The following is a 57671-nucleotide window of genomic DNA, read 5'->3' as shown; positions in this document are numbered from 1 at the left end:
CATAACGCCATACTGCTTGATTGATAGGAGTATAATCGTTATAATTTTGCGGCTTTATAAATTGTTTTAAATGACTCGGGAGTCTATCAATTAAAGGATTGCTTTCTATTGCGGTATTCATATTGATTTCGGTGTTGCTTATTGGTGTAAAATTACAAAATGTTTATTCAGTATACAATTTGAATTTTAGTGTTGTATTCTATAGTTTGTTATATTTATTTTATTGTGTTTTATTTTGTAAATAATAAGTTTTAAATCAGTGTGGGTTGTGTTATTTTTTTGATTTTGATTGGTTTTTTGTTTGAAATATTAAAGCTTGTTACTTAGTTTTAGTTAATTGGTTTGTTTTTTTTTATTTTTTTAACATTAAAATTTATTTATTATTAATTTATATAGAATATATATAAATAATATTGCTGTAATTAACATATAAAATGTTTTTTAAATAAAAATAGTTAAAATTGTAGATCTAATTCAAGAGGACTATATATTTGTAATATTAAATCAAAATTAAATTAATATTATGAAAAAAATCTTTTTATTTCTTGCTGTTGCTGGAAGTGCGTTTATGACTTCATGTAGTGATGATGATTCTTCATCTACTCCAACTCCAGATCCTGTTGCGACAGCGATTACTTTATCGGCAAATGCTACTACTTTAGAATTAGGTGCTGGTTCTTTTACACTTTCTGTTGCTAATGATTTAGGTGCAAATGTTACTGCAACTTCTACTTATTATGTGAATGATGCTGCTATTGCTAGTAATGTGTTTACTCCTTCAGCTGAAGGGACATATGTTATACATGCAACTAATGGAACTTTAGTAAGTAATGATGTTACAGTTACAGTTACGGCTGCTACTGCAGCACTTAACAATATCATTTACAATGGTTCTGAGTATGCTGTTAATAATACAGCTGTTGTTTTTTGGGGAGGTTACAATGCAGATCCTAATGCAACTACTGCAACACATGCTTTGTGGTCAAATATTGCATTTGTTGGAACTCAAGCATCAGATTTAGGTACTACTGCTCATTATTTAGATATTGAGTTTCTTACTCCATTAAATTCTGATGGTACAGTTGCTTTACCAACTACATCTAATGTAATTTATTTAGATATTTATGAAATGAAATTAAACGGAGCTGACGTTGATGTGACTGCGCAAACTGCTGCTGGTAACTTAGTTTTAGCTGCAAATCTTGATCCAGCTAACGATACTACAATTGCTTACACTTTAACAGGTGTGATGATTGGTTCAAATGCTTTATCTTTAGATTTTGACGGAACTTTATTAGGAGTTTTTGATGAGTCTAATAAATCTGCTGATGCAGCTGCTGTTTTTGCTGCGCATAATAAAGTGTCTAGAGCTGAAGTTACTCAAAAGGTTAAATCTTTTATTGCTTCAAGAAGATAATTTTACACAATACTATTTTGATAAAAGCCACCTTTTAGGTGGCTTTTTTATTGGACTAGTTATAATATTAAATAAATTTATTTTATAGTTTTTCCGCTTCAATCTGTTGGTTTTTTTGTATTCTATATTTTAATATTTTGCTGTATTGTAACGCTTCTTTAATACCGTAGTCTGCATAGGATTTTGACGCCCAATCTAATGCTTTATTTAAATCACCGTTTATTTCACTTATGATAGCCATATTGTAATACGCTCTGCCTTTTAGTTTGTCATCTGAGTTGTTGGTTTCTATTTGCCATAGTTCTCCAGCGCCATCCCAATTTCCTGTTTGGGCTCTTCTTTGTGCTTTTTCAAAATTAGAATTTCCTTTTACAAAATACAGTCGACTTTCTCTAGTAGTATATGGAATGATTTCAAGTGCATAATTTTGACCAATTTCTTTACTCATACGAAACACTTCATCCTTCCTGTTTTTAATGGTTTCAAAGGCTTTGACAGGGTTGATTCCGCTTCCTGATACTACGAACTTTTTATTGGTGTTGTATTGGTCGGAAAGCTGCTTGGAAACATTGTCATAAATTCTCCATCCTGATTTAATTAGTGTGTTGATACTGATATTATGTACTAATGTTGGTACTTTTACCCCGAAGCTATTGGGTAGTGTACCATTTGTTGTTTTGTACGATACGGTTGCATCAGTATCGTAGAAGGATAGTTCGTAAATAGCGTCTAAATTATTTTTAGTGCATATTTTTTCAATGTCGTTTTGGCTTAATTCTGGCGAGAAAATATCAATGCCGCTATCTTTAAAAATAAGTGTGTCTAGTATAACCACATTTGAAAAGCGTTCGTTTTTTGCTAAGGTTTCTCGTAGTCCTATAAGTGTTTCGATGGCGCCATTTTTATCTAAATTTTTTTCTTCAGCGGTTAAAATTTTATCAATGACATCTAGCGAGTTGTATTTGATACTTGGAACACTTCGGTTAACAATTCCAATGTTCTTAACTTCTTTGGAAAGGTATACATTTGAAGGTTGTGGAACACTTAAAGTTAAAGTACTAGTAGCACTACAAGAGCCTAGGAGTAAAGTTAGGATAGATAATGATAGATAAGGGATTCGTTTCATGTGTATGTATTATAAAAAAAAACCGTAGCAAATAGTTACTACGGTTTAAATGTATAAAAAAATAATTTACTTTAATGTAGGAGGATATTGCTCAAGTATTTTGGAAACAAACTCCATTATTCGTTGATCTTTTTTGGAAACATCTGTGGTTAGGTAGCCGCTACCTTGCCCTTGCCAAACTAGTTCTTTTGTCTTTGCATCGATAATGTCTATGAATAATACGCCTTCTGGGGTAGTGTAAACACTATTGTAATTGTATCCGAATCCCCAATATGGGTTTCCCCATCCCATTCCCCAACCAAAATTGGCGTTATTGTAAACATCTACACGTTCCGATTCTTGTGTAAAAAAACTAATCAGAACATCAGGAGTATCTGATTTTGAAAATCCTTTTGTTTGCATTACTTCATCTATAGCATAAAGAATTCTCTTTTTGTCTAAATCTGAAATTTCAACTTTATCAATACTGCCTTTTAAATAGGCAAAGGTATGATAGGTATCAAAGTTTGCTTTTTTATCATAATCTGCATTAACGCGAACGGAGCTACATGAAGCTAACACAAAAAGTAGTAAAATGGGTATGAGCTTTATAGATTTCATAGTATACATTTTTAATTATCAGCAATTCAACCATTAAATTAGTAAAAAAATATGGAGTAAAAGAATTGCTGATAATTAAAAAAATGTTAATCTAACAGACTATCTTCTACTATATTAGGGATGGTGACTTTCAATAAAGGTTGCGTTTCCATTGCTCTCTTTATGGCAAAAATTGCACCTTCATTACGTGCCCAGCTTCTTCTAGAAATTCCGTTGTTTACATCCCAGAATAACATCATTTCCAATCGTTTAGAAGCTTCTTTAGATCCATCAAGAACCATACCAAATCCACCGTTGATAACTTCTCCCCATCCAACGCCGCCGCCGTTGTGAATAGAGACCCAAGTGGCACCTCGGAAACTGTCACCAATTACATTATGAATTGCCATATCAGCTGTAAAGCGAGAACCGTCGTAGATGTTTGAAGTCTCTCTGTAAGGTGAGTCTGTACCTGAGACATCATGATGGTCACGACCTAAAACAACTGGTCCAATTTCTCCTTTTGCAATAGCTTGATTAAAAGCTTCTGCAATTTTAATACGACCTTCTGCATCTGCATATAGTATACGGGCTTGAGAACCTACAACAAGTTTGTTCTCTTGTGCACCTTTTATCCATTGAATGTTATCCGCCATTTGTTGTTGGATTTCTTCTGGAGAATTTTTCATCATTTCTTCCAATACCGCACAAGCAATATCATCTGTTTTTTGTAAATCTTCTGGGCTGTTTGACGCACAAACCCAACGGAATGGTCCGAATCCGTAATCAAAACACATCGGTCCCATAATATCTTGTACGTAACTTGGATATTTGAATTCTCTGCCTAATGTTGGGTTTTCTGCCATTACATCTGCGCCTGCACGAGAAGCTTCTAATAAGAAAGCATTTCCGTAATCAAAGAAATAAGTACCTTTTGCAGTGTGCTTGTTGATTGCTGCAGCATGACGGCGTAATGTTTTTTGTACTTCAATTTTGAATTGCTCTGGATTGTTTGCCATCATTTCATTGGATTCCTCGAAGCTAAAATCGGTAGGGTAGTAGCCACCAGCCCAAGGGTTGTGTAATGAAGTTTGATCTGATCCTAAATCGATATGCAAACCTTCTTTGTCAAATTGTTCCCATACATCTACTACATTTCCTAAATAAGCAATTGAAACTACTTCTTTGTTCTCTAGTGCTTTGCGAACACGAGATACTAGTAAATTAATATCTTCTACAACTTCATGAATCCAACCTTGTTCGTGGCGAATCTTTGTGATTTTTGGGTTGACTTCTGCACAAACGGTAACACAACCAGCAATAGTTCCTGCTTTTGGCTGAGCACCACTCATACCACCTAGACCAGAAGTTACAAATAAACCTCCGCAAGGGTTTTTCTTGATTTTTCTAAATCCGTTTAAAACGGTAATGGTTGTCCCGTGAACAATTCCTTGTGGACCAATGTACATATAACTACCAGCTGTCATTTGTCCGTATTGGGTTACGCCTAAAGCATTGAATTTTTCCCAATCGTCAGGTTTTGAGTAATTAGGAATCATCATTCCATTTGTAACAACTACTCTAGGAGCATTTTCATGAGAAGGATATAACCCCATTGGATGGCCAGAATACATAACTAATGTTTGTTCGTTAGTCATTTCAGCCAAATATTTCATGGTTAAACGGTATTGCGCCCAGTTTTGGAAAACAGCTCCATTACCACCATAAGTAATTAATTCATGCGGGTGTTGTGCTACGGCATAATCCAAATTGTTTTGAATCATGAGCATAATTGCTTTTGCTTGCTCACTTTTTCCAGGATACTCAGAAATAGCACGTGCTTTCATTTCATAATCTGGACGAAAACGGTACATGTAAATACGGCCGTATTTTTCTAATTCTTCTTTAAATTCTGGAAGAAGTGTTGCATGATGTTTTGCTTCAAAATAGCGCAACGCATTTTTAAGTGCTAACTTTTTTTCTTCGTCCGTTAAAATCTCTTTTCTTTTTGGTGCGTGATTGATATGGGTTTCATAAGGTTTTACAGCTGGTAAATGAGCTGGGATTCCTTCTAATATTTGTTCTTGAAATGTCATTTTCTTGTTTTTTGTTATTCAATTTTTGTTTTTTGTGAGGGATGGGAGCGAGCTACTATGTAGCGCGTACAGCCCAACCGTAATGAAATGAAGGGCACACCCTAAACAAAAAAAACTAGGGATAACGAATATCAGACCTGTGGTAGGACTTGTATATTTTAATACGATATTGAAATAATAGTATGTCCATTTATTTTTTTATTGTTCCTGTTTTTTTATCAAATCCATAAGGACAGTGTCGGCATCCACTCTTACAGCAATAGCCTCTTTTTAAATGATATGCGGCTGTGAAACACTTGTATCCTTCTGGAGTATAATAGAAATCTTCTCCTTCTTTTAAATTATTTGGATCTAACTGTTTATTCATAGCCACAAATTTAGCAACTTTGTAGATAATGATAGTATTAGTTTTAAAATATTTCGTTCCAAAAGGTTTTAAAGGAATCACCTTGTTTCCATTTGTAATTTTATTTCAAAATAAGGATCGTTTCAATGAAGTTTTGCTCAATCATGAAAAGATTCATATTCGTCAGCAATTGGAAATGTTGATTCTGCCTTTTTTTATTTGGTATGGTATTGAGTTTTTAATTCGATTATTACAGTTTAACGATAGAAATGTAGCCTATCGTAATATTTCGTTTGAAAAAGAAGCGTATGTCAATGAAAAAGACCTCGGCTACTTAAAGCAGAGGCCTTTATGGAGTTTTTCAAAATACATTTGAAAGCTCCTTCAACCAAATTTAACAAAACTAACTTAACATAAACTTTTACTTTGTCTCCATTGATTGCTTTTTTAATAAATTTATTCTTGATTTTAGATGATTTATTTTTTCTTTTAAGGTATTTATTTGATTGTTTTGTTCTTGAATTGCTTTAACTAAAACAGGGATCATTTCATTATAATTTACCCCTATTACAGGCATTTCTTCTTGTACTAATGCACCTGGCGTTTCTTCATACTCTTTCCATTCTCTAGTTTTGACGATTTCTGGAAGTACAGTTTGGATTTCTTGTGCTATAAAACCTAATTTTAATTCTTTTTGATTTTGTGGGACTTCATGATTCCTAAATTTTTCATTTTTCCAATGAAAACTAACAGGATTTAAATGTAAAATTTCTTTAAGTCCAATATTCAATGTTGTGATATTCGTTTTAAGTCGGGCATCAGATGTGCTTATGAAACCACCACTTCCGACATATGTAGTATTCCATCTATTTGTTGATGACCCTAAGTTAGGTGTCGAACCCGATATAGGTATTATTCTGTGGCTGAATTCGAAGTCGTTAGTCGCATCTAGTATATATTCACTATCACCTAAATATACTTTAGTACCACTTGTAGCGCCGTTTGTAACGTGTAAATTGTAAGTAGAAGGGCTAGTAGAGCCAATTTTTACATTACCAATATGATATATTGGATGTAAATTATTAAAGCCATTGTCAAAAAACCAATCATTGTCTTCTGTCTTGGCAAGTGTTTTGGATTTCCAAACACCGATACCGTTTTCATCCGATACCAATACTTTGTCATTACCTTGAAGTCCATCTAAAATAGTGAGAGTTTGATTGGTATTGGTGTTTAAGTGGAGTTTAGCTGTAGGACTTGATGTACCCATACCAACATATCCTGTTGAAGAAATTCGAATGGCTTCGGTATTGTTAGTCACTATACTTAATCCTTGGTTATCTGAAGTTCCAATTGCATTTATTGAAGGGTTTGTTCCACTGTTTCCCGTTAACTCCCATCCGTTACCACTTCCCGCAAAAGGAATCCATGTGTTACCATTATAATAATAAAAGCCAGCACTAGCATCATTTTGGTAAATTAGAAGACCTGCTGCAGGTGTATTTATAGCATCGCGTTGCACTTGAGTCATTCTTGGAATTAAAACGCCTTGAGTGTTACTTTTTATTTCTAGGGCAGCACTGTTGTCTGGATTAGTTGTATTGATACCAACTTGAGCAATAGAGACCAATGTATGTGCCAAAAAAAATATTATGTATAATGATTTTATAGGTTTCATTTTTTTGAAATTGTAAGCAATATTTTAATAAGATTAAACTTTGGTTAAGGCACTAATGTATTAGTTGTTTGTAGCAGTTGGTCAATTTCTTTTTCCAAAGTAGTTAGTGTTACTTGATGCTCTTGAATGGATTTTACTGTAATGGGTAAAAGTTCACTATAACAAACAGATAAATTGTGCACTTTAGATCTTTTTATTTTATCCTTTTTAACTATCCAAGCTTTATTTTGAACAACTTCTGGAATTGTTTTTAAAAGATCTTGTGCTAAGAATCCTAGTTGACGTTTTGGAAAATCAGTATATTCTTTTTTCCAATAATAGGTTACAGGTTTTAGTTTTCTTAAATCTTCCAATCCATATTTTATTGATTTGATGTTTGTTTTTTCAGATCGATCAGAGGTAGTTATAACTCCATTTATTGTGGTTATTTGTCTCCATCTTTTTAAAATTGTTCCGAGCGTTAGTGCATTATCGATGCTTGGAACTAATGAATTCGACACCATAAATTCACTGTTTCCATCTACAAAAAATTCTTTTGAGCCTATTCCTACTTTTGTTCCTGTTGAATACGAATAATTTAATACATCAAGTAGTGCGCGTGGAGTGCCAAAGCTTCCAATTCGGACACTACCTGTTCTATAAATAGGATCGGTATTTTGATTTCCAGAATTAAATTGCCAATCATCGTCTGTGGTTGAAGCGGATGCATCTGTCCATGTACCATTTCCATTCGCATCACTCATGAGGACCTTTCCGTTTGCTTGATTGCCGTCTTCTAAACGAAAAGCTGGGGTAAATGGTGTAACAATAATGTTGTCTACAATTGCACCATCACTTGTTTGGTTAGAATAACCTTTACCTATGTAACGAAAACGTAAACTATATTGGTGGCCAGGAGTAATGTTTATTTCCTTATAAAAATTGCTAAAAGTTTGAGGAATTGAAGTTGAATATACTTCTCCAAATTCTTTTACCAAAGTTTCTACTAAATTGTTAGTGGTTTCGTTATATAGTGTTACTGTGAAACTATCGGGTCTTTCTAAATAACTGTATCCATATGTAAAAGAAATTAGAACTTGATTTTCTACAAATGTTCCAAGTTTAACGACAAGTGTAGCGTCTTGTTGCAGACAGCTTACAGTAGAGTTAATAAAAGCTCTATTGCTAGTACAGTTAGCGCATGAAACTCCAAGGGGGTTTGAGGTACTAATTCTCCATCCCTGTGAATTTGTACAAGTAGCATCATTATTATCTATCCAATAAACAGTCTGAGTGGAACTTGTAGAGAAATTATAGGAAGAATTATAACTTTCAAAATCTTGAATGTATGCAGGTGTAAAACTACTTTTGACAGTTAATTTAGTGTTTAACGGTGATGTGAGATTAATTCCTGTATTCCCTGAAGAGCTTATACGACCTGCTTCACTATCGTTGGTTTTGAAAATGATAGGATTGTTGTCTAATGTGCCGAGTTTGTTTGTGTAAGGATTTGTGTTGCTATTGGTTGTAATTGACCAATTGTTACCATTACCTCCTAGCGGTTGCCAAAAAGTACCGTTAAAGTACCAAACTCCTTTAATGCCATCAGTTTGATAGATTAATAAACCATTAGCAGGAGTGTTTATGTTGTTTTTTTGAACTTCTGTAAGTCTAGGGATTAGTAAACCTTGTGTTGTGCTTGAAACATCTAAAGATGCGCTTGTGTCTGGAGTATTAGTTCCAATACCAACTTGAGCGAAAACGCTAGAGAAGAAAAGTAAATGAATGATTAAGGTTGTGATCTTTTTCATGAAATTTTTACGTTTACAAGAATGAGGATTATTGTTTTAGTGATTGTAATTGAAATTTTAGACCGGCAACTTCATTAATTAATTCATTTATTGTAATATCTTGTTCTTGTTTGGCTTTTATTAGAACGGGGATTAATTCTTCATATTTAATACCTAAAGGTCTGTTTTCTTTTAAAGTAAATGAAGCGTTTTCCGTTTCGTTGAAATAATCATTTGAGTTATTGAAGACTATTTCTGGGATTATATGAAGTACTTCTTGTGCTATAAATCCTATTTTTAGTTCTTTTTGGTTGTCAGGGATAATGATACTGTTTAATTTTTCTTCTTTCCAGTAGTAACTTACAGGGTTTAATAGAAGTACTTCTTTGAGACCATAATTTAATGGTGTTATATCTTTTTTCAATCGTTTATCAGATGTGGTATTGATACCATTTGCAGAATAAAGTGTATCCCAAAAATTAGAAATTCCAGTTGTAGTTGTTTGACCAAGTACTGCATTGGCAGCTTCATTTATGGTTGGTACAACATTTTGATTTATAATTATCTCATTGTTGCCATCAGATATAAGTCCATCTTCTCCAATGCCAAAAGTTGAACCTGAAATAGAGCCGTTATCAATTGCTAAATGACAAAAACTTCTACCTTTTCTACCTATTAATACATTGCCCCAATGTGAAATTGGATTACCTAAAGATGCGCCCGAAGGGTTCCAATCATAACTTGTTCCAGTAAAATATACACCTGTAGGGTCATTCCAATTCGCAACTCCATTTGCATCACTTGTCAATATGTAGCCATTGTTTTGTGTACCATTTGTCATTTTAAATGCAGGATTGTTTCCAGTGATATGAAGTTTGTGAGAAGGATTATTTGTTCCTATACCGAAATTGCCTGAGGTATTTTGAATGCGCATAACTTCGATATTGTTTGTTTTAAAAGTAAAATCTTGAGCATCTGATGTTCCTAAATAATCGGTTATGGTATTTCCTGAGTTTCCTAATATACTCCAACCGATTGTTGCTCCATTAAAGTTTGACCATATAGTTCCGTTGAAATACCAAAATCCAGCTGTTCCATCAGTTTGATAAATTAATAAGCCATTTGCGGGAGTCATTATTGAATTTTTTTCTATCTCAGTTAATCTTGGAATAAGTATACCCTTGGTGGTTGATTCGATGTCTAAAATAGAAGAAGGATTAGGAGTGGTAGTACCAATACCAATTTGACAAAAGCAAATATTGAAAAATAAAATAAAAATGCAACTGATTATAATTTTGTCTTTCATATATAATAATTGTTTGTTTGTAATTAAAATCCTAATGATATATTTGGAATTTATTATTTAGTTTTGAGCCGGTAAAAGCAATATTTGAATTGAGGAGATAAATGTATTTTTTTATTTAATTAACAATCAAAAAGTTACTACTACAAAACAACAATAGGACTACAACAAATCTACTACAGCTATGTTTTTAAGTCATTTAATATTCATTCTGAGTGCTATAGGATTTATTCTTTTTGCAATTAGAAGTAATCGTCAAGAGTCATTTGAAAAATATTTGACTTTTTTTTCCTTTCTGTATTTTACAGCAACTGGAACTTTTTTGTATTTGAGTTATTATTCTGGAACTACCTCTAAATTTTTAGATTTATACGGAGTTTTAAATGAAAGCATAACATTGCTAGTGCCCGTTGTTATAGTTGGTTTATTTGGAAAGAAATTAAGTTTTAGTAAAACAATTCTTGTTTTTTTAGGGGTAATATTAACTGGAATACTTTTTACAGTGACACATTTTTTGATTGCTAACTTAGATGGGAATGATTTGATTTTTTATCCAAGCAATACTCGATTGTATTATAATGTTTTTTTACAATTGGGGTATAATGTTGTCTTATTTGTTTTGTTTTTGTCTTTATTAAAAAGAATCAATTTTAATGAGACATCGGAACTTTTTGATGGTGTTTATAAAAGAGTTTTTTCGGTTTTATTTATAGTTTATTATATACAAGATTCGTTGTTTTTTGTTGGTATGTTGTTTTCTGCTAAAGGTGAAACATTATCAAAAGGATTGTATTATTTTATGCTAATTTCTAATTTGCTAATGGCTATTTTGTTGATTGCACTTGCAGTTTACACAAATTGGTTGTTTGTGTTAAATAAGATAAAAATGAGTTGGCAAAAGATTAGTGAAGAAGAAAGAAATATTGAACCTAAAGTTTTTTCATTTGATATTAAAAATGGTCTTAAAGACGTGAAAAGTTGGAACGACTTTAAACAGGTTTACGCTGATGAATTCAAAGAAATTATTGTAGAAGTAGAGAAGTTAGACTTTTTAAGTAAAACGGAAAAGTTATACGCTGCTTTACAGCCTTTTGATTTATCACACAAAGATATTGCAACATTGTTAAGTGTTTCCCTTCGTACTGTGGGGACAAATTTTTACAGATTACGATTAAAACTCAAAGACAATAATTTTTCTAGTGATTTCCCATATAATTTATCGTAAACGCAGACATGGTTATGTTGTTTTTTTAGTAAAAAAAGACTTATTAATTGCAGCGTAACAAAATCTATTTTAATTGTTAAAAAAAGATTTTATTTGCTTGTGTATCAAAAAATAAACGTATACTTTTGTTTGAAAATTAATAATATTTAACGTATGAAGAGAATATTACTTTCATTATGTTTAGGTGTTTGTTTAAACGTTACTGTTAAAGCTCAAATGTATGTGAGTCCTAATAGCTATGTTTTTGTAAACGATGAGTATGTTTATGTAAAACAAGATGTTAATTTGGCTGCTTCGGGTAATTTTTATTTGAGAAACGGTTCTCAATTATTACAAGGAAGAACAACTGCTGGAGCAAACACAGGCTTGGGTAATTTGTCGGTTTTTCAAGAGGGAACTGTTAACAATTATCAATACAACTATTGGTGTTCACCTGTAGGTGTTCCAGGCTCAACTATTGGGAATCAAAATTTTGGGGTTACACGTCTTTATAGGCCTTCAGTTAATGATAAAATTAGTAGTGAGGCTGCTGTAATTAATACTGCTAATGGTTTTTATGATGGAGTTGCACTAAATGGAAGTAATAAGCTTGTTATTGCTTCAAGATGGGTGCATACCTTTGTAGCTTCAAGTACTTATTCTCAATGGATCCAGAATAATGGTAATTCTAATATAGCACCAGGACTTGGTTTTTCTATGAAAGGTACTTCTGGAACTGATGCTTTGGTAACAGATGCAACTGAAGGAGTACAAAATAATGCTGGAAGTAAGCAGCGTTATGATTTTAGAGGAAAGCCAAATGATGGTTTGATTGTAAATAACGTTGTAGCTGACAATCAGACATTGGTAGGGAATCCTTACCCAAGTGCAATAAATTTAAATCGTTTTTTACTCGAAAATAGCGGTCATATTATAAATGCGGATGGTACTTATACAACAGGAGGGACGAATAATGTGATTGATGGAGAAGCTCAGTTTTGGGAACATGATAAAAATAATAATACTCATTATGTTTCAGGGTATGTTGGTGGTTATGGAGTGTATGTAGCAAATAATGCAAATGCAAATTCACCAGGTACTTACACACCTGCAACCTATAATACTTATACTGGAAGTGGTGCTTTAAACACAGCAGGTGTTGGTACAGGTAATTCTTATCTTAGAATGTTCTCGCCGGTGGGTCAAGGATTCATGGTGACGGGTATCACTACGGGTCAAGTGCAGATGAAAAATGAATATAGGGTTTTTGTTAAGGAAGATGATACCCTAAATCCAGGAGCACACTTTGAAAAGAATGTAAATAATCAGTCTAGCTCTGCAAATTCAAACGGAGATAATTGGGGTAATATTCCTAATGTGGCTGGGGTAGATTATACGCAATATTCAAAGTTGCCTACTCCTCAAATTCGATTGAGAGCTATTTTGAATAATCAATTTACACGTGAAGTTGTAATGGCTTTTAATCCTAATACTACAGATGGTTTTGATATTGCTATGGATGCTAAAACACCAGATGCTTCAATACCAAAAGATGTTTATTTTCCGTTGACAACATCAGATCAATTTGTGATTTCAACATTTCCTTTTGATGTGAATAAAGTAGTTCCATTTGCTTTTAAGGCTAATGCACAAACAACTTTTAAAATTGAAGTAGCTGAAGTGATTAATTTTGATCAAAACCAAGCGGTTTATGTGCATGATAAAGTAAATGATGTGTATTATGATATCAAAAACGGATCTTTTGATGTTACATTGCCTTCAGGTAGCAATAAAACGGATTTTGAAATTACTTTTACAACACAAGCAAATCTTTCTAACGAAGATTTTGTAGCAGATAATTTGTTTCAAGTATATCAAAATAATGCTGCTGCTTTGTTGACGATAAATAATAAAGAGCGTAAGGATTTAGCCAGTATAGAGTTGTACGATGTTACAGGTAAAAGTGTAATTCGTAAAATCAATTTGGGAAATGATACTCAATATGAAATTCCAACTAATGGCTTAAGTGATGGTGTTTATATTGTAAAATTAAAATCGTCAGAAAATTTAACGGTAAGCAAGAAAGTTTCGGTTTACAATAAATAAGATTTATCTTTTTAATATTAAAATCCCGCATTTGCGGGATTTTTTGTTTTTTTGTATATGAATCAGAAAGTAAATATAAATCTTCCGAATGGTATAGAGCTTTATATCAAAAGAGAAGATTTGTTGCATCCTTATATTTCGGGAAATAAATTTAGAAAGTTGAAATATAATGTTTTAGAAGCATTACGTTTGGAAAAAGAGCAATTGTTGACTTTTGGAGGAGCTTTTTCCAATCATATTTTAGCACTCGCTGCAGCTGGTAAAGAAAATAATTTACCTACAATTGGAGTTATAAGAGGAGAGGAACTTGAAAATAAGGTCGAAGACAATCCAACACTTTTAAAAGCAATGGAGTTTGGTATGCAGTTTAAATTTGTTTCTAGAGCACAATATCGATTAAAAGAAGAAGGATCTTTTTTAGTGGATTTGCAAAAGGAATTTGGCGATTTTTATTTAGTTCCAGAAGGAGGTACAAATAGTTTGGCTATTAAAGGATGTGAAGAGATTTTAGATAGTGAGGATAAAATTTTTGACTTTGTATGTTGTGCGGTTGGAACAGGAGGAACGATATCAGGGATTATTAATAGTGCAGCAAACCATCAAAAAGTTCTTGGTTTTTCTTCTTTAAAAGGAGGTTTTTTGTCTGATGTAATTTGTAATTTTGTCACAAGAAAGAATTGGGAAATTTTTTCAGAATATCATTTTGGTGGATATGGTAAAACTACTGACGAGTTGATAGGATTTTTAAATTCTTTTTATGAAAATACAGGAATCCCATTGGATCCAATTTATACTGGTAAAATGATGTATGGTATTTTGGATATGGTGAATAGGGGATTAATTCCGTCAAATTCAAAAATAGTAGCTATTCATACAGGAGGTTTACAGGGTATAAAAGGAATGAATCAAGTGTTAAAAAATAAAAATAAGATACAGTTAAAATATGAAAGTTAAAGGGTTGTTGGTTTTAGTTGGTTTAATAGCGATAGGTTGTGGAAGTTCGAAAAATGTAAGGACGAGTTCTACTAAACCTAAAATAGTTACTACCAAGCCTGTTGTAGAGGTATCAAAAACTTTGAAAGAAGATGCCAAAGAGGAAAATAATTCATCGGAAGAATTGGTTGCGACATCCAAAGTCTCAGCTACTACAGCAACAGTAACTGATTATATTAACAGTTTTAGCGAGGTAGCTAAAAATAATATGCGCCAGCATGGAATACCGGCAAGTATAACTTTGGCTCAAGGAATTTTAGAATCAGGTGCAGGAAAGGGAAGACTTTGTTTAGAAGCTAATAATCATTTCGGAATTAAATGTCACACAGGATGGACAGGCCCTAGTATTAAGCATGATGATGATGCAGCGCAAGAATGTTTTCGAAAATATAACGATCCTGCTGATTCTTACCGCGATCATTCATTGTTTTTGACTTCAAGGAGCAGGTATGCAAGTTTGTTTCAGTTGGATAAATTGGATTATAAAGGATGGGCGAAAGGATTAAAACAAGCGGGTTATGCTACAGATCCAAAATATCCAGCGAAGTTAATTGGAATTATAGAGCGTTACGAATTGCACATGTATGATGAAGAAGTGGTTTTAGGTACTAAATCAAATAGTGTAAAAGCAAAAGACAATAATTTCGCAAATGACGCAATTGCTGTAAAAGAAACGGGAACTAAAGATTTGTATACCATTCAACAAGGTGATACGTTGTACTCTTTGTCAAAAAGATTCAATACTACTGTGGAGAATATTAAAAAAGCGAATAATATGACAAATAACGATTTGTCAATTGGTCAAACGATTAAAATTAAATAATGGAATATAAAAGAAGTAGTGCTTTATTTGCAGAAGCAAGTAAAGTTATACCAGGAGGTGTTAATTCACCTGTTAGAGCTTTTAAAGGAGTAGGGGGAACTCCTATTTTTATAAAAGAAGCAAAAGGTGCTTATTTGTACGATGAAGATGGTAATCAGTATATCGATTATATTAATTCATGGGGGCCGATGATTTTAGGGCATGCATTTGACCCTGTTGTTAATGCAGTGATAGAAAGAGCTAAAAAAGGGACTTCATTTGGTACTCCAACAGAATTGGAAACAAAAATTGCTGAATTGGCGGTTTCGATGGTTCCTAATATTGATAAAATTCGCTTTGTAAATTCGGGAACAGAAGCTTGTATGAGTGCAATTCGGTTGGCAAGAGGGTATACAGGAAAGGACAAAATTATTAAGTTTTCGGGTTGTTATCATGGGCATTCTGATTCATTTTTAATTGCTGCAGGTAGTGGATTAAGTACGTTTGGAGTACCAAACAGTCCAGGTGTTACTCAAGGAACAGCACAAGATACATTGCTGGCAAATTACAATGATATTGAGAATGTAAGACAATTGTTTGAAGCAAACAAGGATGAGATAGCTGCGGTAATAATAGAGCCTGTTGCTGGGAATATGGGCTGTATACCGCCAAGAGAAGGTTTTTTACAAGCTTTAAGAACGGTTTGTAGTGAAAACGGAGCTTTGTTGATTTTTGATGAGGTAATGACAGGGTTTAGGCTTTCAAAAGGTGGAGCTCAAGAATTGTTTGATATCAAAGCAGATATTGTTTGTTTTGGAAAAGTTATTGGAGGAGGGCTGCCGGTAGGAGCATTTGCAGCTCGTGAAGAAATCATGAACTTTTTGGCACCTCTAGGGCCTGTTTATCAAGCAGGGACGCTTTCAGGTAATCCTTTGGCTATGGCTGCTGGTTATGAGATGTTGAAACGTTTAAATGAGGATGAAGAGGTTTTTAATCGTCTTGAAGAAAAGACGCTTTATTTAGAAAATGGTATCCGTGAAGTTATTGCAAATAATAATGTGTCTTTTACAATTAATAGAGTGGGGTCTATGATATCAGTGCATTTTGATAAAAATCATGTATATGATTTTGAAACTGCTAAAAATGGGGACAATGACCAATTTAAAGCATTCTTTCATGGACTTTTAAATGAAGGTGTTTATATTGCTCCTTCAGCTTACGAGACGTGGTTTATTACAGATGCTTTGACTTATGATGATTTAGATAAAACGATAAGAGCTATTGATAAAGTAACAGCTAATATGAAATAAAAAAACCCGCTTAAGCGGGTTTTTTTATTATTTAATTGCTTTTTCGTAAAGCGCTGTATTGTTTTTAAGCTTTTGAAACATATCGTCTCCTAAAATCTCAGAAAAATCTTTGTTGATTTTTCTAGTCGTAACAATTAGTGTTTCTTGATACGCCATTTCATGAGGAGTATTACTTAATTTTGTATTCTTGTCAAGTAAAACTTCATAAAGTTGATTGGTAGTGTTTGTGTCTAAATTTAGAAATTTTCCAATTTCTTTAGCGACAGTTTGCGAAGTTTTTTCTACACTTTTACTATCTTGAGCTGAAGCTGTTATTGTAAAAGCAAAAAACAAAGCGATAATTGCGATTAATCTTTTCATATTTAAAAGTTTATATTTTCGGTTTGTCCAAAACTAAACCAAAAAAATAGTTTTACCAAATTATTTTATAAAAATGAAACCTTAGTTTGTTTGATTTTTACGATTCATACCTCTAGGGGCACTATTTTGTCTTTGCGATTCTTCCCATTTTGCTAATTGCTCAGGAGTTAAAACCTTACTTAGTTTTTCTTTAACTTCTATTCTGCTGTCAAGCATTTCATCTTTCATTTTATAACGCTCATCTGTAGATAATCGTTCTCCACTTTTTCTGCTTTGCTGTATTTTTTGGTACCGCTCTTCTTTTTCTTTATTGTTTTCTAAAAGAATTGGTTTAATCTTGTTTTGTTGTTTACTGTTTAAGTTCAATTCAAGGGTCATTTTTTTAACTTGTAAATCGGTTTGCTGTTCTGGTGACAAACGATTGCCTTGTTGTGCAAAACTTGTAAAACTGATAACAAATAATGCAATTGCAATTAATTTTTTCATATTTATAATTTTGTTTATAAGTAAGAATGTTATTTTAAATAAAGGTTTAATTGAATTTGCAATTTAGTGTTTTTTATGTAACATAAGTACTCGATCTGTAAAAATAACGTTTTATAAAAAAGTCAATAAAAAAGGGAAAGCATTTGCTTTCCCTTTTTTATTGAAGTAGAAATATTTATTTTCCTAAATACTCAGCAATTTTATTATCGCCATCTACTTTTATTTTCATTAAGCCGTGTTTGGTTACACCTTTACTTGCAGCATCCCATTTTTTACCGCTTAATGCAGAAAGTGTTTTTAAGTCTCCAATAGCAATTCCTTCGTTTGCTTTTAATAACTCGATGATATGTTTTTCGTCTTCTGTTAATTCAGGACCTTTTTTCTCTGGACGCATTTGCGGGAAGAATAAAACCTCTTGAATAGAAGGATTGTTGGTTAAAAACATGATTAAACGATCCATTCCGATACCTAAGCCAGATGTTGGAGGCATACCGTATTCTAAAGCGCGTAAGAAATCTTCATCGATTATACCATTAGCTTCATCATCTCCTTTTGCAGCTAAAGCCATTTGTGCTTCAAAACGTTCACGTTGATCAATTGGGTCGTTTAATTCAGAATAAGCATTAGCAATTTCTTTACCACATACCATCAATTCGAAACGCTCTGTTAAATCTGGATTATCACGGTGTTCTTTACATAATGGAGACATTTCTTTTGGATAGTCAGTAATGAAAGTTGGTTGGATAAAGTTTCCTTCACATTTTTCACCAAAAATTTCATCAATTAATTTTCCTTTACCCATAGTATCGTCAACTTCGATACCCATAGATTTTGCAGCTTCACGTAACTCTTCTTCTGATTTACCTGTAATGTCGAAACCTGTGAACTGCTTAATAGCATCAGTCATGGTTACACGTGCATATGGTGCTTTGAAGTTTACTTTATGGTCGCCAAAAATAGCCTCAGTAGTGCCGTTTACTTGTAAAGCGCAGTATTCTAGTAGGTTTTCTGTGAACTCCATCATCCAGTTGTAGTCCTTGTATGAAACGTAAATTTCCATAGCAGTAAACTCTGGATTATGGGTTCTGTCCATACCTTCATTACGGAAGTTTTTAGAAAATTCATAAACTCCGTCAAAACCACCAACAATTAATCTTTTTAAGTATAATTCATTGGCAATTCTCATATATAATGGAATGTCTAAACTATTGTGATGTGTGATGAAGGGACGTGCTGCAGCACCACCAGGGATAGATTGTAAAACTGGAGTTTCAACTTCCATGTAACCAGCTTGGTTAAAGAAAGTACGCATAGCGGCAAATAATTTTGTGCGTTTTACGAAAACTTCTTTTACTTGTGGGTTTACAACTAAGTCGACATAACGCATTCTGTAGCGTAATTCTGGATCGTTGAATGCGTCAAATACGTTTCCTTCCTCATCTGTTTTTGGAAGTGGTAATGGGCGTAATGTTTTACTTAAAAAAGTAAAGTTTTTTACGCGGATACATTTAGCACCAACTTGTGTGGTGAATAATTCTCCTTCGATTCCTATAAAGTCACCTAAATCAGTTAGTTTTTTAAAAACTTGATTATAAAGTGTTTTGTCGTCTCCTTCGCAAATTACATCACGATTGAAATACGCTTGAATTTTTCCTTCACTATCTTGAATTTCTGCAAAACAAGCTTTTCCTTGGTCGCGATTACTCATTAAACGACCAGCAACAATAACGTTCTTTCCTTCTTCAAAAGTTTCCTTTATTTGTTTCGAAGTATGGTTAACTGGAAACAAATTTGCGGGATAAGGATTGATGCCAAGTTCTCTCAACTTGCTCAATTTTTCTCTTCTGATGATTTCTTGTTCTGAAAGTTGCATAATTTTATTTTTAAGCCTGCAAAGATAAATTATTTTGTTTCAAGTTCAAAGTTCCTTTTTTTGTTAGTTAATCTAGTTTTCTAGATGATTTTAGACTGTGAATAGCGTTTGATAATTATATCTTTTTTAACATCTGTATAAAAATGATTACGGGTTCGGTTGGTAAACTATTCGTATCTTTGCTTTTCAATTTTTAAAATCAAAATAGTGGATTTCCAAAATAAAAAAGTTCAATTACAAGACCTTGGTGCTAAAGATTATAAAGATACTTGGGATTACCAAGAGGAATTGTTTAAAGGGATTGTAGATTTAAAAATTAAGAATAGGCGTGAAGAATTAAATGAGTTAACGCCAAATTATTTTTTATATGTTGAGCATCCACATGTGTATACTTTAGGTAAGAGTGGGGATTTTTCTAATTTGTTGCTTTCTGAAAAGCAATTAGAAGACAAAGGGGCGACATTTTATAAAATTAATAGAGGAGGCGATATAACATATCATGGACCAGGTCAGATTGTAGGTTATCCTATTTTAGACTTGGAGAACTTCTTTACTGATATTCATAAGTATTTACGATTTTTAGAAGAAGCTATTATTTTAACATTAGGAGAATATGGTGTTGCTTCAACCCGAAGTGAAGGGGAAACCGGTGTTTGGCTTGATGTAGGGACTCCTTTTGCTAGGAAAATTTGTGCAATGGGTGTGAGGGCAAGTCGTTGGGTGACTATGCATGGATTTGCTTTGAATGTTAATGCGGATTTAGGATATTTTGATAATATTATACCTTGTGGAATTCGAGGTAAAGGGGTGACATCTTTACATGTTGAGCTTGGTCGACCAATTGATGAGGCTGAAGTAAAAGAAAAAATTGTTAAACACTTTGCAAGTCTTTTTGAAGCAGAGATGGTTTAAGTTTTTAAAACTCGAGTGTTAATTGTTCGGGGAGTAATCGAAAACTTTTGCGGTGGTATTTGGTAATGCCGTATTTTTTTATGGCTTCTCTATGTTCGTTTGTAGGGTAGCCTTTGTTTTTTTTCCAATTGTACATTGGGTATTCATCATGAATTATGTTCATGTATTCATCTCTATATGTTTTTGCTAAAACGGATGCCGCAGCAATACTTAAATATTTAGCATCTCCCTTTATTATGCTAGTATTGGGTATGTTTTTTAGTAAATCAATTTCTTCAGGAGTAAATATTTTTCCAAAAGTGTTTTTAATGCCAAGTTTTGAAAAAATGGGTCGGTTGCCATCAACAATTATATATTCAGGTAATGGAGTTAATTTAAGTATGCTTTCTTGCATTGCTTTCATAGAGGCGTTAAGAATATTGATTTCATCAATTTCTTCATTATATATATGAGTAACGGCAAAAGATAATGCTGACTCTTCAATTGTAGGTTTTAGTTTTTCTCTATTTCTTTCTGAAAGTTGCTTTGAGTCGTTTAACCTTTTGTTGTAAAAATCTTCAGGAAGTATAATTGCGGCAGCTGTTACAGGTCCTGCTAAACAGCCCCTGCCAGCTTCATCTGTTCCGCATTCTAAAATGCAATTACTGTAAGATTTATTTAGCATTGTGCTTTTTTTGACAAAAATATAATGTTTTTTTTTAATGTAAGTGTCTCTTTTATTGTTAATTGTTTTTTCAAATGTGCTAATTATTTATAGATTTGTAGAAAATACAATAAAAAAATGAAAAATAAAATTATTTTGGCAATTTCGTTATTAACCACAGGAATTGCTTTTTCGCAAACACCTGAGGAGAGAGCGAAGATTGTTTCAAATTATGATTTGGAGCATTTGAATGTTTTGGAGAAGGAATTAATAGCTCAAAATGATGCAAATCAAAAAGACAACATTGAAAAGATGGCACGTTTAGGGGTTAGGGAGAGTTATGTAGATGAAGCAGGGAGTTATTATAATTTAAAGTATTTTGAAGGTGATACACCTATATATGTTAAAACTGACAATGTTGGTTCTGCTTTAACAGCTAGAGTTAATACAATTAATTATGGAGGAAGTGAGGGTTTGAACTTGAATGGGCAAAACATGATTGTTGGTGTGTGGGACGGCGGTCCTATTAGAGGTAGTCATGTGGAGTTGGCAGGTAGGATTACCTATAAAGATGGAGAAACTTTCTTTGTGTCTAATGGAGGGACTAGGCATGGGACTCATGTTGCTGGTACTATAATAAGTTCAGGTGTAAACAATGCGAATTCAAAAGGTTTGGCGTATCAAGCACAAATTTGGGGAAATACTTTTGATAATGATGAGCCAGAAGTTGTTAATCAAATTGGGCAAGGATTATTAGTGTCTAACCATTCGTATGGTATACCTGCTGAAAATGCTCCAGTATATTATTTAGGAGCTTACATTAATGAGTCTAGTGTTTGGGATCAAATGCATTTTAATGCGCCATACTATCAGGCTGTTATTTCTGCAGGAAATGATAGAGGTTCATCTGCTGATACTAAAGGTGGAAGAGATTTGTTGGTTGGAAATAAAAATTCAAAAAATCCAGTTGTAGTTGCTGCGGTTGCTCAAGTGAGTAATTATACAGGTCCATCGTCTGTTAATATGAGTAGTTTTAGTAGTTGGGGGCCTACAGATGATTATAGAATAAAGCCAGATATTTCTGCTAAAGGAGTTTCTGTTTTTTCTACAGTTTCGGATACCGATACTAGTTATGATTCAATGCAAGGGACATCAATGGCAGCTCCTGCGGTTGCTGCTACATTAACTTTGTATCAGCAATATTATAATCAGTTGTATGCATCTTATATGAAAGCTGCTACTTTGAAGGCAGTAATGATTAACTCGGCGGATGAAGCTGGTGCAACTCCAGGTCCTGATTATAAGTTTGGGTGGGGTTTAATTAATGCGAAAAGAGCTACTCAAATAATTGGTACAAAAAATTCTGGAGGTTCAATTATTGAAGAGTTGAATTTGGCTAATGGTCAAACCTATACCAAATCCATTACTTCTGATGGTGTTTCTCCATTAAGAGTTACGGTAGTGTGGACTGACCCTGCTGGACCAGTAAGTAATGGAACAGTTGATGATCCTACCTCGAGGTTGGTTAATGATTTAGATGTAAGAGTTGTGCAGAATAATAATGTTACGATGCCTTGGGTTTTGAACTCATTTTTTATTCAAGCAGGTGCTATAAAAGCTGATAATCCTTATGATAATGTAGAGTCTATTGATGTTGATTTACCAAGTGGAACTTATGATGTTATCGTGACTCATAAAGGAACATTGCAAGGAGGAAATCAAAATTTTTCTTTAGTAGTTTCAGGAGTCAACCAAACATTGAGTTCTAATAGTTTTTCAAATGTATTCAGTGTTTATCCTAATCCAGTAAACGATATTTTGAATGTCACTGTAGAGGGGGCTAAGGTTGTTGTTAAGGAGTTGAGTGTTTTTGATAGTCAAGGTAGATTGGTTAAGTTTGTTGATATGGCTGATACGGTTGGAACTCACCAGGTTGATTTATCGGAATTGAATTCAGGTATTTATATGGTAGAAATGAAGGGTGAAAATGGAGAAAGAGATGTTAAAAGAATAATTAAGAAATAATTTTATAAAAGAATTGCTTTATAAAACTGTAGTGTTCTGATGTGTTAGAAATACTACAGTTTTGTAAAAAAAAATATTATCATTGGATAAACGATAATGTGTATTTTTCTTGCTTTTTTAAAAAAAAATTATCAAGTTTGCACATTAACTAACTCAAATTAAATTAACATGAGATCAAAGTTTAAATGGATTTTTACGCTTTTGGTAGCGTTTACAATGCAGTTTTCTTTTGCACAACAGAAGACTGTTACGGGTGTAGTATCTGATGCTTTAGGGCCGTTAGCGGGAGCTAACGTTGTGGTAAAAGGAACCACAAATGGAGTTACTACTGATTTTGATGGAAGGTATTCTATCAATGCAAAACAAGGTGATGTTTTGGAAATTACTTACACAGGTATGAAGCCATCATCAGTGCAAGTTGGTACTTCTAATGTAATCGATGTGGTTATGAAAGAAGATATCTTGACAGGTGATGAAGTAGTGGTAGTAAGTAGTTATTTCTCTGAGAAAAAAGAGAAGATTACAGGGGCTATTTCTGTTGTAGATGCTAAAACTATTGAAAATGTGCCGTTAGGTTCTTTTGATCAAATTTTACAAGGTCAAGCTCCTGGGGTAACTGTTCAAGTTGGTTCTGGTCAGCCTGGTGCTGCTGCAAAAGTTAGAATTAGAGGTACTGCTTCTATTACTGGAGCAAATGAGCCGTTGTATATTTTAGATGGTGTGCCGATTTCAGCTGGAGATTTTTCTGCTATGAATCCAAGTGATTTTGCAAGTGTTTCTGTGTTGAAAGATGCTTCTGCAACTTCTTTATATGGTTCTAGAGCATCAGCGGGTGTAATTGTAATTACATCTAAAAATGGTAAATTTAATCAAGAAGCTCAATTTAGATATAAATCTCAGGTTGGTTTTTCTGAAGTAGGTGATCCTAATTTTAAAATGATGAATTCATATCAATTGTTAAATTTTCAACGTTTAGTTGGGAATGGTAGAGGAGTTGGTATGACGGATGCTGAAATAGCTGAATTGGCTCAAACAAATACAGATTGGTCTGATGTTTTCTTTAGAACTGGAAAAACAGTTTCTCACGAATTAAGTGTAAATGGTGGAAATGAAAAAACGCGTTTCTATAATTCATTATCATATTTTGATCAGGAAGGTATTGCTGAAAGATCGAACTTACAAAGATTTACTTTTAGAGCAAACTTAGATAGTAAGGTTTCTGATAAAACTTCTGTTGGTTATAATATTTCTATGAATTATGCAAAGCAAAATTTATTAGATAGTGAGAATTCAGTTACTTTACAAAATCCTTATGCGGCTGCATATTTGGCATCTCCTTATGATACTGTTTATGATGAGAATGGTAATTATGCAACTGGTGGTGGTAAAATTGGAGCAAACGCTTATGAGAATTTAGTTGAAAACCAAAGATATAATAATCAAGTAAAAATTATTGGAGGTTTATTTGCAGAGTCAATGGTAGCGAAAAATTTAAAGGCTCGTGTTGATTTTGGTTTGGATTATACAAATGATTATTTTGTAAGAGCACAAGATCCTAAAACACAATATGGTTCTACTGTGACTCCTGGTAATCAGGGTCTTTACAGTCAGACAAATTCTTATTTAGGAAGATTTATTACAACTTCACGTTTAGTTTATGCAAAAACTTTTGCTGAAAAACATGATTTTGAGTTTGGTGCTTATATGGAGTATATTAAGACTCATGGTAAATCAGGTTCATTTACAGGATACGGTATTAATCCAGCGTTAGTTGGGTATCCAGCTGGTATTACGCCGGGTACTAATGCAAATGGATTGATTCCTGTTGTAGGTGGAGCGGATTCTGAATCTGGATTGTTCTCTTATTTTGGTATTGCTAAGTATGGTTATGATGATCGTTTCAAATTAGATTTATCATTGAGAAGAGACGCTTCAAATAGATTTGCTGAAGGTAATAAATGGGCTACTTTCTGGTCAGTTGGTGCTAACTGGAATATTCATAAAGAATCTTTCATGGAAGGTGTGTCATGGGTAAATGAATTGCGTTTAAGAGCTAGTTATGGTACAACTGGTAATCAAAATGGAATTGGTAACTTCCAACAGTATGCTACATGGGGAGGTTCTGGATATGGTGGAGCACAAGGTATTGCGCAATCTTCTATTCCTAATCAAGATTTACAATGGGAGACTGGTAAAAAGGCTAATATTGGATTGGATTTTGTTTTGTTCAATAATTGGATTAATGGTAGTGTAGAGTTTTATGATAATAGAACTGCAGATTTATTTATCAATCAAACTCCTCCTCTTGAAAGTGGATACGGTGGATTGTTAGTTAATGCTGGTGAAATGAGTAATAAAGGAGTTGATTTATCTATCGAAGGTTTTATCGTAAAAAATAAAAATGTTTCATTTAGTTTATATGGAAATGCAAACTATAATAAAAACAGAATTGAGTCTTTAGGACAAGTAAACGAATTTGAGCAAGGAACAGCAATCGTGAAAACAGGATTACCATTCGGATCTCACTATGCTGTAGGTTGGGCAGGAGTAAACCCTGCTAACGGTCAACCTTTGTATTATGACTTAGACGGAAATGTAACTAATGTTTATTCTGAAGCTAACTCTACTGCAACTTGGGGAACTTATGAGCCAGTTTACACAGGTGGATTCGGTCATAGATTCAACTACAAAGGTTTTGATTTCTCTACATTATTCACTTTTGCAGCTGAATATTTTAGATATAATAATCAAACTTTCTTCCAAGAAAATCCAAATTTTGCACAATATAATGTTTCTACAGAAATGTTAACAATGTGGCAAAATCCTGGAGATATCACTGAAGTTCAAAGTTTTCAGTATAATAGAGAATTTTCATCTAAAGACATTGAAGATGCTTCTTATATCAGATTCAGAAATGTTCAAGTTGGATATACATTACCAAAGAAATTTACAGACTCTATTAAGTATATAGATGGTTTAAGAGTTTATGCTCAAGCTCAAAATTTAGCAACTTGGACTAAGTTTACTGGTTTTGACCCAGAGGACGATAATAATATCGCACAATATGAGTATCCAACACCAAAGATTTTCACTTTTGGAGTTGATGTTAAATTTTAATAAAAGAAACTATGAAAATTAAGAATTTATTATTACCAGTTATTTTATTAGCATTCGGAACTTATTCATGTACGGATGCTTATGAAATAGACGCTGCAGATGAAATTATTGATGGTAATGCAATTACTAACATTGATGATTTAAGTCGCGCTATGAATGGTGCATATGCAGGAGTTGGAGGGCAAAGTTTTGTAGCTTGGTCATCATATTTTACAGATGAGTGTAGAAAGCCTTCTACGAATAGAGGACAAGGAGTTCAAGTTCATACATGGTCTATCAATGATGGAACTGATGAACCTGCTTCTTATTACAGTGGTTTATACTCAACTATCAATAGAGCCAATGTGGTTTTAGAACGTATGGATAATTTTGAAGTTGCATCACCTGAGGATGCTGCTTTAAGAGAGCAATATAGAGGTGAATTGTTGACAATTAGAGCTATGGCTCATTTTGATCTAATGCGTTTTTTTGCTACATCTTATGATAATCCAAATGCATTAGCTACTCCAATTGCAACTGAAGTATTTGTACTTGATATGTTAGCTAGAAATACAGTTGGTGAGGTTGTTAGTTTTGTTAAGTCTGATTTAATGACAGCTTTAGATATTTTCAATACTTATGGAAATGATAATGATGTTACTAAAGTTACGCCTACAGCTGTTAAAGCTATTTTAGCGCGTTTGGCTTTATATACTAAAGATTATGATGCTGCTATTGCTTATTCACAAGAGGTTATGAATGCAGTGCCTCTTGCTGCTACTCCAACTGATTATATTGATATTTGGTCTGATGCAAGTGATGCAGAAATTATCTTTAAATTAAAAAGAGTACAAGGTAATGGTCAAATAGGTAGAATTTTTAAAGATGCTAATGGAGACGTATTCTTTAATGTTTCTAATGGTTTATTTTCTACATTCCAACAAAATGATATTAGATTTTTCAGTTTGATTGATTTGAATGAATCTACATTACAAGATTTACAAGTTGGAAAATATATTGGTCCATCTTCTAATTATGGTTTAGCTGATATTAAATTGTTCAGAGTTGCTGAAATGTATTTAATTAATGCTGAAGCTCATGCTTTGAAGGCTACTCCTAATTTTACAGCTGCTGAAACTGCTATCAATGCTTTAAGAGCAAGTAGAAGATTAGATGCAGGAGCATTACCTAATTTGACTTTTACAGATCAAAATGATGCAATAAATAAGATTTTATTAGAACGTAGAAAAGAGTTGGCTTTTGAAGGACACAGATTTTTTGACTTAAAGCGTTTCAATAGAGGTGTTGACAGATTACCTTCAGATGTTGAGTTAAACACTTTTGCTGAAGATTTAGATGCTGGTGATTATAGATTTACTTTACCTATACCTTCAGCAGCACTTTTTGCTAATGATTTATTAGTTCAAAATCCAATTTATTAAAAAAAATAGATATGAAAAAAATTATAGCTTTATTGCTTTTCGCTAACTTGAGTCTTTTGACTTCATGTAGCGATGCGGATCCTGAAATTTATAATGGTGAAACGTTAGCATATTATACTGACGGTGTGAGTAGCAAATTTCCAGTTAAGGAAGATGATACTAATGGCTCTCAAAAATTAATACAAGTTGGGGTTACTACTAGTTCAACTGCTGACAGATCATTCCAAATTGAAATTTTAGCAGATGATGATTTAACAGATGATATTGTGTATGCAGATCCTTCTCAGTATACAATTGATCAAGCTTCATTGGTTATCCCTGCAAATTCTTTTTTAGGAGAAATAAAAATGATTGCCCTTTATGACGATATGCCAGCAGAGGGAAGTGTTTTTGTTAAGTTGAAGTTGACTCAAATTGATGGTGGTTCTATTTTACAAGATGACAATATTTACACAGTAGAATTGTTTAGATCTTGTTTAATTGAAAATTTCCCTAACAGTTTTACAGGTTTTCCTTTTGCTTTTGGTGAAAGTGCACCATCATTTCAAGTAAATTTTATTCCTGTTTCAGGTCTTGAAAATACATTTACCATTGCATCTGCTTGGGGACCTAACTTTGTTGCTTGGGCTACTGGTGATTCTTCTTATGCAGGACAGTTTCCTTATGCAGGAACTTTAATTATCAACTGTGACAATACAGTAGAAGTTATTGGTGCTGATTCATGGGCAACAGGTGGTACAGGTTCTTATGACGCGGTATCAGGACAGATTGTTGTTGAATTAACACAAGCGTTGTTTTCTTCACCATTTACTGTTGTTACTACTTTTGTACCAAACCCATAATTTGATACAATCTTGTTAATATTAAGACCCCGCTTTTGCGGGGTTTTTTTTATTCTACAATTTCTCATTACATTTGCTTTTTAAAATTTGTAATGAGAAATTTATACATATTCTTTTTGTTGTTTTTGGTTTCTGTGCTTAACGCCCAAAAAAGGACTTTGAAAACAAATAGTAATTTAGGAACAACTTTTGATCAAAAGGATACTACAAGAGTTTTTAAAGGGACACGAGATGTTAATGGCAAGGAGAAGCCATCTTACAGACTTTATAAAATATATAGTTTAGATCGGGATACAACTTATGTAGATACTACTCTAACGATTCAAAAAGAATATAAATATAATTATTTAAGGAAAGATAATTTTGGATTGATTGCTTTTGCCAATGAGGGGCAAACATATAATACTTTGGATTTTAGTTGGACTAAAGCGACAGCTTTTCCGCAGATGGGTTTTAAAGCGAAGCATTTTAATTATTTAGAGTCGAATGACATTAGCTATTATAACGTTCCTACTCCATTGTCCGATTTGTATTTTAAAACCGTAATGGAGCAAGGACAATCACTAGATGCTTTTTTGACTGTAAATACCAAACCTAATCTTAATTTTTCTATTGCTTATAAAGGATTGCGTTCAATAGGAAAGTATATTAATAATATTTCTAGTTCTGGAAATTTTAGGTTTACATCAAGCTATTTTACAAAGGATAAGCGTTATATTTTAAATGCTCATTTTACGGGGCAGGATATATCGAATCAAGAAAATGGGGGTATTCAAGATGTTGACTTGTTTGAATTGAGTGAAGATCCTTACACTGAACGTGATCGTTTAGAGGTGTATTTTCGTGATGCAGAATCATTGTTAAAGGGGAATCGTTTTTTTGTTGATCATTCTTTTAAATTAAACAAAAACAGTAGTAATAATTTAATTGTCTTTCATCAATTCAATCACGAATATAAATTCTTTGAATTTACACAACCTACAATTAGTGAGCGTTTAGGTGTTGCAAATTCAAATTCAATTAATAATAAAACCCGTTATAACCATTTGTATAATAAACTTGGTGTAAGTTTCTCCACAAAAAGTTATGGTGATTTGAAGTTTTTTGCTGAGAATAATACGTATAATTATTTTTACAATAGCGTTGTTTATAATAATGTTGGCGATATTGCTGTTCCAAATGCTATTAATGATAGAATAACTTCTTTGGGAGGAAATTATACCTATAATATTGGTAAACTTCGAGCTAATTTATTAGTGTCAAATGCTATTACCGATCAGTCGATTTCTAATATTGAATTGTCTGCAAAGTACGCAATTAATGAAGATTATAATTTCGAATTCAAGTATCAAAAAATAAATAGCCTTCCAAGTTTAAATTATACGTTATATCAAAGTAGTTATATAGATTACAATTGGTATAATAATTTTAAAAATGAAAAGCGCAATGAATTCCAAGTTGTAGCCAATACGAGGCTTTTAAATTTAGAATTTAAATATACAACATTGGACGACTATTTGTATTTTTATAATTTTACCGAAGATATTACTATGCTTACGGTTAAGCCTTTTCAGTATGATAAAACTATCAATTATTTGGCTATAAAAGCGAGTAAGGAGTTTCGTGTTGGTAAATTCGCTTTAGATAACACCATTTTATACCAAAACGTAACGCAGGACAATAATGTTTTAAATGTACCAGAACTTGTTACACGTAATACGTTGTATTTTTCAGAGCATGTTTTCAAGAAAGCTATGTTTTTGCAAACGGGTATTACCTTTAATTACTTTACGAAATACTTCGCAAATGATTATAATCCTTTATTAGGGGAATTTTATGTGCAAAACCAACAGCAAATTGGTGATTTTCCTATGCTTGATTTTTTCGTAAATGCAAAAGTGAAACAGATTCGTCTTTTTCTTAAAGCAGAACATTTCAATTCTTCATGGACGGGTTATGATTTTTATGCTGCCCCAAATTATCCTTATCGTGATTTTATTGTCCGTTTTGGAGTGGTCTGGAATTTCTTTAAATAGATTTTTTTGTTGCTTTTTTGAATACATTTTTAAGATTACTCTATGGGTTAACGAGTTAATCTGGATACTATTTGGAAAGCTACTTGATATAAAATACCTTTGTATATAATTTAATTTTGAAATGAAATACGCAAAAAATATATTAGAAACTATTGGTAATACACCTTTAGTTCAATTGAATAAAGTAACAGCTGAAATCGATGCTTTGGTATTGGCAAAAGTTGAAACTTTTAATCCTGGAAATTCTGTAAAGGATCGAATGGCTGTTAAAATGATTGAAGATGCAGAAGCGGATGGACGTTTAAAACCAGGTGGAACAATTATTGAAGGGACTTCTGGTAATACGGGTATGGGACTTGCTTTAGGTGCTATTATCAAAGGTTATAAATTAATCTGTGTAATTTCAGATAAGCAATCAAAAGAGAAGTGTGATATTCTTAGAGCTGTTGGTGCTAAGGTTGTCGTTTGTCCTACTGATGTTGAACCAACAGATCCACGTTCGTATTATTCGGTTTCAAAGCGTTTGGCAGAAGAAACACCAAATTCGTGGTATGTGAATCAATATGATAATCCAAGTAATGCAATAGCACACTACGAACAAACAGGACCTGAAATTTGGGAACAAACCGATGGTAAAATCACACATTTTGTAGTTGGTGTTGGGACTGGTGGAACAATTTCTGGAGTTGCTAAATTTTTAAAAGAGAAAAATCCAAATATTAAAATCTGGGGTATTGATACTTACGGTTCTGTATTTAAGAAATATCATGAAACAGGTGTTTTTGATGAGAACGAAATTTATTCGTACATCACAGAAGGTATTGGTGAAGATATTTTACCTAAAAATGTTGATTTTTCTTTAATTGACGGCTTTACAAAAGTCACAGATAAAGATGCGGCAGTTTACACGCGTAAAATTGCTTTGGAAGAAGGAATATTTGTAGGGAACTCTGCTGGAGCTGCTGTAAAAGGATTATTGCAGTTGAAAGAGCATTTTAAACCGGAAGATGTTGTGGTGGTGCTTTTCCATGATTCAGGTAGTCGTTATGTAGGTAAAATGTTTAACGATGATTGGATGCGTGAAAGAGGTTTCTTGGACGAAGAAATAACAAAAGCAACCGATTTAATCAAAGATCATAAAGATAAACCATTAGTTGTAGTTCGTACAGAAGAATTGGTTTCTCATGCCATTGAACGTTTAAAAAAGTATAAGATTTCTCAAATTCCAGTAATGGATGTTAATGGGTTTGTTGGTAGTGTAGACGAATCGGATTTGTTTAGAAGTTATATTGAAGATAAAAATATAGCTGATAAACCAATAAAAGAAGTGATGGGTAAACCTTACCCTATTGTTCAAGCTAATGCTACAATCGATGAAATTTCAAAATTAATTACCAAAGATAATCAAGCAGTATTGGTTGACTTGGGTGATGGTAAACATCACATTATTACAAAGCACGACATTATCAGTACAATTTAAAGTACTGCATTTTATGAGTAATGAAAAAACAGCCATACAAACCATTTATTTTAGTATAATTGGTAATACTACATTAGCTTTAATAAAAGGTTTTTCTGGCTTTTTTGGAAATTCATATGCTTTGATTGCCGATGCTATTGAGTCTACAACCGATATTTTTTCTTCACTTTTGGTGTTGTTCGGTTTAAAGTATGCGCAGCGTCCAGCTGATGCGAATCATCCTTATGGACATGGTAAAATTGAACCTTTGATAACCTTTCTTGTTGTTTGTTTTTTAGTAATTTCTGCAGGAATAATTGCTCATGAAAGTATTCAAAATATTCTAACGCCACATGAAGGTCCTAAAGCATGGACTTTAGTGGTTTTAAGTGGTATTATTATTTGGAAAGAAATATCCTATCAAATAGTAATGCGTAAAAGTAAAGAGACCAACAGTTCGTCCCTAAAAGCAGATGCTTGGCATCATCGAAGTGATGCGATTACTTCAATAACGGCTTTTATTGGGATTTCAATTGCTTTAATTTTTGGTGAAGGTTATGAAACTGCCGATGATTGGGCAGCACTTATTGCTTCTGCTTTTATTTTGTATAACAGTTACCTGATTTTTAGACCTGCCTTAGGAGAAATCATGGACGAACATCAATATGATGATTTGATAGATGAGATACGAGAAAAAGCATTACAAGTAGACGGCGTATTAGGTACAGAAAAATGTTTTATACGAAAATCTGGTATGAAGTATCATATCGATTTGCATGCTATTGTAAAAGGTACTATTTCAGTAAAAGAAGGGCATTCAATTGCGCACGAACTAAAAGATTACTTGCGCAGTCAAATACCCAATCTTGGTCATGTTTTAATACATGTTGAACCCGACGATTATAATTAATTGAGTGAAATTATTCGCCGATTAATAGTCCTGATATATTCCAAAAACTAAAACTATTTCCCTCAGGTTTTCCTTGAGGGATTTTTATTTGTAAAGTGTGTTTGCCAGCCGGGAGGTTACCTAAATTGATATATGTTGGATTGGTAACAGTTCCCGGACACCAGTTTGAACGGCTATAGTCTGAAGAGGAAAGACCATTGTTGAAATTTCCTGAAGCGGGATTGTACAAACGGTACGAACCACAGTCTTGTCTCCATGGTGTAAAAGTATGTATTATATTCCCGTTTAATACAAGAGTGTTTTCTTTTGGTACAAATTCATCTCCGTTTTCCCAACCACCATGTCCTGTACCAATGTATTTCAGTTGGGCATTTTTAATTGCTTTATCCAAAGTAAATTCTACAATTAATCCTTTTTCATTGTCAAATAAGCTTCCATAATTTTGACCTGCCATTTCCATTATGTTTGTAGTGTTGAACAAAGGCATAAATAATTTTTCTGCTTTTTCATTCCCTTCTTCATTATGAATGGTTATGTTTACGGATACTTTGTGACCTCCTTTGTCATAATTTCCAATAAAGGTTCCAATCCAATACTCATTATTACTTAAATAAGCATTCAAATCGGAAATATCTTGACGGTAGAAAGCTTTATCAAACCATTCTTTGTCTTTAAGCAAAATGTAATTGTATTGGTGAACACCGAAAGGAGTAAAAAAACGCATCAACTCAATTAATGGATTGTAATTTTCTGTACTGATGATTCCTTGATATTCTTTTCCATTTCCATTGGTATAAATAGGCAAGGTTTTAGCACCATTTTGTAATCCATCCAAAAAAGATGTTTTCTTGTCTTGCGGAATTAGAAACACACTTCCTGTTCTATCATAAGCATCACCATTTGATTGTAGTGTCAGGTCAATAAAAATCTGATCTCGTTTTTTTATTTCTGGGAATTTTATTTTTTTTAAAATAATAGTGCCATTCGCAAAACGTAAAATGCTATCATTTGAAACAGATTCTTTTGAAAAGTTGATGATTTCATTTTCAAAAACCGAAATAGTTTTGAATTTGCTTTTCCAAATTAAATCGTTGTATGTAAGACCGTCATATGTTTTAACATCATCTTGAATAGTAGGGAGTACACCTTTTATTTTTTCAACTTTAGACACTGTAATGATGTAGTTGTTGTTTCTATTCGTTTCCAAAACCAAGCCTAAAGTAATCCCTAAAGGACTTGGAGCACTTTTTATAGCAATATCATTTGTAAACCAAACATCGATGTGATTTGAATTGACAACAGTTGTAGCTTTTTGGCATTTGTAACCTAATATTGTTTTGAATTCATCAGTTATAGTGAATTCGTATTTTTTTAATGAAGTACTATCAATAGTACTGATGTGGTTGTTTTTTGAAAGTGTGCTGACTTTAGTTAATTTATTTGTAACACTATTGTAGACCATCTTTTCAAATGGTAATGAAGCAGTATTGTTTTCAATATCTTCATTTGTTATAATACTAGATTTACTTGTAGCATAAGATACTATAGGATTTGCAGTAATGATATTTCCGTTATAATTCTTAGTATAAGTGATTTTATAAATTGGTTCTTTTTTTTGTGCAACAGATGGAATAAAAACAAAAAGTAAAAGGAGTAGTAAGCTTGCTTTAGTTTGCATGTTTTGATTGAGTTAGTTTCAACAAAGATAATTTTTTCTTAACTTAGCTACTATATACGCCATACAGAATTATTATGAAAGAAGACTTTTTACACCACATTTGGTTACATAAACGTATTGATGTCAACCAACTTTATACTACTAAAGGAGAAAAAATAGAGATTCTCCAATTTGGGCAATATCTTCAAGCCACAGGGCCCGATTTTTTCAATGCACAATTGATTATAGCCAATCAGAAATGGGCTGGGAATATTGAGATTCATGTAAAATCCTCCGATTGGTATTTGCATCATCATGAAACGGATGCCAATTATGATAATGTTATTTTGCATGTTGTTTGGGAATACGATTCACCTATTTTTAGACCCGATAATACCGAAATAGCTACTCTTGAGTTAAAAAAATACGTCGCTCCAAAAGAATTGGAAAACTATAATAATCTAATTTCTGAGAAAAACTGGATTTATTGCGAGAACCAATTTGGAACAATAGATTCTTTTTTACTAGAGAATTGGAAAGAGCGTTTGTATTTTGAGCGTTTAGAACAAAAAACAATTTATATTCTGCAATTATTAGAAAACTATAATAATGATTGGGAGGCGGTCTGTTTTATTTTGCTGGCAAAAAGCTTTGGATTAAATATTAATGGAGAAGCCTTTGCAAAATTAGCGGAATCGATTCCTTTTACCGTTATAAGAAAAGAACAAAGTGATCTTAATGCTTTAGAAGCTTTGTTTTTTGGTAGTAGTGGCTTTTTATCTGGTGATAATCAAGATACTTACTTTTTAAAGTTGCAAACAAAATGGTTGTATTTACAACATAAGTATAATTTGAAAGAGGAATTGGCTTTAGGAATCCAGTTTTATAAGTTACGACCGGATAATTTTCCAACAATTCGTTTGTCGCAATTAGCGATGCTGTATCGTTTGAGAGTCAATTTATTTACACAATTATTAGAAAAGAGAAATGTAAAGGGGTTTTATGAGTTATTGATGATTCAATCAAGTGAATATTGGCAATCACATTATACTTTTGATGCTAAAACGGTGAACCAACCCAAAAAGCTTACCAAAACTTTTATAGATTTAATATTGGTGAATTCGGTAATTCCGCTCTTGTATGTATATAATAAATTGCATTCCAATAGTGAAAGCGATTTTATCCTTGACCTACTTCGAGAAATTAAGGTGGAAAAAAATGCAGTTGTAGACAAGTTTAAAGTTATTGGTTGTAAAGTTGATTCCGTTGTAGATTCTCAAGCGTTACTGCATTTAAAAAGAGAATATTGTGATAAAAAGCAATGTTTAAAATGTGCTATTGGTGTTTCCATTTTGAAAAATTAGATTACTTTTGAGCTATGATTTATAAATTACTTCATTTTTTTGAAAAACATGGCTTTTTTGTCGCTTCTCGATTGGCCGACCGTATGGGGATGAAAGCGACTAGTGTTCGTTTGTTTTTTATTTATATTTCTTTTATTACAGTGGGGTTGGGATTTGGGTTTTACCTGACTTTGGCTTTCTTGTTAAAATTAAAGGATATGGTGCATACAAAACGGACATCTGTGTTTGATTTGTAAGCTTTGTTCTAAAATTTAACTTTTCTTTGTGTTTTAGATTGTTTTCTTATCTTTGGGCCATTAACTACCAATAATTTAATATGTCGACAAAAGCAGATTCTTGGGGTTCACGAGTTGGACTCATATTAGCAATGGCTGGAAACGCTGTAGGATTGGGGAACTTCTTAAGGTTTCCAGTACAAGCGGTTCAAAATGGAGGAGGAGCCTTTATTATACCTTATTTAGTATGTTTTCTTGTAATGGGGATTCCATTATTATTTATAGAATGGTCTTCTGGTAGATATGGAGGAAAATTCGGAAACCACAGTACTCCTTACATTTTAGATACTATGGCAAAAGGAAGAATTCTTAAATACATCGGTGTATTTGGAATTTTTACCAATATTGCAGTTGCAGCTTATTATTGTTATATTGAATCATGGACAATGTCGTATGTGTACCATACTTTAATGGGGACATTTAGCGGAATGAGTCAGGCTGATGTAGCTGGATTTTTTAATTCTTATGTTGATGTAGCACATTCAACTACTGGTATTCCATACGAAGCGGTAGTTTTTTATATTGTTTGTTTGTTATTGAATACTTTTATTTTATCTAAAGGTATTGGCGGAATTGAAAAAGTAGCCAAAGTAGGTATGCCATTGTTAATCCTATTTGGTGTTGTTTTAGCCGTTCGAGGTTTAACTTTAGGAACAAGTGGTGCATCGGATATATTCCCAGATGCAAATGCATGGGATGGTTTAAACTTCTTATGGACGCCACAATATGAGTCAATTTTAGATTTAAAAGTTTGGATGGCAGCAGCCGGTCAAATTTTCTTTACACTTTCAGTAGGTATGGGAACTATTCACTGTTATGCAGCTTACTTAAAAGAGAAAGACGATGTGGCTTTAAATGCTGTTTCAGCAGGTTTCATGAATGAGTTTGTTGAAGTTGTTTTAGGAAGTTTAATTGTTATTCCTATTGCAGCAGGTTACTTAGGTTTGGATTGGGTAATCGAAAATGCAGGTTTTGGTATGGCTTTCCAAACGATGCCATATTTATTCCAACAATGGGGAAGTACTTTAGCAATTGTAGCTGGTGTATGTTGGTTTGGATTATTGTTTTTTGCGGGTATTACATCATCTTTAGCGATGGGTACACCTTGGATGGGATTCATGCGTGATGAATTTGGTTGGTCAAAAAACAGAGGTGCTTGGTCTTTTGGAGCAATGATTTTGATTTTAGGTTTACCTACAGTCATATTTTATCAAGAAGGAGTTTTTGACGAATACGATTACTGGGCAGGAACGGTAAGTTTAGTTGTTTTTGCTATGATGGAAACCATTTTGTTTTCGTGGATATTCGGGATGAACAAAGGTTGGAGAGAGATTACAAGTGGTGCAGATATAAAAGTACCAAATGTTTTCAAGTACATTATTAAATATGTTACTCCTGTAATGTTGGTTATTATTTTCTTGGGTTCTGTTTTTAAACCTTTAAATAATGATTGGTCAGGAAACTTTTCTTCATTATTCTCAGGCAATGGATGGACGTTAGATAATGGGTCAATTATTAAAACGGTAATGCACTCTGGAATTAAAGAACAAATTGCTGCGGCTACTGATCCTATTGTTGTAAGTCAATTAGAAGACAAAATATTTTATTTGAATATGTCAAGACTTTTATTGGTTTTATTGTTTGTCTTTATTAGTTTCTTAGTATATTTAGCATATCAAAAACGAGTTAAAGAAGGAAGAGCAACTGCATAATTTAAAAAAGATATTAGTATGAATACAGAAGCATTAATTACAATGTTGGTAACTCAGGGAATCGTAATCTCTTTTGCAGTTTATTTTTTCTTTAGAGTATTGACTACGCCACCGAAACAAGAGCCAGATTCTTTTAGTGAAAATGATGATGTGGTGGTAAGGCAACCTGAAAACGACTAAATTTAGTTGAAATGAATAAATTAAAATCCTACTTGCTGTTTTCAAGAGAACACAGAAGTGGGATTTTTTTATTGGTTGTAATCATTATTGTGTTGCAATTTGGAATCTACTATTTTGATAAATTGTTTTTTTCGAATCCCGAGAAACTTTCTGTTGCAGATGTAGAATGGCTTAATGCGCAAAAAGAAATAGATAGTCTTAAAAATGTTTCCATTGACAATAGGATAAAGTTATACCCTTTTAATCCAAATTACATCACAGACTACAAAGGATATGTCTTGGGGATGTCTAATGCAGAAATTGACCGATTACTGCAATATAGGGCACAAGGAAAATTTGTAAACTCAAGTAATGAATTTCAAGCTGTAACTCAAATCAGTGATTCATTATTAGATGCAATCTCACCTTATTTTAAGTTTCCTGACTGGGTTACAAAGAAGAATGCCGCAATATATGAGAAAAAGGTGTTTGTTTCAAAAGAGAAAGTAATTCTTAAGCCTATTGATATCAATATGGCTACTAAGGAAGATTTGATGAGAGTTTACGGTATTGGAGATAAGATTTCGGATATCATATTACAAGAAAAGGAAAAATTTGGCGCTTTTGTTTCAATGGAGCAGTTGCAATACGTATGGGGTGTAAGTCCTGAAGTTTATAAGCAAATGCAGCAGCTTTTCTTTGTTGGAGACACCCCAAATGTTGTTAAAATTAAAATTAATGAATTGTCAACAAGAGAGTTGGCAAAGTTTCCTTACTTTAAATATGCTTTGGCAAAGGAAATTGTTACTTACAGAAGTATGAATGGTGGGATACAGAGTGTTGAGGATTTAACAAAAATTAAAGATTTCCCTGTTGATAAAATAAAAATAATAGCCTTATATTTGGAAATTCATTAAAAAAACTCAAGAAAATTATTTTAACATTATATGAATTCAATATATTTTACTGAAGAACACAATCTGTTTAGAGAAAGTTTACGTGACTTTTTAAATAAAGAGGTAGTTCCTCATATTGAAAAATGGGAAAAAACGGGGACAATTGAACGTTTTATTTGGAAAAAGTTTGGAGAAATGGGCTTTTTTGGAATACGTTATCCTGAGGCTTATGGTGGTTTGAATTTAGATTTGTTTTACACGGTTATCTTTTTAGAAGAACTTCAAAAAGTAAAATCGGCTGGTTTTGCAGCGGCTATGTGGGCACATTCTTATTTAGCTATGACGCATTTAAATGCTGAAGGTGATGAGCGTATTAAACAAAATTATTTAGCGCCAAGTATTGCTGGAGACATGATTGGGGCATTATGTATTACAGAACCTTTTGGTGGTAGTGATGTTGCAGGAATGCGTACAACGGCTGTTAAAAATGGTGATAAGTATGTAATTAATGGTTCTAAAACTTTTATTACAAATGGTGTTTATGCTGATTATTATGTAGTGGCGGCTAAAACCAATCCTGAATTAGGAAATAAAGGAATTAGTATCTTTTTAGTCGATAGTAAATCAAATGGAATTTCTGCTACTAAATTGGATAAATTGGGATGGAGAGCATCTGACACTGCTGAGATTGCTTTTGATAATGTAGAAATTCCTGCTGAGAATTTAATGGGTGAAGAAGGAAAAGGTTTTCCATACATCATGCAGCATTTTGCATTAGAGCGTTTAATTATGGCAATTAATGCACATGCTAGAGCTGAATATGCAATTGAATATACAATTGAATACATGTCACAGCGTGAAGCTTTCGGTAAAACTATAAACAAGTTTCAAGCATTACGTCATACATTAGTAGAACATGCTACAGATGTTGAACATTGTAAAATCTTTAATTATGCTGCAGTTGCTCGTTTGGATAAAGGAGAGTATGTGGTTAAGGAAGCTACAATGGCGAAGTTGAAATCTACGAAAGTTGCTGATGAAACGATTTATAGTTGTTTACAAATGTTAGGTGGTTATGGTTATATGGAAGAGTATCCGTTGGCACGTTTAATGCGTGATAGCCGTTTAGGTCCTATTGGAGGTGGTACTTCAGAGATCTTAAAAGAGATTTTGTCAAAAATGATAATTGATAATCAAAGTTATAAACCAGCTGTAAAATAAGCTGAGAAAATGGTTTAATGAAAAGTTCTATTTTGAAACAAAATAGAACTTTTTTATTTAGAGCAGTTTTTTGAGGGTAATAGTTTTTGAATGTTTTATAGATAAAGCTTTGTGTTTCAAAAATATTTTTTACTTTTGCAGTCTAAATGAAAGGGGGTGCCTAAATTATGTTAATTATTCCAATTAAAGACGGAGAAAATATCGATAAAGCGTTAAAGCGTTACAAAAGAAAATTCGATAAAACAGGAACAGTTCGTCAGTTAAGATCGCGTCAAGCGTTCCACAAACCATCAATCGTTAAAAGAGCAATGGTTCAAAAAGCTGCTTACATTCAAAGATTAAAAGATTCATTAGAAGCGTAGTTCTTTTTCTGAATTAATATATTTAAACCGTTAGATATAAAGTGTAACTTTGTATTTAACGGTTTTTTTTATGGCTTCAAATCTTCAACAATTTCAAGAATATTTAGAAAAGGAAAAAAAGTATGCAAAGCATACGGTTAATGCATATGTGAAAGATGTGATTGTTTTTAGGGATTTTATAGATGTTCAGTTTGATGGTTTGGTTTTAGAGCAAGTGGATTATAATGCGGTAAGAAGTTGGATTGTGAGTCAAATTGAGGGGGGTAGTATAAATAGAACAGTAAATAGGAGAATTTCGTCTTTGAAAGCGTTTTATAGGTTTTTATTAAAAATTAAGCAGATTGAAGTTAATCCATTGGTGAAGCATAAATCGTTAAAAATTGCTCGAAAAATTCAAATACCTTTTTCGGAAAATGAAGTGGAGGGGGTTTTGGAGCAATTGGAAGGGGATTTTGATTTTGAAAGTGTTAGGAATCGATTGATTGTGGAGTTGTTTTATGTGACAGGCATGCGACGATCGGAATTAATTAATTTAGAATTAAAAAATGTTGATTTTGAAAATCGTTTGTTAAAGGTTTTGGGTAAGCGTAATAAAGAACGAATTGTGCCGTTATTAGAATGTACAATCGGGCTTTTAAAAGTGTATTTAGAGTTCAGATCAGTAGTTCTTGAAGGGGAACAAACAGAGGTGTTAATTTTGTCAAAAAAAGGAAATAAAATTAGTGAATCGTTTGTTTATCGATTAATAAATGACTACTTTAGTAATGTGTCTCAGAAAGTCAAAAAGAGTCCGCACGTTCTTAGGCATTCGTTTGCAACGCATCTGTTGAATAACGGAGCCGATTTAAATTCTGTAAAAGAACTATTGGGGCATGCAAGTTTATCATCTACACAGATATATACACATAGTAGTTTAGCTGAATTGAAGAAGGTGTATCAAAATGCGCATCCTAGGAATCAACAATAGTTTATTTGTTTAACTTATTTAATAAAAAAGCTTATGAAAGTTAATGCTCAAGCCGTTAATTTTAATGTTGACAAGAAGTTACTTAATTTTACAAATGAAAGATTAGGTAAGCTAGAAAAATTTTATGACAAAATTGTTTCTTCTGAAGTATATCTAAAATTAGAAAACACGAGTGATAAGGAAAATAAAACCTCTGAGGTAAAAATTCATGTTCCAGGTGATGAGTTTGTTGTTAAAAAGACAGCAAAAAGTTTTGAAGAAGCGGTTGATTTGTGTGCGGAATCGCTAGAAAGGGTGTTGGTTAAACGTAAGGAAAAAATAAAATCGTATTTATAAGATAAAAAAAAATTGAAAAAAGTTTTGTTTAAAAAATAAATTCTATACATTTGCAGTCCGTTAGAAATAGCGGGCTTTTTTTATTAAGAGCTTTGTAAGAGTCGCCGGTGTAGCTCAGCTGGCTAGAGCAGCTGATTTGTAATCAGCAGGTCGTGGGTTCGAGTCCCTCCATCGGCTCAAGTTCTTTTAGGATTTTAAAATTATGGTTTGGGGAGATACTCAAGCGGCCAACGAGGGCGGACTGTAAATCCGCTGACTAAGTCTTCGCAGGTTCGAATCCTGCTCTCCCCACAATAAAACATTCCTGTGTTAATTCAGGTGAATTGCCGGTGTAGCTCAGGGGTAGAGTGCTTCCTTGGTAAGGAAGAGGTCACGGGTTCAAATCCCGTCATTGGCTCTGGAATTGTTTATTAAATTTGAACACTAATTATATAACTAAGATTAAATTATTAAGTCATGGCAAAGGAAACATTCGATCGTTCGAAACCGCACTTAAATATCGGTACTATCGGACACGTGGATCACGGTAAGACAACTTTGACTGCAGCGATTACTAAAGTATTAGCTGATGCAGGTTTATCAGAAGCAAAATCATTCGATCAGATTGATAACGCTCCAGAAGAAAAAGAAAGAGGTATTACAATTAATACTTCACACGTAGAGTATTCAACAGCTAACCGTCACTATGCGCACGTTGACTGTCCAGGTCACGCGGATTACGTTAAGAACATGGTTACTGGTGCTGCTCAAATGGACGGTGCTATCTTGGTAGTAGCTGCTACTGATGGTCCTATGCCACAAACTCGTGAGCACATCCTTTTAGGTCGCCAAGTAGGTGTTCCAAGAATGGTTGTATTCATGAACAAAGTTGATATGGTTGATGATGCTGAGTTATTAGAGCTTGTTGAAATGGAAATCAGAGATTTATTATCTTTCTATCAATATGATGGTGATAATGGACCAGTTGTTCAAGGATCTGCTTTAGGAGCTTTAAATGGTGAGCCAAAATGGGTTGAAACAGTAATGAACTTGATGGAAGCTGTTGATAACTGGATTGAATTACCAGTTCGTGACGTTGAAAAACCATTCTTGATGCCAGTTGAGGATGTATTTACAATTACAGGTCGTGGAACTGTTGCTACAGGTCGTATCGAAACTGGAGTTGCTAATACTGGAGATGCTGTTGAAATCATCGGTATGGGTGCTGAGAAATTAACTTCTACAATTACAGGGGTAGAGATGTTTCGTAAAATCCTTGATAGAGGTGAAGCTGGAGATAACGTAGGTTTATTGTTACGTGGTATTGATAAAGCTGATATCAAACGTGGTATGGTTATTATTAAGCCAGGATCTGTTAAACCACACGCTCATTTCAAAGCTGAGGTTTATATCTTGAAAAAAGAAGAAGGTGGACGTCACACTCCATTCCATAATAACTACCGTCCGCAGTTCTACGTACGTACAACTGACGTTACAGGTACTATTTCTTTACCTGCAGGAGTAGAGATGGTTATGCCAGGTGATAACTTAACTATTGAAGTTCAATTATTAAGTCCAATCGCTTTATCAGTAGGTTTACGTTTCGCTGTTCGTGAGGGTGGTAGAACTGTAGGTGCTGGTCAGGTTACTGAAATTTTAGACTAATTTTTTTAGTTTAATTACATAAATTTAAAGCCAGTTGTATTATCTTTGCAGCTGGCTTAAATAAACGGGCGTAGTACAAGGGTTAGTATAGTGGTCTCCAAAACCATTGATGGGGGTTCGAATCCCTCCGCCCGTGCAAATTATATAAAGTAATGACAAAATTTGTTAATTATATTTCGGAAGCGTTTCAAGAGTTGAAAACGAATGTAACTTGGCCAGAGTGGTCTGAGGTACAACGCTTAACTATTATTGTAGCAGTATTTTCTGTTTTATTTGCGCTTTTGACTTATGGTGTGGATGAATTATTTGTAAAAGCATTAGAAGGATTTTTTAACATTATAAAATAGGTTATTTTATGGCAGATAATAATGTTAAAAAGTGGTATGTTGTAAGAGCTGTCAGTGGTCAGGAGAATAAAGTTAAAGCTTATATAGAAACGGAAACTGCTCGCTTAGGTGTAGCGGATTACGTTTCTCAGGTTTTGGTGCCTACTGAAAAAGTAGTTCAGGTAAAAGACGGAAAGAAAATTGCTAAGGAAAAAGTATATTTTCCTGGATATATTATGGTTGAGGCTAATTTAACTGGGGAGGTTCCTCATATTATTAAGTCGATTCCAGGTGTAATTGGTTTTTTAGGTGAAACCAAAGGTGGTGATCCTGTTCCATTACGTATGTCTGAAGTTAATAGAATGTTAGGTAAAGTAGATGAGCTTTCTGTGAAAGTTGATAGTGTTGCAATACCGTATTCTATTGGAGAGACAGTTAAAGTTATTGATGGTCCTTTTAATGGTTTTAATGGAACTATTGAAAAAGTTAATGACGAGAAGCGTAAACTTGAGGTAATGGTTAAGATTTTCGGAAGAAAAACTCCATTGGAATTGAGTTTTATGCAAGTTGAAAAAGTATAATATTTGTTACATATACATTCACATCTTCGCTTCCAATTGTTTAGATGTGCTAAATTTTTAAAAAATGGCAAAAGAAGTTAGTAAAGTAGTTAAACTACAAGTTAAGGGAGGTGCTGCGAATCCATCGCCACCGGTTGGACCTGCTTTGGGGGCTGCTGGTGTTAACATCATGGAGTTCTGTAAGCAATTTAATGCAAGAACACAAGATAAACCTGGCAAAATTTTACCAGTACAAATTACTGTGTATAAAGACAAGTCTTTTGACTTTGTTGTTAAAACGCCACCGGCTGCTGTTCAATTATTAGAGGCAACTAAATTAAAGTCTGGTTCAGGTCAACCAAACCGTAAGAAAGTAGCAAATGTTACTTGGGATCAAATTAGAACCATTGCAGAGGATAAAATGCCTGATTTAAATGCATTTACAATCGAGTCTGCTATGAGTATGATAGCTGGTACAGCTAGATCTATGGGTATAACAGTAACAGGAGATGCTCCTTTTTAATCGTTAAAAGAATTAGACATGGCAAAATTGACAAAAAAGCAAAAAGAGGCTGCATCTAAAATTGAGAAGAACAAACAATATACTTTAAGAGATGCGTCTGCATTAATTAAAGAGGTTGCTTCTGCTAAATTTGATGAGTCTGTTGATATCGCAGTTCGTTTAGGAGTTGATCCTAGAAAAGCGAATCAAATGGTAAGAGGTGTAGTTACTTTACCTCATGGAACAGGAAAAGATACTCGCGTTTTGGCGCTTGTAACTCCAGATAAAGAAGCTGAGGCTAAAGCTGCTGGTGCTGACCACGTAGGTTTAGATGATTACCTTCAAAAAATTAAAGATGGTTGGACAGATGTTGATGTTATCATTACGATGCCAGCTGTTATGGGTAAATTAGGTCCATTAGGTCGTATTTTAGGACCTAGAGGTTTGATGCCAAACCCTAAAACAGGTACGGTAACTATGGATGTTGCTAAAGCTGTTCAAGAAGTAAAAGCTGGTAAAATTGACTTTAAAGTTGATAAAACTGGTATCGTGCATGCAGGAATTGGAAAAGTATCTTTCGATGCTGATAAAATTTATGACAACGCACACGAAATTATTCAAACATTAATTAAATTAAAACCAACTGCAGCTAAAGGTACTTATATTAAGTCTATCCACTTATCTAGTACTATGAGTCCTGCTATTGCTTTAGATCCTAAAGCAGTATAATTGGTAGTTAAAAATTTTTAGTATGACTAGAGAAGAAAAATCAATCGCGATTGAAAATTTAACTGCACAGTTAGCGGGAGTTAATGTTATTTATTTAGCGGATACTTCAGGACTTGATGCAGATACAACTTCAAATTTAAGAAGAGCTTGTTTTAAAGCAGGTATCAAATTAGAAGTTGTTAAGAATACTTTGCTTGCAAAAGCAATGGAGGCTTCAGAAGCAAACTTTGGTGATTTACCTTCTACTTTAAAAGGAAATACCTCTATAATGATTGCAGAAACAGCTAATGGGCCTGCAAAAATCATTAAAGAGTTCCGTAAAAAAGGGAAAAAACCAGTTTTAAAAGGAGCATTCATCAACGAAGAAATTTATATTGGTGATGAGCAATTAGATGCATTAGTATCTATTAAATCTAAAGAGGAAGTTATCGCAGAAATTATCGGTTTACTTCAGTCTCCTGCTCAAAGAATCATCTCTGCACTTCAGAACCAAGAAGGAAAAGAAGACGCTGCAGAATAAATTTTACCAAAAGAGCGCACAAATAAATTATTATATTTTACAAAATCATTAAAGATAGAAAAAATGGCAGATTTAAAACAATTCGCAGAACAATTAGTTAACTTAACAGTTAAAGAAGTTAACGAATTAGCAACAATATTAAAAGATGAGTATGGTATCGAGCCTGCTGCTGCAGCTGTTGTAGTTGCTGGAGGTGGTGCTGGTGAAGCTGCTGCTGAGCAAACTGAATTTACAGTAGTATTAAAAGATGCTGGTGCTTCTAAATTAGCAGTAGTTAAAGCTGTTAAAGAATTAACAGGTTTAGGTCTTAAAGAAGCTAAAGATGTAGTTGACGGAGCTCCAACAAACGTTAAAGAAGGTGTTTCTAAAGATGAGGCTGAAGGTCTTAAGAAAGCTTTAGAAGAAGCTGGAGCAGTAGTTGAGCTTAAATAATTAAAACTAAGCTAAAAAGCTAGGTTTAGGCCTTGGGATAACCTCTCAAAGGCCTAAACCATTTTGCGTATAAAAAGAATTTTACATTTTTTACACAAATACAGTAGTCAATACGAAGAAAGAAAACAAACTAACTTTCCTGGTTTATTTTTAAAGATGTGTTGATTATTTTTAAAGGAAGTATAAATTACATAGTGTTTTTGACACGAAAATTACTTTTTTAAATCAAAAATTTGTCCATTGATGATTGCTAATCAGACTGAAAGATTAAATTTTGCTTCAACAAAAAACATTCCAGATTATCCGGATTTTCTAGATATTCAGGTGAAATCATTTAAAGATTTCTTCCAACTAGAAACCAAATCTGATGAAAGAGGCAACGAAGGTCTTTATAATACCTTCATGGAAAATTTTCCAATTACGGATACAAGAAACCAATTCGTATTAGAATTTCTTGATTATTTTATAGACCCACCTCGTTATACAATTGAAGAGTGTATTGACAGAGGACTTACCTATAGTGTGCCTTTAAAAGCACGTTTGAAACTATACTGTACAGACCCTGAACATGAAGATTTTGAAACAATTGTACAAGATGTTTACTTAGGAACTATTCCATACATGACACCAAGCGGTACTTTTGTTATCAATGGTGCAGAGCGTGTTGTTGTTTCTCAGTTACACAGATCTCCGGGTGTATTCTTTGGACAATCGTTCCATGCAAATGGTACAAAATTATATTCTGCAAGAATTATTCCTTTCAAAGGATCTTGGATTGAATTCGCTACCGATATTAACAGCGTAATGTATGCTTATATCGATAGAAAGAAAAAATTACCTGTAACTACTTTATTTAGAGCTATCGGTTTCGAAAGAGATAAAGATATCTTGGAGATTTTCGACTTAGCGGAAGAAATAAAAGTATCAAAAACTGGTCTTAAAAAATACATCGGAAGAAGACTTGCTGCTCGTGTGTTAAATACATGGCATGAAGATTTCGTAGATGAAGATACAGGTGAAGTAGTATCTATTGAGCGTAACGAGATTATCTTGGATCGTGATACTATTTTAGATAAAGATAATGTTGAGGAAATTTTAGATGCTGACGTTAAAGCTATTCTTTTACATAAAGAAGATAATAATGCGGCTGACTATACTATTATCCACAACACTTTACAAAAAGACCCAACAAACTCAGAAAAAGAAGCTGTTGAGCACATTTACCGTCAGTTGCGTAACGCAGAACCGCCTGATGAGGAAACGGCTCGTGGTATTATCGATAAATTATTCTTCTCTGATCAACGTTACAACTTAGGTGAGGTTGGTCGTTATAGAATGAACAAAAAATTAGGTTTGGATATCCCAATGGAAAAACAAGTGTTGACCAAAGAGGATATCATTACAATTGTAAAATATTTGATTGAGTTAATCAACTCAAAAGCTGAGATTGATGATATTGATCACTTATCAAACCGTCGTGTAAGAACTGTTGGTGAGCAATTGTCACAACAATTTGGTGTAGGTCTTGCTCGTATGGCAAGAACGATCCGTGAGAGAATGAACGTTCGTGATAACGAGGTGTTTACACCAATCGATTTGATTAATGCTAAAACATTATCATCGGTTATTAATTCATTCTTTGGAACCAACCAGTTATCTCAGTTTATGGATCAAACGAATCCATTAGCCGAGATCACACACAAACGTCGTCTATCTGCACTTGGACCTGGAGGTTTATCTAGAGAGCGTGCTGGGTTCGAGGTTCGTGACGTTCACTATACACATTACGGACGTTTATGTCCTATTGAAACACCAGAGGGACCAAACATTGGTTTGATTTCATCTCTTGGAGTTTATGCTAAAGTAAATGGAATGGGATTCATTGAGACACCTTACCGTAAGGTTGAAAATGGTGTCGTTGATTTAGTATCTGAACCAATTTATTTAAGTGCTGAAGAAGAAGAAGGTAAAATGATTGCGCAAGCAAACATTGAAATGAGTGATGCTGGTCAAATTACAGCTGAAAAAGTTATTGCTCGTGAGGAAGGTGACTTCCCAGTAGTAGAACCTACAGTTGTTCACTATACAGACGTTGCTCCTAACCAGATTGCTTCTATCTCAGCTTCTTTGATTCCATTCTTAGAGCACGATGATGCGAACCGTGCATTGATGGGATCAAACATGATGCGTCAAGCAGTTCCTTTATTACGTCCTGAAGCTCCTATCGTAGGAACTGGATTAGAAAGACAAGTTGCTTCTGATTCAAGAGTATTGATTAATGCTGAAGGAAGTGGTGTTGTAACTTATGTTGATGCCAATAAAATTACAATCAAGTACGACAGAACGGATGAAGAGCGTATGGTAAGTTTTGACTCTGATGACAAAACCTATCAGTTAATCAAGTTCAGAAAAACCAACCAAAGTACTTCTATTAACTTAAAACCAATCGTAAGAAAAGGTGATAAAGTTAAAAAAGGTCAAGTCCTTTGTGAAGGATATGCAACGCAAAATGGAGAGTTAGCTTTAGGTAGAAACTTAAAAGTAGCCTTCATGCCTTGGAAAGGATACAATTTCGAGGATGCGATTGTAATTTCTGAAAAAGTAGTTCGTGATGATATCTTTACATCTATCCACATCGATGACTATTCATTAGAGGTTAGAGATACAAAATTAGGTAACGAAGAGTTGACTAATGATATTCCTAACGTTTCTGAAGAAGCTACTAAAGATTTGGATGAGAACGGAATGATTAGAATTGGTGCAGAGGTTAAACCTGGCGACATTCTTATCGGTAAGATTACTCCTAAAGGAGAGTCTGATCCTACTCCAGAAGAGAAATTATTACGCGCTATCTTCGGTGACAAAGCAGGTGATGTAAAAGATGCTTCATTAAAAGCTTCTCCTTCATTACACGGTGTTGTTTTAGATAAAAAATTATTCGCGAAAGCAGTAAAAGATAAGCGTAAACGCTCTAAAGATAAAGAAGATATCGATAGATTGGATACAGAATTCGAAGTAAAATACAACGAATTAAAAGATACATTAGTAGAAAAATTATTCAACATTGTGAATGGTAAAACATCACAAGGTGTTATGAATGATTTGGGTGAAGAAGTTTTACCAAAAGGTAAAAAATATACTCAAAAAATGCTTAACGCAGTTGAAGATTTTGCTCACCTTACAAAAGGACAATGGGCTACTGATGATGCAACAAATAAATTAGTAAACGACTTAATTCACAACTACAAAATCAAATTAAACGATTTACAAGGTTGGTTGAGAAGAGAGAAATTTACAATTACAGTTGGAGATGAATTACCAGCAGGAATTTTAAAACTAGCTAAAGTTTATATCGCTAAGAAACGTAAACTTAAAGTGGGTGATAAAATGGCGGGTCGTCACGGTAACAAAGGTATTGTTGCAAGAATTGTACGTCATGAAGATATGCCATTCTTAGAAGACGGAACACCAGTAGATATCGTATTGAATCCACTTGGAGTACCTTCTCGTATGAACATCGGTCAGATTTATGAAACAGTACTTGGATGGGCAGGTATGAATTTAGGTAGAAAGTTTGCTACACCAATTTTTGATGGAGCTTCTTTAGATCAAATTAATGCTTTAACAGACGAGGCTGGAATTCCTAGATTCGGTCATACATACTTGTATGATGGAGGAACTGGAGAGCGTTTCCACCAACCAGCAACTGTGGGTGTAATTTACATGTTGAAATTAGGACACATGGTAGATGATAAGATGCACGCACGTTCTATTGGTCCATACTCATTAATTACGCAGCAACCATTAGGAGGTAAAGCTCAATTCGGAGGTCAGCGTTTTGGAGAGATGGAGGTTTGGGCTCTTGAGGCATACGGTGCTTCAAGTACCTTAAGAGAAATCTTGACGGTTAAATCTGATGACGTTATTGGTAGAGCTAAAACTTACGAGTCTATCGTTAAGGGTGAAACGATGCCAGAACCAGGATTACCTGAATCATTCAATGTATTAATGCATGAATTAAAAGGTCTAGGTTTAGACATCAGATTAGAAGAATAATTTTACGGGGGCAATTTCGATTGCTCCCTTTATAACGTTTTTTACAAAATCGATAGTATTCATATCATGACAAGATTAAAAGATAAAAACACCGTTAAAAGATTTAACAGAATTACGATAGGTTTAGCTTCTCCAGAGTCAATTTTAGGAGAGTCTAGAGGTGAGGTTTTAAAGCCAGAAACTATCAACTATCGTACGCATAAACCAGAACGCGATGGTCTATTCTGTGAGCGTATTTTCGGTCCAGTAAAAGATTATGAATGTGCTTGTGGTAAGTATAAAAGAATTCGCTACAAAGGAATCGTTTGTGACCGATGTGGTGTTGAAGTAACGGAAAAGAAAGTACGTAGAGATAGAGTTGGTCACATTAATTTAGTGGTGCCAATCGCTCATATCTGGTATTTCCGTTCGTTACCAAATAAAATTGGATACCTATTAGGATTACCATCTAAGAAATTAGATATGATTATCTATTACGAAAGATATGTAGTAATTCAACCAGGTATTGCAAAAGGTTTAGAGGGTGAAACTTTAAACAAATTGGATTTCTTAACAGAAGAGGAGTACTTGAATATTCAAGATACACTTCCAATGGAAAACCAATATTTAGATGACTCAGATCCAAATAAATTCATCGCCAAAATGGGTGCTGAATGTATTATGGACTTGTTAGAGCGTATTGATTTAGATGATTTATCTTACCAATTACGTCACGCAGCAAGTAATGAAACTTCTAAACAACGTAAAACTGAAGCGTTGAAACGTTTACAAGTTGTTGAAGCGTTCCGTGAGGCTAACAGAAACAGAGAGAACAATCCTTCTTGGATGATCTTAAAAGCAATTCCGGTTATTCCACCAGAATTACGTCCGTTAGTACCACTTGATGGAGGTCGTTTTGCAACATCAGATTTAAATGACTTATACCGTAGAGTAATTATCCGTAACAATCGTTTGAAACGATTAATGGAAATTAAAGCTCCAGAAGTAATCTTACGTAATGAAAAACGTATGTTACAAGAAGCGGTAGATTCATTATTTGATAATACAAGAAAAGCTTCAGCTGTAAAAACGGAATCAAACAGACCATTAAAATCGTTATCTGACTCGTTAAAAGGTAAGCAAGGACGTTTCCGTCAAAACTTATTAGGTAAGCGTGTTGATTACTCTGCACGTTCGGTAATTGTTGTTGGACCTGAGTTGAAATTATACGAGTGTGGTCTTCCAAAAGATATGGCTGCTGAATTGTACAAACCATTCGTCATTCGTAAGTTAATCGAAAGGGGAATTGTTAAAACAGTTAAGTCGGCTAAGAAGATTATTGACAAAAAAGAGCCAGTAGTATGGGACATTTTAGAGAATGTAATTAAAGGACATCCTGTATTATTGAACCGTGCTCCTACGCTTCACCGTTTAGGTATTCAAGCATTCCAACCTAAGTTAATTGAAGGAAAAGCAATCCAGTTACACCCATTAGTATGTACGGCGTTTAATGCCGATTTCGATGGTGACCAGATGGCGGTACACTTACCATTAGGACCAGAGGCTATTCTTGAAGCACAATTGTTGATGTTAGCGTCTCATAATATCTTGAATCCTGCAAATGGAGCACCTATCACGGTACCATCTCAGGACATGGTTCTTGGTTTATATTATATGACAAAAGAACGTTTATCTACTCCAGAGAAGAAAATTTTGGGAGAAGGTATGACATTCTACTCTGCTGAAGAGGTTAACATTGCATTAAACGAAGGAAAAGTTGAGTTGAATGCTCGTATTAAAGTAAGAGCAAAAGACTTTAACGAAAATGGAGAATTGGTTTATCAAATTATTCAAACTACTGTAGGTAGAGTATTGTTTAACGAGGTAGTGCCAGAAGCTGCAGGATACATTAACCAAGTATTAACCAAAAAATCATTACGTGATATTATCGGTGATATCTTAGGTGCTACAGATGTTCCTACAACAGCTGAATTCTTAGATAATATGAAAAATATGGGATATAAATTCGCTTTCAAAGGTGGTTTATCATTCTCATTAGGTGATATTAGAATTCCAGAACAAAAAGAGCAATTGATTGCTGATGCGCGTGAGCAAGTTGATGCAATTTCATTGAACTATAACATGGGTCTTATCACCAATAACGAACGTTACAATCAGGTTATTGATATTTGGACTTCTGCCAATGCTCAATTAACAGAGTTAGCAATGAAAAATATCCGTGAGGACCAACAAGGTTTCAACTCGGTATATATGATGCTTGACTCAGGAGCAAGGGGGTCTAAAGAGCAGATTCGTCAGTTAACTGGTATGCGTGGTTTGATGGCTAAGCCTAAAAAATCGACAGCTGGTGGTGGTGAAATTATTGAAAACCCGATTTTATCGAACTTTAAAGAAGGTCTTTCTATCCTTGAGTACTTTATCTCTACTCACGGTGCGCGTAAAGGTCTTGCGGATACCGCTCTTAAAACTGCCGATGCAGGTTACTTAACAAGAAGGTTACATGACGTTTCTCAAGATGTAATTGTAAACTCTGTAGACTGTGGTACTTTAAGAGGTATTGAGGTAATGCCATTAAAGAAAAATGAAGAAATCGTTGAATCTTTAGGAGAAAGAATTTTAGGTCGTGTGGCATTACACAATGTTGTAAATCCACTTACTTCTGAAATTTTAATCCATGAAGGTGAAGAAATAACAGAAGCTATCGTGAAACGTTTAGATGGTACTCCTATCGAAAGCGTTGAAGTACGTTCGCCATTAACATGTGAGGCAACTCAAGGTATTTGTGCGAAATGTTACGGAAGAAACTTAGCTACTGGTAAAATGACTCAAAAAGGTGAAGCTGTTGGTGTAATTGCTGCACAGTCAATTGGAGAGCCAGGTACACAGTTAACACTTCGTACGTTCCACGTTGGAGGGGTTGCTGGAGGTTTATCTGAAGAGTCAAGCATCATCACTAAGTTTGCAGGTCGTTTAGAAATAGAAGACTTGAAAACTGTTAAAGGTGAAGATGCAGATGGTAATGCCGTAGATATCGTTATTTCTCGTTCTACCGAATTGAAATTAGTTGACGTTAAAACAGGAATTGTTTTAAATACGCACAACATTCCTTACGGTTCTAGTATTTTCGTTAAAGACGGTGATACTGTTGATAAAGGAGCTGTAATCTGTAAATGGGACCCTTATAATGGGGTAATTGTTTCAGAATTTACGGGTAAAGTAGAATATGAAGATCTTAAACAAGGTGAATCTTTCGCTGTTGAGATTGATGAGCAAACAGGTTTCCAAGAAAAAGTAGTTTCGGAAGCACGTAATAAAAAATTAATCCCTACTTTATTAATTTATGGTAAAGACGGAGAATTAATACGTTCTTATAACTTACCAGTGGGGGCACACCTTATGGTAGATGACGGAGAGAAAATTAAAGCAGGTAAAGTACTTGTAAAAATTCCTCGTCGTTCTTCTAAATCAAGTGATATTACTGGAGGTTTACCTAGAATTACTGAGCTTTTAGAAGCACGTAATCCTTCAAATCCAGCAGTAGTATCTGAGATTGATGGTGTTGTAACTTTTGGAAAAATTAAACGTGGTAACCGTGAGATTGCTATCGAATCGAAATTTGGTGATGTTAAGAAATACTTAGTAAAACTTTCGAACCAAATTTTAGTTCAAGAGAATGACTTCGTGAAAGCAGGAACTTCTCTTTCTGACGGTGCTATTACACCTGAGGATATCTTAAGAATTAAAGGACCAGCAGCTGTTCAACAGTATTTGGTTAACGAAATTCAAGAGGTATACCGTTTACAAGGGGTAAAAATTAATGACAAGCACTTTGAGGTGGTAATTCGTCAAATGATGCGTAAGGTTAGAATTGTTGATCCAGGAGATACTTTATTCTTAGAAGATCAATTGGCTCATACAAAAGACTTTATTGTTGAAAATGACAAGTTGTACGGAATGAAAATGGTAGAAGATGCAGGTGATTCTGAAAATCTTAAACCAGGTCAAATCATTTCTCCACGTCAATTAAGAGATGAGAATTCGTTGTTAAAACGTAATGATAAAAACTTAGTTATTGCTAGAGATGTTATCCCTGCAACAGCTACTCCAGTACTTCAAGGTATTACGAGAGCGTCATTACAAACGAAATCGTTTATCTCGGCTGCATCGTTCCAGGAAACTACTAAAGTGTTAAATGAAGCTGCTGTAGCAGGTAAAATTGATACCTTAGAAGGATTGAAAGAAAATGTTATTGTTGGACACAGAATACCTGCAGGTACAGGTATGAGAGAATATGACAACATTATCGTTGGATCGAAAGAAGAATACAATGAGTTAATGGGAATTAAAGAAGAAATAAACTTCTAAAAATTTTATTAACAAATCATATAACCAAAAACCTAACAGATGAATTTCTGTTAGGTTTTTTTAACTATATCAATTATGGAAAATAACAACCCACAACAAGGTCAAATTAATATTGAACTTGACGAGAAAATTGCTGAAGGTATCTATTCAAACTTGGCAATTATCAACCATTCAAATAGTGAATTTGTAGTAGATTTTGTTTCTATTATGCCAGGTGTGCCGAAAGCAAAAGTAAAGTCTAGAATTGTTTTAACGCCTCAACATGCAAAGCGATTATTAAAAGCTTTAGCTGAAAATGTAAGGCGTTTTGAAAGTCAGCACGGTGAAATTACAGAAGGTGAAGCACCTAATTTACCTTTGAATTTTGGTCCAACAGGTCAAGCATAATTCATTTATATAGTGAAACTATTGAAGGAGCTCATTCATTGTAATGAGCTCCTTTTGTTTGTAAGTGTTTTATTTAGTGGTTTTTATAACTTGTAGTCTTTTTGTAGTAGTGTAAAACAGAGCTTTTTTGCCGAGTTTTTATTCATTTGCGCTTCATTCACATGATGTGTTATTAAAAACTTTAACTATGAGAAAAATTACATTTTTATTGTTCTTATTGTGTACCTCTTTCTTTTATGGTCAATTGAGTAATTATTCTTTTACTCAAACTTTAGGGACATTTACTCCAATTACTTCTACTACTGCAGTATTAGCTGCGGGTACTGATTACGGTTCGTCTCCTTTGACAAACATCGGATTTGATTTTGTTTTAGATGGTGTAACGTATACGCAATTTTCTGCATCACCAAATGGTTTTATTAAATTTGGTTCTCAGGCTCCTCAATCAACGAGTACACCTATAAGCTCTAGCGGTGTTGGGCCTGCAGTTGCTTTTTTTGCTCGTGATGGTAAAACAAATGGAGCAGTTGTTTATGAAGTATCAGGAACAGCTCCAGACAGGGTGTTGACTATTGAATACCCTAATTATTATGTAGAATGGTCATCTACGGCAAATCAGCTATCGGTGCAAATAAAACTTTATGAGACTACAAATGCTGTTCAAATAGTTTATGGTCCTTCAGCAAGAGCTAATAGTTATTTTGGGCAAGTTGGAATCGTCGGTACTTCAACATCTAATTATTTTAACAGAACAACCACAACAGATTGGTCAAATAGTTCGTCAGGAACATCAAACACTGCTAAAATGACTTGGTCAACTTTAGTAGGGCCAGTTGATGGTTTAACGTATACTTGGAATCAACCAAACTGTTTGCCACCAAGTGATTTAGCCATAAGTAATATACAGACTTATGAAGCCATCATGAGTTGGACTGCTTCTACAAGTAATCCATCTAATGATTATGATATTTACTGGAGTACTTCAAACACTCCTCCTACAAGTGCTACAGCACCTTCTGATATTAATCAAGTTTCTCCTTTTGACGCAATTGGTTTTAACTCAGGGACAACATATTATTGGTGGGTTCGTGCAAGTTGTGGAGGTGGTGATACTAGTACTTGGGCAAGTGGAGGTAGTTTTACTACTGCTTGTGATGCTAGTGTTGCTCCATTAAGTGTAGAGAACTTTGATACTTTTAATGGAATTGCTCCAAGTCCAAATTGTTGGTCTGAAGCAACAGGAGTGTTAGAGAGTAACTCTATTTTGAGTAATGTGGATAGTCAGTGGAAACTTAAAACGAATGGATTTGCAAATAGTAGTGCGTCTAATAAAGGAGTTTCAATTAATTTATACAATAATAAAAAAGACTGGTTTATTTCAAATCCAATTAATTTAGGGACTACTCCAGGTGCTTATCAATTGCGTTATAAGTATGCGGTAACTTCATATAACGGGACTGCAACACAAAGTACACTAGGGACCCACAGTGTTAAAGTAGTTATTTCAACCGATGGAGGAACAACATGGTCTGATGCCAATGTAATAAAAACGTATACTGGAGCAGGTTCTTATTCCAACACAGGAGTAGATGAGATTTTACCTCTAACAGCTTACAGTGGTGTAGTAAAAATCGCTTTTGTGGCAACAACAAATACAACGGCTACTGATGTTGATTTTCATATCGATGATTTTGTAATTGAGTCAAACACTTTAAGTTTAGGAACTGTATTAAAAAACAATGCATTTGTTTTTGCTAAAGATGGAGGTATAGTTATCAATACAAGAGAAGTTTTAATGACGGATGTATTGGTTTATGATTTACAGGGAAGATTATTGGTTTCAAAATCATTAGTGAATGCATCTGATCTATGGATACAAGATATTTCAGCTACCAATCAAATTGTGTTAGTTGAAATTTTTACTGAAGCAGGCAAAATAACCAAGAAGGTTAAGTTGTAATTTTTACTTTATTTTAGTTAGCCGTATTGAATATCAATACGGCTTTTTTATTTTTGAAAATTAATTTAAATTACAATGAGACTTCAAAAAGCGACTTTTTCACAAATTTCAATCATTGAACAATTGGCAAGAGCCATTTGGCCTATTGCCTATGCAGAAATTTTAAGTTCAGAGCAATTAGATTACATGTTGAAGATGTTCTATTCTGAAGAGGCTTTACAAAAGCAAATGGAGCAGGGGCAAGTGTTTTATTTGGCCTTTGATAATACAGGTAATGCGGTAGGTTTTGTTGCTTATGAAATCAATTGTCAACCACAGAAAATTAAAATTCATAAAATTTATGTTTTACCCGAAACGCAAGGCTTTGGTGTTGGGAAACTCCTTTTTGAAAAAGTAAAAGAAATTGCGTTGCAAAATGAACAAAATGC

49 protein-coding genes and 4 tRNA genes (2 of these 53 running past the window's edge) are annotated in these 57671 nt (G+C 33.8%); 40 read left to right on the top strand and 13 right to left on the bottom strand.

Annotated elements, in window-relative coordinates; translation table 11 throughout:
- Positions 1-121, bottom strand: the beginning of a protein-coding gene (locus tag ACFS5J_RS06630; protein ID WP_379811282.1) for an aromatic amino acid hydroxylase. 1637 nt of this gene lie to the left of the window's left edge; only the first 121 of its 1758 coding nucleotides appear in the window; it begins with the start codon at positions 119-121; its stop codon lies off the left edge, out of view.
- A 402-nt stretch (positions 122-523) separates the two neighbouring features.
- Here ACFS5J_RS06630 and ACFS5J_RS06625 point away from each other — a divergent pair, with 402 nt between their 5' ends.
- Positions 524-1417 (top strand): hypothetical protein, encoded by an 894-nt coding sequence (locus ACFS5J_RS06625; RefSeq protein ID WP_379811281.1) that lies wholly within the window; start codon positions 524-526, stop codon positions 1415-1417.
- Positions 1418-1499: 82 nt separating this feature from the next.
- Here ACFS5J_RS06625 and ACFS5J_RS06620 read toward each other — a convergent pair whose 3' ends face one another.
- The 4 genes from ACFS5J_RS06620 to ACFS5J_RS06605 all read right to left on the bottom strand — a co-directional run bounded on the left by ACFS5J_RS06620 (position 1500) and on the right by ACFS5J_RS06605 (position 5585).
- Positions 1500-2543, bottom strand: a complete 1044-nt coding sequence (locus ACFS5J_RS06620; RefSeq protein WP_379811280.1) for a DUF6340 family protein — start codon at positions 2541-2543, stop codon at positions 1500-1502.
- A gap of 66 nt (positions 2544-2609) precedes the next feature.
- Entirely contained in the window at positions 2610-3143 is a 534-nt protein-coding gene (locus tag ACFS5J_RS06615; RefSeq protein ID WP_379811279.1) for a DUF4136 domain-containing protein, read from the bottom strand.
- 86 nt (positions 3144-3229) lie between these two features.
- A complete protein-coding gene (locus ACFS5J_RS06610; RefSeq protein ID WP_379811277.1) occupies positions 3230-5218 on the bottom strand; it encodes a urocanate hydratase in 1989 nt (662 codons plus the stop codon).
- A gap of 190 nt (positions 5219-5408) precedes the next feature.
- Positions 5409-5585: a DUF5522 domain-containing protein gene (locus ACFS5J_RS06605; protein ID WP_379811276.1), complete on the bottom strand. Its 177-nt coding sequence runs from the start codon at positions 5583-5585 to the stop codon at positions 5409-5411.
- Positions 5586-5613: 28 nt separating this feature from the next.
- Between ACFS5J_RS06605 and ACFS5J_RS06600 the strand changes: the two genes are divergently transcribed.
- Complete coding sequence (locus ACFS5J_RS06600) at positions 5614-5940, top strand: hypothetical protein (protein WP_379811275.1); 327 nt, start codon at positions 5614-5616, stop codon at positions 5938-5940.
- A 45-nt stretch (positions 5941-5985) separates the two neighbouring features.
- On the opposite strand, the gene ACFS5J_RS06595 is transcribed toward ACFS5J_RS06600, so the two are convergent.
- The 3 genes from ACFS5J_RS06595 to ACFS5J_RS06585 are packed head-to-tail and all read right to left on the bottom strand — an operon-like array spanning position 5986 to position 10317.
- Positions 5986-7242 (bottom strand): tail fiber domain-containing protein, encoded by a 1257-nt coding sequence (locus ACFS5J_RS06595; RefSeq protein ID WP_379811274.1) that lies wholly within the window; start codon positions 7240-7242, stop codon positions 5986-5988.
- Between the two features lie 44 nt (positions 7243-7286).
- Entirely contained in the window at positions 7287-9032 is a 1746-nt protein-coding gene (locus tag ACFS5J_RS06590) for a tail fiber domain-containing protein (RefSeq protein ID WP_379811272.1), read from the bottom strand.
- Between the two features lie 28 nt (positions 9033-9060).
- Complete coding sequence (locus tag ACFS5J_RS06585) at positions 9061-10317, bottom strand: tail fiber domain-containing protein (RefSeq protein WP_379811270.1); 1257 nt, start codon at positions 10315-10317, stop codon at positions 9061-9063.
- Positions 10318-10498: 181 nt separating this feature from the next.
- Between ACFS5J_RS06585 and ACFS5J_RS06580 the strand changes: the two genes are divergently transcribed.
- The 5 genes from ACFS5J_RS06580 to hemL all read left to right on the top strand — a co-directional run bounded on the left by ACFS5J_RS06580 (position 10499) and on the right by hemL (position 16729).
- Positions 10499-11539 carry a hypothetical protein gene (locus ACFS5J_RS06580; protein WP_379811268.1) on the top strand — a complete coding sequence of 347 codons (1041 nt, stop codon included), beginning with the start codon at positions 10499-10501 and terminating at the stop codon, positions 11537-11539.
- Positions 11540-11692: 153 nt separating this feature from the next.
- A complete protein-coding gene (locus ACFS5J_RS06575) occupies positions 11693-13624 on the top strand; it encodes a T9SS sorting signal type C domain-containing protein (RefSeq protein WP_379811267.1) in 1932 nt (643 codons plus the stop codon).
- Positions 13625-13681: 57 nt separating this feature from the next.
- Positions 13682-14578 carry a 1-aminocyclopropane-1-carboxylate deaminase/D-cysteine desulfhydrase gene (locus ACFS5J_RS06570; RefSeq protein WP_379811266.1) on the top strand — a complete coding sequence of 299 codons (897 nt, stop codon included), beginning with the start codon at positions 13682-13684 and terminating at the stop codon, positions 14576-14578.
- On the top strand, positions 14568-15440 hold the full coding sequence (locus tag ACFS5J_RS06565; RefSeq protein ID WP_379811265.1) for a glucosaminidase domain-containing protein: 873 nt from the start codon (positions 14568-14570) through the stop codon (positions 15438-15440). The genes ACFS5J_RS06570 and ACFS5J_RS06565 overlap by 11 nt, the downstream gene beginning before the upstream one ends.
- On the top strand, positions 15440-16729 hold the full coding sequence (hemL, locus tag ACFS5J_RS06560) for a glutamate-1-semialdehyde 2,1-aminomutase (RefSeq protein WP_379811263.1): 1290 nt from the start codon (positions 15440-15442) through the stop codon (positions 16727-16729). The genes ACFS5J_RS06565 and hemL overlap by 1 nt, the downstream gene beginning before the upstream one ends.
- Before the next feature lie 27 nt (positions 16730-16756).
- Here hemL and ACFS5J_RS06555 read toward each other — a convergent pair whose 3' ends face one another.
- The 3 genes from ACFS5J_RS06555 to lysS all read right to left on the bottom strand — a co-directional run bounded on the left by ACFS5J_RS06555 (position 16757) and on the right by lysS (position 19448).
- Complete coding sequence (locus tag ACFS5J_RS06555; RefSeq protein ID WP_379811262.1) at positions 16757-17089, bottom strand: hypothetical protein; 333 nt, start codon at positions 17087-17089, stop codon at positions 16757-16759.
- Positions 17090-17170: 81 nt separating this feature from the next.
- Positions 17171-17575, bottom strand: a complete 405-nt coding sequence (locus tag ACFS5J_RS06550) for a Spy/CpxP family protein refolding chaperone (protein ID WP_379811260.1) — start codon at positions 17573-17575, stop codon at positions 17171-17173.
- A 175-nt stretch (positions 17576-17750) separates the two neighbouring features.
- Positions 17751-19448, bottom strand: a complete 1698-nt coding sequence (lysS, locus tag ACFS5J_RS06545) for a lysine--tRNA ligase (RefSeq protein WP_379811258.1) — start codon at positions 19446-19448, stop codon at positions 17751-17753.
- 207 nt (positions 19449-19655) lie between these two features.
- Between lysS and lipB the strand changes: the two genes are divergently transcribed.
- Positions 19656-20360: a lipoyl(octanoyl) transferase LipB gene (gene lipB / locus ACFS5J_RS06540; protein WP_379811257.1), complete on the top strand. Its 705-nt coding sequence runs from the start codon at positions 19656-19658 to the stop codon at positions 20358-20360.
- 4 nt (positions 20361-20364) lie between these two features.
- On the opposite strand, the gene ACFS5J_RS06535 is transcribed toward lipB, so the two are convergent.
- Positions 20365-21024: a ribonuclease HII gene (locus tag ACFS5J_RS06535; protein WP_379811256.1), complete on the bottom strand. Its 660-nt coding sequence runs from the start codon at positions 21022-21024 to the stop codon at positions 20365-20367.
- Positions 21025-21141: 117 nt separating this feature from the next.
- Here ACFS5J_RS06535 and ACFS5J_RS06530 point away from each other — a divergent pair, with 117 nt between their 5' ends.
- The 7 genes from ACFS5J_RS06530 (at position 21142) to ACFS5J_RS06500 (ending at position 32813) form a co-directional block, all read left to right on the top strand.
- Positions 21142-23028, top strand: a complete 1887-nt coding sequence (locus ACFS5J_RS06530; RefSeq protein WP_379811255.1) for a S8 family serine peptidase — start codon at positions 21142-21144, stop codon at positions 23026-23028.
- A gap of 168 nt (positions 23029-23196) precedes the next feature.
- Entirely contained in the window at positions 23197-26145 is a 2949-nt protein-coding gene (locus ACFS5J_RS06525) for a SusC/RagA family TonB-linked outer membrane protein (RefSeq protein WP_379811254.1), read from the top strand.
- Between the two features lie 11 nt (positions 26146-26156).
- A complete protein-coding gene (locus tag ACFS5J_RS06520) occupies positions 26157-27566 on the top strand; it encodes a RagB/SusD family nutrient uptake outer membrane protein (RefSeq protein WP_379811253.1) in 1410 nt (469 codons plus the stop codon).
- An 11-nt stretch (positions 27567-27577) separates the two neighbouring features.
- Positions 27578-28408 (top strand): hypothetical protein, encoded by an 831-nt coding sequence (locus tag ACFS5J_RS06515; protein WP_379811252.1) that lies wholly within the window; start codon positions 27578-27580, stop codon positions 28406-28408.
- 158 nt (positions 28409-28566) lie between these two features.
- Complete coding sequence (locus ACFS5J_RS06510) at positions 28567-30444, top strand: putative porin (protein WP_379811251.1); 1878 nt, start codon at positions 28567-28569, stop codon at positions 30442-30444.
- 121 nt (positions 30445-30565) lie between these two features.
- A complete protein-coding gene (locus ACFS5J_RS06505) occupies positions 30566-31924 on the top strand; it encodes a pyridoxal-phosphate dependent enzyme (RefSeq protein WP_379811250.1) in 1359 nt (452 codons plus the stop codon).
- 13 nt (positions 31925-31937) lie between these two features.
- On the top strand, positions 31938-32813 hold the full coding sequence (locus tag ACFS5J_RS06500) for a cation diffusion facilitator family transporter (RefSeq protein WP_379811249.1): 876 nt from the start codon (positions 31938-31940) through the stop codon (positions 32811-32813).
- 10 nt (positions 32814-32823) lie between these two features.
- On the opposite strand, the gene ACFS5J_RS06495 is transcribed toward ACFS5J_RS06500, so the two are convergent.
- Entirely contained in the window at positions 32824-34491 is a 1668-nt protein-coding gene (locus ACFS5J_RS06495) for a GLPGLI family protein (protein ID WP_379811248.1), read from the bottom strand.
- Positions 34492-34565: 74 nt separating this feature from the next.
- Between ACFS5J_RS06495 and ACFS5J_RS06490 the strand changes: the two genes are divergently transcribed.
- The 25 genes from ACFS5J_RS06490 to ACFS5J_RS06370 all read left to right on the top strand — a co-directional run.
- The gene (locus ACFS5J_RS06490) at positions 34566-35834 is read left to right on the top strand and encodes a DUF2851 family protein (RefSeq protein ID WP_379811246.1); all 1269 of its coding nucleotides are present in this window, start codon (positions 34566-34568) and stop codon (positions 35832-35834) included.
- Positions 35835-35848: 14 nt separating this feature from the next.
- Positions 35849-36070: a PspC domain-containing protein gene (locus ACFS5J_RS06485; protein WP_379811245.1), complete on the top strand. Its 222-nt coding sequence runs from the start codon at positions 35849-35851 to the stop codon at positions 36068-36070.
- Between the two features lie 80 nt (positions 36071-36150).
- The gene (locus ACFS5J_RS06480) at positions 36151-37821 is read left to right on the top strand and encodes a sodium:calcium symporter (RefSeq protein WP_379811244.1); all 1671 of its coding nucleotides are present in this window, start codon (positions 36151-36153) and stop codon (positions 37819-37821) included.
- Positions 37822-37839: 18 nt separating this feature from the next.
- Complete coding sequence (locus ACFS5J_RS06475) at positions 37840-38001, top strand: hypothetical protein (RefSeq protein WP_379811242.1); 162 nt, start codon at positions 37840-37842, stop codon at positions 37999-38001.
- A gap of 11 nt (positions 38002-38012) precedes the next feature.
- Positions 38013-38897 carry a helix-hairpin-helix domain-containing protein gene (locus ACFS5J_RS06470; RefSeq protein ID WP_379811241.1) on the top strand — a complete coding sequence of 295 codons (885 nt, stop codon included), beginning with the start codon at positions 38013-38015 and terminating at the stop codon, positions 38895-38897.
- 30 nt (positions 38898-38927) lie between these two features.
- Positions 38928-40097, top strand: coding sequence for an acyl-CoA dehydrogenase family protein (locus ACFS5J_RS06465; RefSeq protein ID WP_379811240.1), 1170 nt, complete (start codon positions 38928-38930; stop codon positions 40095-40097).
- 167 nt (positions 40098-40264) lie between these two features.
- On the top strand, positions 40265-40459 hold the full coding sequence (gene rpsU / locus ACFS5J_RS06460) for a 30S ribosomal protein S21 (RefSeq protein WP_379811239.1): 195 nt from the start codon (positions 40265-40267) through the stop codon (positions 40457-40459).
- 70 nt (positions 40460-40529) lie between these two features.
- Positions 40530-41426, top strand: a complete 897-nt coding sequence (locus ACFS5J_RS06455) for a tyrosine-type recombinase/integrase (RefSeq protein WP_379811237.1) — start codon at positions 40530-40532, stop codon at positions 41424-41426.
- A gap of 33 nt (positions 41427-41459) precedes the next feature.
- On the top strand, positions 41460-41762 hold the full coding sequence (gene hpf, locus ACFS5J_RS06450; RefSeq protein ID WP_379811236.1) for a ribosome hibernation-promoting factor, HPF/YfiA family: 303 nt from the start codon (positions 41460-41462) through the stop codon (positions 41760-41762).
- Between the two features lie 103 nt (positions 41763-41865).
- Positions 41866-41939, top strand: a tRNA-Thr gene (locus ACFS5J_RS06445).
- 32 nt (positions 41940-41971) lie between these two features.
- A tRNA-Tyr gene (locus ACFS5J_RS06440) sits at positions 41972-42053 on the top strand.
- Between the two features lie 34 nt (positions 42054-42087).
- Positions 42088-42159: transfer RNA gene (locus ACFS5J_RS06435), tRNA-Thr, on the top strand.
- A gap of 59 nt (positions 42160-42218) precedes the next feature.
- Positions 42219-43406: an elongation factor Tu gene (tuf, locus tag ACFS5J_RS06430; protein ID WP_379811235.1), complete on the top strand. Its 1188-nt coding sequence runs from the start codon at positions 42219-42221 to the stop codon at positions 43404-43406.
- Between the two features lie 64 nt (positions 43407-43470).
- Positions 43471-43542 (top strand) — tRNA-Trp (locus ACFS5J_RS06425).
- Between the two features lie 16 nt (positions 43543-43558).
- Positions 43559-43753, top strand: a complete 195-nt coding sequence (gene secE / locus ACFS5J_RS06420; protein WP_379811234.1) for a preprotein translocase subunit SecE — start codon at positions 43559-43561, stop codon at positions 43751-43753.
- 8 nt (positions 43754-43761) lie between these two features.
- Positions 43762-44313 carry a transcription termination/antitermination protein NusG gene (nusG, locus tag ACFS5J_RS06415; RefSeq protein ID WP_379811233.1) on the top strand — a complete coding sequence of 184 codons (552 nt, stop codon included), beginning with the start codon at positions 43762-43764 and terminating at the stop codon, positions 44311-44313.
- A 64-nt stretch (positions 44314-44377) separates the two neighbouring features.
- Positions 44378-44815, top strand: a complete 438-nt coding sequence (gene rplK, locus ACFS5J_RS06410; RefSeq protein WP_379811232.1) for a 50S ribosomal protein L11 — start codon at positions 44378-44380, stop codon at positions 44813-44815.
- 18 nt (positions 44816-44833) lie between these two features.
- Positions 44834-45523 carry a 50S ribosomal protein L1 gene (gene rplA, locus ACFS5J_RS06405; protein WP_379811231.1) on the top strand — a complete coding sequence of 230 codons (690 nt, stop codon included), beginning with the start codon at positions 44834-44836 and terminating at the stop codon, positions 45521-45523.
- 22 nt (positions 45524-45545) lie between these two features.
- Positions 45546-46043, top strand: coding sequence for a 50S ribosomal protein L10 (gene rplJ, locus ACFS5J_RS06400; protein ID WP_379811230.1), 498 nt, complete (start codon positions 45546-45548; stop codon positions 46041-46043).
- A gap of 63 nt (positions 46044-46106) precedes the next feature.
- Complete coding sequence (rplL, locus tag ACFS5J_RS06395; RefSeq protein ID WP_379811229.1) at positions 46107-46475, top strand: 50S ribosomal protein L7/L12; 369 nt, start codon at positions 46107-46109, stop codon at positions 46473-46475.
- Between the two features lie 243 nt (positions 46476-46718).
- Positions 46719-50531, top strand: coding sequence for a DNA-directed RNA polymerase subunit beta (gene rpoB / locus ACFS5J_RS06390; protein ID WP_379811228.1), 3813 nt, complete (start codon positions 46719-46721; stop codon positions 50529-50531).
- A 66-nt stretch (positions 50532-50597) separates the two neighbouring features.
- Entirely contained in the window at positions 50598-54896 is a 4299-nt protein-coding gene (gene rpoC / locus ACFS5J_RS06385) for a DNA-directed RNA polymerase subunit beta' (protein WP_379811227.1), read from the top strand.
- 75 nt (positions 54897-54971) lie between these two features.
- On the top strand, positions 54972-55283 hold the full coding sequence (locus ACFS5J_RS06380) for a DUF3467 domain-containing protein (RefSeq protein ID WP_379811226.1): 312 nt from the start codon (positions 54972-54974) through the stop codon (positions 55281-55283).
- 187 nt (positions 55284-55470) lie between these two features.
- Complete coding sequence (locus ACFS5J_RS06375) at positions 55471-57243, top strand: fibronectin type III domain-containing protein (protein WP_379811225.1); 1773 nt, start codon at positions 55471-55473, stop codon at positions 57241-57243.
- A gap of 75 nt (positions 57244-57318) precedes the next feature.
- Positions 57319-57671, top strand: partial view of a GNAT family N-acetyltransferase gene (locus ACFS5J_RS06370; RefSeq protein WP_379811224.1) — the 5' portion only. 139 nt of this gene lie beyond the right edge of the window; 353 of the gene's 492 nt are visible here — the first part of the coding sequence; its start codon is at positions 57319-57321; its stop codon lies beyond the right edge, outside the window.

This window comes from Flavobacterium chuncheonense (assembly GCF_042686145.1).
GTDB classification, from domain to species: domain Bacteria; phylum Bacteroidota; class Bacteroidia; order Flavobacteriales; family Flavobacteriaceae; genus Flavobacterium; species Flavobacterium chuncheonense.
The sequence above is the reverse complement of the archived record's forward strand: the minus strand, read 5'-3'. Positions and strand labels throughout refer to the sequence as shown.

Excerpts from the sequence above, each read along its gene's own strand:
- ACFS5J_RS06610 (WP_379811277.1), bottom strand. The coding sequence starts at position 5,218 with ATGACATTTCAAGAACAAATATTAGAAGGAATCCCAGCTCATTTACCA.
- ACFS5J_RS06530 (WP_379811255.1), top strand. The coding sequence starts at position 21,142 with ATGAAAAATAAAATTATTTTGGCAATTTCGTTATTAACCACAGGAATT.
- ACFS5J_RS06615 (WP_379811279.1), bottom strand. The coding sequence starts at position 3,143 with ATGAAATCTATAAAGCTCATACCCATTTTACTACTTTTTGTGTTAGCT.
- ACFS5J_RS06490 (WP_379811246.1), top strand. The coding sequence starts at position 34,566 with ATGAAAGAAGACTTTTTACACCACATTTGGTTACATAAACGTATTGAT.
- hemL (WP_379811263.1), top strand. The coding sequence starts at position 15,440 with ATGGAATATAAAAGAAGTAGTGCTTTATTTGCAGAAGCAAGTAAAGTT.
- ACFS5J_RS06580 (WP_379811268.1), top strand. The coding sequence starts at position 10,499 with ATGTTTTTAAGTCATTTAATATTCATTCTGAGTGCTATAGGATTTATT.
- rplL (WP_379811229.1), top strand. The coding sequence starts at position 46,107 with ATGGCAGATTTAAAACAATTCGCAGAACAATTAGTTAACTTAACAGTT.
- ACFS5J_RS06570 (WP_379811266.1), top strand. The coding sequence starts at position 13,682 with ATGAATCAGAAAGTAAATATAAATCTTCCGAATGGTATAGAGCTTTAT.
- lysS (WP_379811258.1), bottom strand. The coding sequence starts at position 19,448 with ATGCAACTTTCAGAACAAGAAATCATCAGAAGAGAAAAATTGAGCAAG.
- tuf (WP_379811235.1), top strand. The coding sequence starts at position 42,219 with ATGGCAAAGGAAACATTCGATCGTTCGAAACCGCACTTAAATATCGGT.
- ACFS5J_RS06500 (WP_379811249.1), top strand. The coding sequence starts at position 31,938 with ATGAGTAATGAAAAAACAGCCATACAAACCATTTATTTTAGTATAATT.
- ACFS5J_RS06485 (WP_379811245.1), top strand. The coding sequence starts at position 35,849 with ATGATTTATAAATTACTTCATTTTTTTGAAAAACATGGCTTTTTTGTC.
- ACFS5J_RS06535 (WP_379811256.1), bottom strand. The coding sequence starts at position 21,024 with ATGCTAAATAAATCTTACAGTAATTGCATTTTAGAATGCGGAACAGAT.
- secE (WP_379811234.1), top strand. The coding sequence starts at position 43,559 with ATGACAAAATTTGTTAATTATATTTCGGAAGCGTTTCAAGAGTTGAAA.
- ACFS5J_RS06605 (WP_379811276.1), bottom strand. The coding sequence starts at position 5,585 with ATGAATAAACAGTTAGATCCAAATAATTTAAAAGAAGGAGAAGATTTC.
- rplK (WP_379811232.1), top strand. The coding sequence starts at position 44,378 with ATGGCAAAAGAAGTTAGTAAAGTAGTTAAACTACAAGTTAAGGGAGGT.
- ACFS5J_RS06600 (WP_379811275.1), top strand. The coding sequence starts at position 5,614 with ATGATAGTATTAGTTTTAAAATATTTCGTTCCAAAAGGTTTTAAAGGA.
- nusG (WP_379811233.1), top strand. The coding sequence starts at position 43,762 with ATGGCAGATAATAATGTTAAAAAGTGGTATGTTGTAAGAGCTGTCAGT.
- ACFS5J_RS06475 (WP_379811242.1), top strand. The coding sequence starts at position 37,840 with ATGAATACAGAAGCATTAATTACAATGTTGGTAACTCAGGGAATCGTA.
- rpoC (WP_379811227.1), top strand. The coding sequence starts at position 50,598 with ATGACAAGATTAAAAGATAAAAACACCGTTAAAAGATTTAACAGAATT.
- ACFS5J_RS06515 (WP_379811252.1), top strand. The coding sequence starts at position 27,578 with ATGAAAAAAATTATAGCTTTATTGCTTTTCGCTAACTTGAGTCTTTTG.
- ACFS5J_RS06480 (WP_379811244.1), top strand. The coding sequence starts at position 36,151 with ATGTCGACAAAAGCAGATTCTTGGGGTTCACGAGTTGGACTCATATTA.
- ACFS5J_RS06550 (WP_379811260.1), bottom strand. The coding sequence starts at position 17,575 with ATGAAAAAATTAATTGCAATTGCATTATTTGTTATCAGTTTTACAAGT.
- ACFS5J_RS06585 (WP_379811270.1), bottom strand. The coding sequence starts at position 10,317 with ATGAAAGACAAAATTATAATCAGTTGCATTTTTATTTTATTTTTCAAT.
- ACFS5J_RS06565 (WP_379811265.1), top strand. The coding sequence starts at position 14,568 with ATGAAAGTTAAAGGGTTGTTGGTTTTAGTTGGTTTAATAGCGATAGGT.
- ACFS5J_RS06620 (WP_379811280.1), bottom strand. The coding sequence starts at position 2,543 with ATGAAACGAATCCCTTATCTATCATTATCTATCCTAACTTTACTCCTA.
- rplJ (WP_379811230.1), top strand. The coding sequence starts at position 45,546 with ATGACTAGAGAAGAAAAATCAATCGCGATTGAAAATTTAACTGCACAG.
- ACFS5J_RS06455 (WP_379811237.1), top strand. The coding sequence starts at position 40,530 with ATGGCTTCAAATCTTCAACAATTTCAAGAATATTTAGAAAAGGAAAAA.
- ACFS5J_RS06375 (WP_379811225.1), top strand. The coding sequence starts at position 55,471 with ATGAGAAAAATTACATTTTTATTGTTCTTATTGTGTACCTCTTTCTTT.
- hpf (WP_379811236.1), top strand. The coding sequence starts at position 41,460 with ATGAAAGTTAATGCTCAAGCCGTTAATTTTAATGTTGACAAGAAGTTA.
- rpoB (WP_379811228.1), top strand. The coding sequence starts at position 46,719 with ATGATTGCTAATCAGACTGAAAGATTAAATTTTGCTTCAACAAAAAAC.
- ACFS5J_RS06595 (WP_379811274.1), bottom strand. The coding sequence starts at position 7,242 with ATGAAACCTATAAAATCATTATACATAATATTTTTTTTGGCACATACA.
- ACFS5J_RS06555 (WP_379811262.1), bottom strand. The coding sequence starts at position 17,089 with ATGAAAAGATTAATCGCAATTATCGCTTTGTTTTTTGCTTTTACAATA.
- rplA (WP_379811231.1), top strand. The coding sequence starts at position 44,834 with ATGGCAAAATTGACAAAAAAGCAAAAAGAGGCTGCATCTAAAATTGAG.
- ACFS5J_RS06470 (WP_379811241.1), top strand. The coding sequence starts at position 38,013 with ATGAATAAATTAAAATCCTACTTGCTGTTTTCAAGAGAACACAGAAGT.
- ACFS5J_RS06505 (WP_379811250.1), top strand. The coding sequence starts at position 30,566 with ATGAAATACGCAAAAAATATATTAGAAACTATTGGTAATACACCTTTA.
- ACFS5J_RS06495 (WP_379811248.1), bottom strand. The coding sequence starts at position 34,491 with ATGCAAACTAAAGCAAGCTTACTACTCCTTTTACTTTTTGTTTTTATT.
- ACFS5J_RS06520 (WP_379811253.1), top strand. The coding sequence starts at position 26,157 with ATGAAAATTAAGAATTTATTATTACCAGTTATTTTATTAGCATTCGGA.
- ACFS5J_RS06625 (WP_379811281.1), top strand. The coding sequence starts at position 524 with ATGAAAAAAATCTTTTTATTTCTTGCTGTTGCTGGAAGTGCGTTTATG.
- ACFS5J_RS06590 (WP_379811272.1), bottom strand. The coding sequence starts at position 9,032 with ATGAAAAAGATCACAACCTTAATCATTCATTTACTTTTCTTCTCTAGC.
- ACFS5J_RS06525 (WP_379811254.1), top strand. The coding sequence starts at position 23,197 with ATGAGATCAAAGTTTAAATGGATTTTTACGCTTTTGGTAGCGTTTACA.
- ACFS5J_RS06575 (WP_379811267.1), top strand. The coding sequence starts at position 11,693 with ATGAAGAGAATATTACTTTCATTATGTTTAGGTGTTTGTTTAAACGTT.
- ACFS5J_RS06380 (WP_379811226.1), top strand. The coding sequence starts at position 54,972 with ATGGAAAATAACAACCCACAACAAGGTCAAATTAATATTGAACTTGAC.
- rpsU (WP_379811239.1), top strand. The coding sequence starts at position 40,265 with ATGTTAATTATTCCAATTAAAGACGGAGAAAATATCGATAAAGCGTTA.
- ACFS5J_RS06465 (WP_379811240.1), top strand. The coding sequence starts at position 38,928 with ATGAATTCAATATATTTTACTGAAGAACACAATCTGTTTAGAGAAAGT.